59 protein-coding genes (1 of these 59 running past the window's edge) are annotated in these 54,923 nt (G+C 68.6%); 37 read left to right on the forward strand and 22 right to left on the reverse strand.

Annotated elements, in window-relative coordinates; all coding sequences use genetic code 11:
- Positions 1–118: 118 nt before the first annotated feature.
- Positions 119–1,336 (reverse strand): glycerophosphodiester phosphodiesterase family protein, encoded by a 1,218-nt coding sequence (locus JHL17_RS25820; RefSeq protein ID WP_200197559.1) that lies wholly within the window; start codon positions 1,334–1,336, stop codon positions 119–121.
- Between the two features lie 225 nt (positions 1,337–1,561).
- Here JHL17_RS25820 and JHL17_RS25825 point away from each other — a divergent pair, with 225 nt between their 5' ends.
- A complete protein-coding gene (locus tag JHL17_RS25825) occupies positions 1,562–2,098 on the forward strand; it encodes a hypothetical protein (RefSeq protein ID WP_200197560.1) in 537 nt (178 codons plus the stop codon).
- Positions 2,099–2,104: 6 nt separating this feature from the next.
- Here the strand turns inward: JHL17_RS25825 and JHL17_RS25830 are convergent, their stop codons facing one another.
- The 9 genes from JHL17_RS25830 to JHL17_RS37745 form a co-directional block, all read right to left on the reverse strand.
- Positions 2,105–2,623, reverse strand: a complete 519-nt coding sequence (locus JHL17_RS25830) for a flagellar protein FlgN (RefSeq protein WP_200197561.1) — start codon at positions 2,621–2,623, stop codon at positions 2,105–2,107.
- Positions 2,620–2,946 carry a rod-binding protein gene (locus tag JHL17_RS25835; protein ID WP_200197562.1) on the reverse strand — a complete coding sequence of 109 codons (327 nt, stop codon included), beginning with the start codon at positions 2,944–2,946 and terminating at the stop codon, positions 2,620–2,622. The genes JHL17_RS25830 and JHL17_RS25835 overlap by 4 nt, the downstream gene beginning before the upstream one ends.
- Before the next feature lie 29 nt (positions 2,947–2,975).
- A complete protein-coding gene (locus JHL17_RS25840) occupies positions 2,976–4,139 on the reverse strand; it encodes a flagellar basal body P-ring protein FlgI (protein ID WP_200197563.1) in 1,164 nt (387 codons plus the stop codon).
- Between the two features lie 11 nt (positions 4,140–4,150).
- Positions 4,151–5,254, reverse strand: coding sequence for a flagellin N-terminal helical domain-containing protein (locus JHL17_RS25845; RefSeq protein WP_200197564.1), 1,104 nt, complete (start codon positions 5,252–5,254; stop codon positions 4,151–4,153).
- Positions 5,255–5,258: 4 nt separating this feature from the next.
- On the reverse strand, positions 5,259–6,656 hold the full coding sequence (flgK, locus tag JHL17_RS25850; RefSeq protein WP_200197565.1) for a flagellar hook-associated protein FlgK: 1,398 nt from the start codon (positions 6,654–6,656) through the stop codon (positions 5,259–5,261).
- A gap of 25 nt (positions 6,657–6,681) precedes the next feature.
- Positions 6,682–7,926 (reverse strand): flagellar hook protein FlgE, encoded by a 1,245-nt coding sequence (locus JHL17_RS25855; protein WP_200197566.1) that lies wholly within the window; start codon positions 7,924–7,926, stop codon positions 6,682–6,684.
- A 329-nt stretch (positions 7,927–8,255) separates the two neighbouring features.
- Entirely contained in the window at positions 8,256–9,260 is a 1,005-nt protein-coding gene (locus JHL17_RS25860; protein WP_200197567.1) for a flagellar motor protein MotB, read from the reverse strand.
- A 6-nt stretch (positions 9,261–9,266) separates the two neighbouring features.
- Entirely contained in the window at positions 9,267–10,154 is an 888-nt protein-coding gene (motA, locus tag JHL17_RS25865) for a flagellar motor stator protein MotA (RefSeq protein ID WP_200197568.1), read from the reverse strand.
- A gap of 103 nt (positions 10,155–10,257) precedes the next feature.
- Positions 10,258–12,651: a hypothetical protein gene (locus JHL17_RS37745; protein WP_200197569.1), complete on the reverse strand. Its 2,394-nt coding sequence runs from the start codon at positions 12,649–12,651 to the stop codon at positions 10,258–10,260.
- A 144-nt stretch (positions 12,652–12,795) separates the two neighbouring features.
- On the opposite strand from JHL17_RS37745, the gene flgF reads away from it, so the two are divergent.
- From flgF to JHL17_RS25895, 5 genes are read left to right on the forward strand one after another with little or no spacing between them, the layout of a single operon-like run.
- The gene (gene flgF, locus JHL17_RS25875; protein WP_200197570.1) at positions 12,796–13,527 is read left to right on the forward strand and encodes a flagellar basal-body rod protein FlgF; all 732 of its coding nucleotides are present in this window, start codon (positions 12,796–12,798) and stop codon (positions 13,525–13,527) included.
- A 24-nt stretch (positions 13,528–13,551) separates the two neighbouring features.
- Positions 13,552–14,337, forward strand: coding sequence for a flagellar basal-body rod protein FlgG (gene flgG / locus JHL17_RS25880; protein ID WP_200197571.1), 786 nt, complete (start codon positions 13,552–13,554; stop codon positions 14,335–14,337).
- Positions 14,338–14,342: 5 nt separating this feature from the next.
- Positions 14,343–15,044: a flagellar basal body P-ring formation chaperone FlgA gene (gene flgA, locus JHL17_RS25885; RefSeq protein ID WP_345773880.1), complete on the forward strand. Its 702-nt coding sequence runs from the start codon at positions 14,343–14,345 to the stop codon at positions 15,042–15,044.
- A gap of 26 nt (positions 15,045–15,070) precedes the next feature.
- A complete protein-coding gene (flgH, locus tag JHL17_RS25890) occupies positions 15,071–15,802 on the forward strand; it encodes a flagellar basal body L-ring protein FlgH (protein ID WP_200197572.1) in 732 nt (243 codons plus the stop codon).
- Positions 15,803–15,830: 28 nt separating this feature from the next.
- The gene (locus JHL17_RS25895; protein ID WP_200197573.1) at positions 15,831–16,298 is read left to right on the forward strand and encodes a hypothetical protein; all 468 of its coding nucleotides are present in this window, start codon (positions 15,831–15,833) and stop codon (positions 16,296–16,298) included.
- Positions 16,299–16,491: 193 nt separating this feature from the next.
- Here JHL17_RS25895 and JHL17_RS25900 read toward each other — a convergent pair whose 3' ends face one another.
- From JHL17_RS25900 to JHL17_RS25925, 6 genes are read right to left on the reverse strand one after another with little or no spacing between them, the layout of a single operon-like run.
- Positions 16,492–17,160 carry a flagellar hook assembly protein FlgD gene (locus tag JHL17_RS25900; protein WP_200197574.1) on the reverse strand — a complete coding sequence of 223 codons (669 nt, stop codon included), beginning with the start codon at positions 17,158–17,160 and terminating at the stop codon, positions 16,492–16,494.
- A 20-nt stretch (positions 17,161–17,180) separates the two neighbouring features.
- Positions 17,181–18,581: a flagellar hook-length control protein FliK gene (locus JHL17_RS25905; protein WP_200197575.1), complete on the reverse strand. Its 1,401-nt coding sequence runs from the start codon at positions 18,579–18,581 to the stop codon at positions 17,181–17,183.
- A 5-nt stretch (positions 18,582–18,586) separates the two neighbouring features.
- Entirely contained in the window at positions 18,587–19,324 is a 738-nt protein-coding gene (locus tag JHL17_RS25910; protein WP_200197576.1) for a MotE family protein, read from the reverse strand.
- On the reverse strand, positions 19,321–19,983 hold the full coding sequence (locus JHL17_RS25915) for a DUF6468 domain-containing protein (protein ID WP_200197577.1): 663 nt from the start codon (positions 19,981–19,983) through the stop codon (positions 19,321–19,323). Before JHL17_RS25915 ends, JHL17_RS25910 begins: the two co-directional genes overlap by 4 nt.
- Complete coding sequence (gene fliM / locus JHL17_RS25920) at positions 19,964–21,139, reverse strand: flagellar motor switch protein FliM (protein ID WP_200197578.1); 1,176 nt, start codon at positions 21,137–21,139, stop codon at positions 19,964–19,966. Before fliM ends, JHL17_RS25915 begins: the two co-directional genes overlap by 20 nt.
- 19 nt (positions 21,140–21,158) lie before the next feature.
- Positions 21,159–21,710: a flagellar basal body-associated FliL family protein gene (locus JHL17_RS25925; protein WP_211113558.1), complete on the reverse strand. Its 552-nt coding sequence runs from the start codon at positions 21,708–21,710 to the stop codon at positions 21,159–21,161.
- A gap of 217 nt (positions 21,711–21,927) precedes the next feature.
- Between JHL17_RS25925 and fliF the strand changes: the two genes are divergently transcribed.
- The 7 genes from fliF to JHL17_RS25960 all read left to right on the forward strand — a co-directional run bounded on the left by fliF (position 21,928) and on the right by JHL17_RS25960 (position 27,726).
- Positions 21,928–23,661, forward strand: a complete 1,734-nt coding sequence (fliF, locus tag JHL17_RS25930) for a flagellar basal-body MS-ring/collar protein FliF (protein WP_345773881.1) — start codon at positions 21,928–21,930, stop codon at positions 23,659–23,661.
- Positions 23,661–24,338: a FliH/SctL family protein gene (locus JHL17_RS25935; protein ID WP_200197580.1), complete on the forward strand. Its 678-nt coding sequence runs from the start codon at positions 23,661–23,663 to the stop codon at positions 24,336–24,338. Before fliF ends, JHL17_RS25935 begins: the two co-directional genes overlap by 1 nt.
- 22 nt (positions 24,339–24,360) lie before the next feature.
- The gene (gene fliN, locus JHL17_RS25940; protein WP_200197581.1) at positions 24,361–24,687 is read left to right on the forward strand and encodes a flagellar motor switch protein FliN; all 327 of its coding nucleotides are present in this window, start codon (positions 24,361–24,363) and stop codon (positions 24,685–24,687) included.
- Positions 24,688–24,842: 155 nt separating this feature from the next.
- The gene (gene fliP, locus JHL17_RS25945) at positions 24,843–25,628 is read left to right on the forward strand and encodes a flagellar type III secretion system pore protein FliP (protein ID WP_200197582.1); all 786 of its coding nucleotides are present in this window, start codon (positions 24,843–24,845) and stop codon (positions 25,626–25,628) included.
- Between the two features lie 4 nt (positions 25,629–25,632).
- Positions 25,633–25,950, forward strand: coding sequence for a hypothetical protein (locus tag JHL17_RS25950; protein ID WP_247893827.1), 318 nt, complete (start codon positions 25,633–25,635; stop codon positions 25,948–25,950).
- 9 nt (positions 25,951–25,959) lie between these two features.
- Positions 25,960–26,988, forward strand: coding sequence for a flagellar motor switch protein FliG (locus JHL17_RS25955; protein ID WP_200197584.1), 1,029 nt, complete (start codon positions 25,960–25,962; stop codon positions 26,986–26,988).
- Between the two features lie 30 nt (positions 26,989–27,018).
- The gene (locus JHL17_RS25960) at positions 27,019–27,726 is read left to right on the forward strand and encodes a hypothetical protein (RefSeq protein WP_200197585.1); all 708 of its coding nucleotides are present in this window, start codon (positions 27,019–27,021) and stop codon (positions 27,724–27,726) included.
- A gap of 11 nt (positions 27,727–27,737) precedes the next feature.
- Here the strand turns inward: JHL17_RS25960 and JHL17_RS25965 are convergent, their stop codons facing one another.
- Complete coding sequence (locus JHL17_RS25965) at positions 27,738–28,103, reverse strand: hypothetical protein (protein WP_247893828.1); 366 nt, start codon at positions 28,101–28,103, stop codon at positions 27,738–27,740.
- Positions 28,104–28,569: 466 nt separating this feature from the next.
- Here JHL17_RS25965 and JHL17_RS25970 point away from each other — a divergent pair, with 466 nt between their 5' ends.
- From JHL17_RS25970 to hflX, 8 genes are all read left to right on the forward strand, one after another.
- Positions 28,570–29,382, forward strand: a complete 813-nt coding sequence (locus JHL17_RS25970; RefSeq protein WP_200197587.1) for a winged helix-turn-helix domain-containing protein — start codon at positions 28,570–28,572, stop codon at positions 29,380–29,382.
- Positions 29,383–29,573: 191 nt separating this feature from the next.
- Positions 29,574–31,100 carry a flagellin N-terminal helical domain-containing protein gene (locus JHL17_RS37305; RefSeq protein WP_247893829.1) on the forward strand — a complete coding sequence of 509 codons (1,527 nt, stop codon included), beginning with the start codon at positions 29,574–29,576 and terminating at the stop codon, positions 31,098–31,100.
- 204 nt (positions 31,101–31,304) lie between these two features.
- Positions 31,305–31,709, forward strand: coding sequence for a flagellar biosynthesis regulator FlaF (locus JHL17_RS25985; protein ID WP_200197588.1), 405 nt, complete (start codon positions 31,305–31,307; stop codon positions 31,707–31,709).
- A complete protein-coding gene (locus tag JHL17_RS25990; protein ID WP_247893830.1) occupies positions 31,699–32,166 on the forward strand; it encodes a flagellar biosynthesis repressor FlbT in 468 nt (155 codons plus the stop codon). The genes JHL17_RS25985 and JHL17_RS25990 overlap by 11 nt, the downstream gene beginning before the upstream one ends.
- A gap of 4 nt (positions 32,167–32,170) precedes the next feature.
- A complete protein-coding gene (locus tag JHL17_RS25995; RefSeq protein ID WP_200197589.1) occupies positions 32,171–32,548 on the forward strand; it encodes a flagellar protein FlaG in 378 nt (125 codons plus the stop codon).
- Complete coding sequence (locus JHL17_RS26000) at positions 32,545–33,336, forward strand: DUF1217 domain-containing protein (RefSeq protein ID WP_200197590.1); 792 nt, start codon at positions 32,545–32,547, stop codon at positions 33,334–33,336. The genes JHL17_RS25995 and JHL17_RS26000 overlap by 4 nt, the downstream gene beginning before the upstream one ends.
- A 40-nt stretch (positions 33,337–33,376) precedes the next feature.
- A complete protein-coding gene (locus JHL17_RS26005) occupies positions 33,377–34,513 on the forward strand; it encodes a hypothetical protein (protein WP_200197591.1) in 1,137 nt (378 codons plus the stop codon).
- 442 nt (positions 34,514–34,955) lie between these two features.
- A complete protein-coding gene (gene hflX / locus JHL17_RS26010) occupies positions 34,956–36,314 on the forward strand; it encodes a GTPase HflX (RefSeq protein ID WP_200197592.1) in 1,359 nt (452 codons plus the stop codon).
- An 84-nt stretch (positions 36,315–36,398) separates the two neighbouring features.
- On the opposite strand, the gene JHL17_RS26015 is transcribed toward hflX, so the two are convergent.
- The gene (locus JHL17_RS26015; RefSeq protein WP_200197593.1) at positions 36,399–37,694 is read right to left on the reverse strand and encodes an MFS transporter; all 1,296 of its coding nucleotides are present in this window, start codon (positions 37,692–37,694) and stop codon (positions 36,399–36,401) included.
- A 392-nt stretch (positions 37,695–38,086) separates the two neighbouring features.
- On the opposite strand from JHL17_RS26015, the gene JHL17_RS26020 reads away from it, so the two are divergent.
- The 3 genes from JHL17_RS26020 to JHL17_RS26030 all read left to right on the forward strand — a co-directional run bounded on the left by JHL17_RS26020 (position 38,087) and on the right by JHL17_RS26030 (position 40,497).
- Complete coding sequence (locus JHL17_RS26020) at positions 38,087–38,911, forward strand: sugar phosphate isomerase/epimerase family protein (protein ID WP_200197594.1); 825 nt, start codon at positions 38,087–38,089, stop codon at positions 38,909–38,911.
- 54 nt (positions 38,912–38,965) lie between these two features.
- Positions 38,966–39,451, forward strand: a complete 486-nt coding sequence (locus JHL17_RS26025; RefSeq protein WP_200197595.1) for an RpiB/LacA/LacB family sugar-phosphate isomerase — start codon at positions 38,966–38,968, stop codon at positions 39,449–39,451.
- 107 nt (positions 39,452–39,558) lie between these two features.
- Positions 39,559–40,497, forward strand: a complete 939-nt coding sequence (locus tag JHL17_RS26030; protein ID WP_200197596.1) for a GntR family transcriptional regulator — start codon at positions 39,559–39,561, stop codon at positions 40,495–40,497.
- Here the strand turns inward: JHL17_RS26030 and JHL17_RS26035 are convergent.
- The 3 genes from JHL17_RS26035 to fliI form a co-directional block, all read right to left on the reverse strand.
- On the reverse strand, positions 40,452–40,925 hold the full coding sequence (locus JHL17_RS26035; RefSeq protein ID WP_247893831.1) for a YbaN family protein: 474 nt from the start codon (positions 40,923–40,925) through the stop codon (positions 40,452–40,454). The genes JHL17_RS26030 and JHL17_RS26035 overlap by 46 nt on opposite strands.
- A gap of 98 nt (positions 40,926–41,023) precedes the next feature.
- Entirely contained in the window at positions 41,024–41,632 is a 609-nt protein-coding gene (locus tag JHL17_RS26040; protein WP_200197598.1) for a hypothetical protein, read from the reverse strand.
- Positions 41,629–42,972 (reverse strand): flagellar protein export ATPase FliI, encoded by a 1,344-nt coding sequence (gene fliI, locus JHL17_RS26045; protein WP_200197599.1) that lies wholly within the window; start codon positions 42,970–42,972, stop codon positions 41,629–41,631. The genes JHL17_RS26040 and fliI overlap by 4 nt, the downstream gene beginning before the upstream one ends.
- 127 nt (positions 42,973–43,099) lie before the next feature.
- On the opposite strand from fliI, the gene JHL17_RS26050 reads away from it, so the two are divergent.
- The 5 genes from JHL17_RS26050 to JHL17_RS26070 all read left to right on the forward strand — a co-directional run bounded on the left by JHL17_RS26050 (position 43,100) and on the right by JHL17_RS26070 (position 45,440).
- Positions 43,100–43,492 carry a flagellar biosynthesis protein FlgG gene (locus JHL17_RS26050; protein WP_200197600.1) on the forward strand — a complete coding sequence of 131 codons (393 nt, stop codon included), beginning with the start codon at positions 43,100–43,102 and terminating at the stop codon, positions 43,490–43,492.
- Between the two features lie 15 nt (positions 43,493–43,507).
- Entirely contained in the window at positions 43,508–43,927 is a 420-nt protein-coding gene (gene flgC / locus JHL17_RS26055) for a flagellar basal body rod protein FlgC (protein ID WP_200197601.1), read from the forward strand.
- An 11-nt stretch (positions 43,928–43,938) separates the two neighbouring features.
- Positions 43,939–44,298 (forward strand): flagellar hook-basal body complex protein FliE, encoded by a 360-nt coding sequence (gene fliE, locus JHL17_RS26060; RefSeq protein ID WP_200197602.1) that lies wholly within the window; start codon positions 43,939–43,941, stop codon positions 44,296–44,298.
- Between the two features lie 87 nt (positions 44,299–44,385).
- Positions 44,386–44,652 carry a flagellar biosynthesis protein FliQ gene (gene fliQ, locus JHL17_RS26065; RefSeq protein WP_109049425.1) on the forward strand — a complete coding sequence of 89 codons (267 nt, stop codon included), beginning with the start codon at positions 44,386–44,388 and terminating at the stop codon, positions 44,650–44,652.
- 26 nt (positions 44,653–44,678) lie between these two features.
- On the forward strand, positions 44,679–45,440 hold the full coding sequence (locus JHL17_RS26070; protein ID WP_247893832.1) for a lysozyme family protein: 762 nt from the start codon (positions 44,679–44,681) through the stop codon (positions 45,438–45,440).
- Positions 45,441–45,476: 36 nt separating this feature from the next.
- On the opposite strand, the gene JHL17_RS26075 is transcribed toward JHL17_RS26070, so the two are convergent.
- Positions 45,477–46,316 carry a MipA/OmpV family protein gene (locus JHL17_RS26075; protein ID WP_200197603.1) on the reverse strand — a complete coding sequence of 280 codons (840 nt, stop codon included), beginning with the start codon at positions 46,314–46,316 and terminating at the stop codon, positions 45,477–45,479.
- Between the two features lie 102 nt (positions 46,317–46,418).
- Here JHL17_RS26075 and JHL17_RS26080 point away from each other — a divergent pair, with 102 nt between their 5' ends.
- The 8 genes from JHL17_RS26080 to thiD form a co-directional block, all read left to right on the forward strand.
- On the forward strand, positions 46,419–47,006 hold the full coding sequence (locus JHL17_RS26080) for a TetR/AcrR family transcriptional regulator (RefSeq protein ID WP_200197604.1): 588 nt from the start codon (positions 46,419–46,421) through the stop codon (positions 47,004–47,006).
- Between the two features lie 178 nt (positions 47,007–47,184).
- Entirely contained in the window at positions 47,185–49,278 is a 2,094-nt protein-coding gene (flhA, locus tag JHL17_RS26085) for a flagellar biosynthesis protein FlhA (protein WP_200197605.1), read from the forward strand.
- A gap of 18 nt (positions 49,279–49,296) precedes the next feature.
- Positions 49,297–50,055 carry a flagellar biosynthetic protein FliR gene (locus tag JHL17_RS26090; RefSeq protein ID WP_200197606.1) on the forward strand — a complete coding sequence of 253 codons (759 nt, stop codon included), beginning with the start codon at positions 49,297–49,299 and terminating at the stop codon, positions 50,053–50,055.
- 17 nt (positions 50,056–50,072) lie between these two features.
- On the forward strand, positions 50,073–51,155 hold the full coding sequence (gene flhB, locus JHL17_RS26095) for a flagellar biosynthesis protein FlhB (RefSeq protein ID WP_200197607.1): 1,083 nt from the start codon (positions 50,073–50,075) through the stop codon (positions 51,153–51,155).
- Positions 51,156–51,332: 177 nt separating this feature from the next.
- Complete coding sequence (locus tag JHL17_RS26100) at positions 51,333–51,632, forward strand: hypothetical protein (RefSeq protein ID WP_200197608.1); 300 nt, start codon at positions 51,333–51,335, stop codon at positions 51,630–51,632.
- Between the two features lie 201 nt (positions 51,633–51,833).
- Positions 51,834–52,988: a dihydropteroate synthase gene (gene folP, locus JHL17_RS26105; RefSeq protein ID WP_200197609.1), complete on the forward strand. Its 1,155-nt coding sequence runs from the start codon at positions 51,834–51,836 to the stop codon at positions 52,986–52,988.
- 142 nt (positions 52,989–53,130) lie between these two features.
- Positions 53,131–54,504 (forward strand): phosphoglucosamine mutase, encoded by a 1,374-nt coding sequence (gene glmM / locus JHL17_RS26110; protein ID WP_200197610.1) that lies wholly within the window; start codon positions 53,131–53,133, stop codon positions 54,502–54,504.
- On the forward strand, positions 54,501–54,923 hold the 5' portion of the coding sequence (gene thiD, locus JHL17_RS26115) for a bifunctional hydroxymethylpyrimidine kinase/phosphomethylpyrimidine kinase (protein ID WP_200197611.1). Its footprint extends 408 nt past the window's final position; only the first 423 of its 831 coding nucleotides appear in the window; its start codon is at positions 54,501–54,503; the stop codon falls past the right edge of the window. Before glmM ends, thiD begins: the two co-directional genes overlap by 4 nt.

Below are 54,923 nucleotides of genomic sequence, written 5' to 3' on the forward strand. Positions count from 1 at the left end.
CCGCCAGGTCACTCAGGCTCAAGAGACGCTCCATACACGAAGCTCATGCTTGCATCTTCACACTGATCTGAAACACCCCGGTTCCCACGAACCGGGGTGTTTCGCGTTTCGTCCTCACTTACTTCAGGTTCATGCAGTTCGCGTAATAGGTGACGGTCGCCGGCCAATCGGAGAAGATGCCTTCGACGCCGATCTGCTGGGCCAGCACATCGACCAGCTCATAGACCATGCCGTCGTTGTTCACGATCTCGTTGATCGACTTGTAGTAATATCCACCGCCCTTCTGCAGCGGGCCTGACCGCTCCAGCGACCAGGTGATGATCTTCAGCCCGGCGGCCTTGGCTTCCCTGGCATAGGCGGACGGGGCGATCCTGCCATTCTCCACGGTCACCAGCAAAGGCAGCGACGGGGCGATGTAGTTGACGCCCATCTCCTTCAGTTCCTTCATCGAGGGCTTGAAGGTGGCCGGATCCATGTGGTTGAAACTCTTGTCGGTTTCATCCCGCTCGTCCAGCAGGATGGCCTGCCTGGCGAAAGCCGGCTCGGCCTTGATCCAGTACAGGATGTCGGACAGGTTGAAGGATTGGGGGAACACATCCTCCGGCGGGATGCCGGCGGCCTTGTATTCGTCAATCATCGCCTGGGCATAATTCTCCTGGCTCCAGCCCTGGTACGGCATATCGACCGCAGGCGCCTTCAGTTCCGGCGTGAATTTCAGACCCTGCGCCTTGACCAGTTGGATGTACTCGGCATGGGTCATCAGCGTGCCGCCGGCAGCGGCATACAGGTCGGTGCGCCAGGCCGGCGTGCCCTTCATGTAGGCGTCGACGTTGGTCGCCTTGGTGTTGGCGGCATCCATCTTGCCGGTCAGGCTCTTGAACTCGGCCAGGGTGATGTCGCTGGTGCGGCATTCGGCCGAGGCCGGCTTGTCGCCGTCGGCCGGCACGAACGGCTTGCTGCATTTCCTGGCGAGGTCGGTCGCCAGGATGTTGGTGGTGGTGTGCAGGTCGTTCTGGGCATGACGGCAGACGAGCTGCTTGTCGGCGGTGAAGGCCACGTCGCATTCCTGGATGCCGACGCCCATCCGTGCCGCCGCGCGGTAGGACTGAAGCGTGTGCTCCGGGAACTGCATCGGCGCGCCGCGGTGGGCGATGGAGAAGAGCTTCTTCTCCAGCGGCTTGTCGGCACAGGCCTCCAGCTTCGCCTTCAGCTCCGGATTGCGGATCTGGTCGATCAGGAAATAGGGGCGGGGGCCGACCTCCACCGTCGCCGCAGAAGCGGCACCGGCGGGCAGCGCCAGGGCGATGAGGAAGACCGGTGCGAACAGCCTGCGCATGGGGGTGTATCCTTACGGTGTCGGGGCCTCACATGTGCTTGATGACCCGATACGGTCTTATGCCGTTTCGATGAAGAAGCGATGACGGGGCGGGATTCGAGCGTTCGGGCTTTCCGGGTCGGCGTTCCCATGGTCGCTTCATCGGCTATTAACTTGTTTTTGCTGAATTCGACGGATGTGGTCCGCCCATGCGGTGATGGCCTTGACGGTGGCGTGGTGACGGCGATGGGCGATTCGGACGATCTCTTCGACATGTATCGCAAGGACCAAGCCGCGGCTGCGTTGACCGGTCCAGCCCTGGCGGCGGCGCTTGCCGACACGGTGAAGCGCAGTTTCGCAAAGATCGAGGAGCTTTGCGCCGACGTGACGCGGGCGCTCGCCCAGGCCCGTTACACCACGAAGCTGGCGCAGACGGTGACCGACCGGTCGAGCTATGTGCGGCTCGACCGCCAGTCGGAGACCTTCCGCGACTACCTGCGCGGCTGGAGCCAGCAGCGGGCCGAGAAGGGCACCGGCGGCATGCATTGGGAAGCGCAGATCCTCGTCACCGACCATCGGCGGACGACGAAGGAGATCGGGCTGGGCGTCGCCTTCGAATGGCCGGGCGCGGGGGAGGAGGGCAGCCTCGCCTTCGTCGAGTTCTGGCCGACCGGCACCGGGGTGTCCTTGCCGGCCGACGCCCGCGGCTTCCAGCGCGCGCTGGTCGCCTGCATCATCAAGCTGGAGCAGGCCGGCGAACTGGCCAGCGTGAAGGGTCGCTGACGGGCGTTACAGCGTGGCGTTCAGGCCCGAGGCCGACAGCTCCACCGGCCGGCGCGCCTGCCCGTCGCGGGCATAGGTGCCGTCGCTCGACGCCTTCTCCAACGCGGTCAGCAGATTGCGGTTGATGGTCAGCACCGCCTTGCGCAGGGCGACGAGGCCGGAGGCATTGACCGACACCGCCCGCTCCAGCCGATCGATGCGCTCCAGCGTCATCGCGCGCAGATCGTCGGGCAGGCGGATGCCTTCGTCGCGGGCGCGCAGGACGGCACCCTCCAGCTGTTCGGCCATCGCCGCCTTGCGGTGGGCGAAGACCTCCAGCCGGTCGAGCATGCCGGCGGCGATACAGGCGGATTCCTCCTCCAGCACGGCGGACAGCGCTTCCACCGCGTCGAGGAAATCGCGGACCAGCAGGGCGGTGGCACCGTCATAGCCGGGATCGGGAGCGGCCGGTCCCTCGGGCTGCGCCTGTTCGGGCCGGCGTTCGGGGGCGAATTCGTGGATCAGGTCCTTGAGGGTGACGCTCATGAGCGCTGCTCCGCTTGGGATGCGTAGAGGCGGGCGATCTCGTCCTGCGTCATCCTGCCGATGCCGAGCGTGCCGGATTCGGCGATGGCCTTGCCGTATTCCTGCAACATCATGCTGCGCCACGGCTTCTCCGCCGGGCCGCCGCCGCCGAACAGCGGGCTTTCGCGCATGCCCGCGAACATGCTTTCCATCAGCTGGCCGACCAGCATCGCCTCGAATTCCTTCGCGACCTTGTCGGCCGCTTCCGGGTTGGGGACGGCCGGCGTCGCGGTTGCCGGCGTGGGGGTCGCAGGGCTGCGGAGGGTCGTTGCGGCGATGTCCATCGTCGTCTCTCCATCCTGGTCTTTGGGGGTCAGATGATTTCCAGGTCGGCGTGCAGGGCGCCGGCGGCCTTGATGGCCTGGAGGATCGCCACCATGTCGCGCGGCCCCACCCCCAGCGCGTTCAGCCCGTTGACCAGCTGTTGCAGGCTGACATTGCCGCCGACCGTTACGAACTGGCGGCCGTTGCCCTCCTGGACCTGCACGTCGGTGCGTGGCACGACGACGGTCGAGCCGTTGCTGAAGGGCTGCGGCTGCGACACCTGCGGCGTCTCCACCACGCGGACGGTGAGGTTGCCCTGGGTGATGGCGACACGGCTGACCCGGACATCGTCGCCGATGACGATGGTGCCGCTGCGTTCGTCCACCACCACGCGGGCGACGGCGTCGGGGCGGACCGCCAGCTGCTCGATCTCGCCGATCAGGCGGGAGACGTTGCCGACATAGGACCCGGTGATCCGCACGTCGACGGTGGTCAGATCGACCACCCGGGCGTTGCCGGTGCCGAGCCGGCCGTTCACCGCGTCGGCGATGCGGATCGCCGTGGTGAAGTCGGGGTTGCGCAGCGCCATCCGCACCGCGCCGACGTCGTTCAGCGCGAATTTCAGCTCGCGTTCCACCGTGGCGCCGTTGGCGATGCGGGCGGTGGTCGGCACGCCCTTGGTCACCGTCGCCGCCGTTCCGCCGGCGGTGTAGCCGCTGACCGACAGCGGCCCCTGCGCCACGGCATAGGCCTCGCCGTCGGCTCCCAGCAGCGGCGTCACCACCAGCGTGCCGCCCAGCAGGCTGGTGGCGTCGCCGAGCGCCGAGACCGTCACGTCGACCGTCGTGCCCTGGCGCGGGAAGGGCGGCAGGCTGGCCGTCACCATCACCGCCGCAGCGTTGCGGGTGCGCAGCGTCTCGCCGCGGGTGTTGATGCCCAGCCGCTCCATCATCCCCTTCAGGCTCTGTTCGGTGAAGGGGGTGTTGATCAGCCGGTCGCCGGTGCCGTTCAGCCCGACCACCAGCCCGTAGCCGACCAGCTGGTTGCGGCGGACCCCATCGAAGGTGACCAGATCCTTCACCCGCGTCTGTGCCGCCGAGGGGACGGCCGACAGCATGCCGAACGCCAGCAGCAGCCCGCCGGCCAGCACCAGGGCGCGGCGCAAGGCGGGCCGGAGCCGGTACGATAGGGGGACCTGGATGCCGGGGCTCATGGGAATCGCGCCTAGAGGTAGTTGGTCAGGTGCAGCTTGGCGATGCGCGCGGTGGCGCTGGAGGTGGCGTCGATCTGCGCCTCCAGCTGGCTGATCCGCGTGCTGGCCTCGTAGGGATCGACCCCTTCCAGATTGTCGATCTGCAGGCTGAGAACCGACTTCTGGGTCTTGTGCTGTTCGGCGAGAGCCGCGACCTGGGCGCGCTGGATGCCGAGCTGCGCCGTCGCCTCCCGCAGCTTGCCCAGCCCGCCGGACAGCTTGTCGACCGCCGTCCTGATGTAGTCGGGATAGGCGTCGACCTCCATCTGCGAGGTATCGACCGCCGCCAGCATGTAGATGCCTTCCAGCATCTGCCGCATCATCGGATCGTTGGCCTGCACGCCATAGGCGATGCCGGTGGACTCCGCCGGCTGGCCGGCGACGCGCGGCGACGCGGAGCCGCCCGGCTGCATCGTGGTGGTGCCGGTGTAGAGGCCGCCTTCGAACGTATCGGTCAGCGGGGCGGGGGCGGGCGTCGCCGGGTCGCGCACCGCGAACAGCTCGTCGAGCCGGGCGACGACCGCCGCTGTCTCCGCCGCCGTGATCGGCATCGCCGTGCCGCCGGTGGCCGACTGGATGGCGTCCCGGACGATCTGCATCGGCGAGCGCAGGCCCGACTTGTCGCCGTCGACATTGCGCATCGGCGGCTGGTCCAGCGCGGTGCCGGCGAAGAGATAGCTGTTGCCCGACGAGGCGTTCAGCAGCCCGACCACCTGATCCAGCACGCCGCGAGCGCGGATTTGCAGAGACGTCCCGGTCGGCGACTGCTGCCCCAGCCCGGTGGAGGCGGCGGCCAGCAGGTCGGTGCCCGACGCGAGGATGCTGGTCATCGCGCTGTCCATCGTCTTCATCCGGCCGTCGAGCAGGTCGGTGGTCTTCACATACTCGTCGGTGCGGTCGAACAGGTTGCGCAGGGCGATGTCGCGGCCGGTACCGGCGCCGATGGTCGCGGCGACGTCGGCATGGACGCCGGTCGACACCTCCTCGTTGGCGCGGGTCAGCTCCATCTGCTGCCGGGTCATCGTGCTTTGCAGCGACCGGCTCATCCCCAGCGTGGACAGGGCATTGTACAGCATCGGCTTACCCCTTGATCTGCAACAGGATGTCGATCATGCGGCCGGCGACCTGCACCACCTGGGCGCTGGCGCCGTAGCTCTGCTCGATCAGCAACAGCTTCTGCATCTCGTCGTCGATGTTGACGCCGTCGCGGTTGATGCGGGCGGTCTCCAGCGTGTCGGCGCTGATCTTGCGCGCGCTCATCTCCGACTCCGCGCCGGTGCGGTAGCCCTGCTGGGCCGACACCATGGCGGTGGCGTAGCTGCCGAGCGTCGCGTTGGCCGGCATGTCGGTGGCGGCGAAGCTGCGCGTGCCGGTGAAGACGGCCTGGAACGTCTCGATCTGCGTCTGGTCGCCCGTCGGGAGCGGGGCCGCCGCCTGCACGCCGCTTTGCACCCGCCAGCTTTCCGTCCGCACCGCGTCGTTGACGGCGATGCGCGAGGCCAGACCGGCGGTGGCGCCATAGGCCGTGCCGGCATCGGTGAACAGGCCGGGCTGGGTCGGGTCGGCCTCCGCCCCCTGGAAGGCCTGGACGAGGCCGGCGGCCAGTTCGTCCAACTGCGCCATGGCGCGCGGCATGTCCTGCTTGACGGTCTGGACATAGCCCATGATGCGGCCGCTCTGGATCTCGCTGTCCGGGTTGGCCGACAGGGCGACGCCGTTCGCCATCACCTCGTCGCCCAGCAGGGTCAGCGGGCTTTCGCCCGGCGCCAGCGGGTGGTCGAGCAGGGTCTGGCCGTTGCGGGTCATCACCACCACCTGGCCGTCCTCGCGGCTGTAGGTGCGGATGCCGATCTCCTGCGAAACCTGATCGAGCAGGCGGTCGCGCTGGTCGCGCAGGTCGCCGGCGTCGCCGCCGCGCGTCTCCAGCGTCGCGATCTTGCCGTTGAGGTCGCTGATGCGCTGGAGCGAGGTGTTCACCACATCGACGGAGGTCTGGAGCCGGCCCCTGGCATCGTCCTGCACCGTCTGCGCCGCCTCGGCGGCACGGTTCAGCCCGCCGGCCAGCGCCGTCGCCTGCGACACCACGGCGTTCCGCGCCGCGTCGTCGTTGGGCATGTCGTGCAGGCGGGAGAAGGCCTGCTGCAGCTTCGACAGCTGGGTCGAGACCGACTTCTCGTCCTGGGGCTGGCCCAGCACCAGCGCATAGTCGGCCAGCGCCGAGGCGCGCGCCTCCTGCCCGCTGTAGCGGCTGGTCTCGAACCGGGCGTCGCGGATCAGCAGCTCGTCCACCTTGCGGGCGACGGCATCGACCCGCACCCCGGCGCCGCGGCCGGCGGTGCTGACCGCCGACAGGTCGAGGTCGCGGCGCACATAGCCGGCGGTGGTGGCGTTGGCGAGGTTGTGGGACACCATCGCCGCCTGCTGCTGCGTCGTGCGCAGGCCGGACAGGGCGGACGTGAGGGCGAGTTGGACGCTCATGGCCGGGACTCCGTCGGAACTGGACTCAGCGCTTCAGGCGCGTGGTTTCTTCGACCATCTCGTCGGCGGTGCGCACCAGGGTGGCGCTGGACGAGTAGGCGCGCTGCGTCTCGATCAGCGACACCAGCTCGGTCGCGATGTCGACGTTCGACTGTTCCAGCGCGCTGCCGACGACGCTGCCGGCGCCGCCCTGCTTGCCGGCGCCGAGCGTCAGGGTTCCGGTGTCCGCCCCCAGCGTGTAGGTGTTGCCGTCCTGGGCGACCAGCCCGTCGGGGTTGGTGACGGTGGCGATCGGGATCTGGTACAGCGCCTGACGGGCGCCGTTGTCGTACATCACCCACAGCTTGCCGCTGTCGTCGATGTCGACCGAGGTGACCTGCCCGACCTTGGCGCCGTCGCCGGTGACGGTCGGGACGTAATCGCCGTTCAGTTGGGTGACGTTGCCGAGCGACATGGTGAAGCTGTCGGCGGTCGGCGTGGCCGGCGAGGTGACGGTGAGGCCCGGCATCGGGTCGAGCGGCAGGCCGGCGCCGTCCACCGGCTTGCCGGCATAGGGGCCGGTGGCGGCGAAGGTCAGCGTCACCGGCGCGCCGGCGACGGTGTAGCCGGTCGGGCCGGCAGCGGTCAGCGTCCACTGGTTGGGGCCGGCGGCCTTGGTCCAGGTCAGCGACAGGTCCAGCGGATTGCCCAGCCCGTCATAGAAGGTCGGGCTGCTGGTGAAGCTGTCGCCGGCGGCGGCCTGGGCCGGCAAATTGCCGGAGAAATCCATCTGCGTCGTTTTGCTGCCGCCATAGACGAGGTTGCCGACATTCACCGACTGGAGGTCGTCGAAGCGGGAGGTGCTGACGTTCGGCATGGTGCCGTCGGGATTCAGTTTCCAGGCCTCCAGATACTGGCCGGCATTGTTGTGCAGGAAGCCGGCCTCGTCGGGCAGGAAGCTGCCGGCGCGGGTCAGCGAATATTGCGGCGTGCCCGACGCCTTGTTGCCGACGACGAAGAAGCCGTTGCCGCTGATCGCCATGTCGGTGGACGAGCCGGTGCCGAGGATCGTGCCGTCCTGCTGCACCTGATAGTGCGTGGCGGACTGCACGCCGCTGGCGGTGTAGGTGCTGCGGCTGCCGGGCGAGGTGACCAGGGTGGAGAAATCCACGGTGGCCCGCTTGTAGCCGACCGTCTGGGAATTGCTGATGTTGTCCGAAATGGCGGCAAGGCGCGAGCTTTGCGCGGACATGCCGCTGACACCGGAACGCATGGCGCTGTACAGGCTCATCCTTGGAATCCTCTGGTCAACCGTCGAACGGGCCGTCGTCGTGACGGCGAACGGAAGGGAAGTTGTGCGTTCCGGGATTCTCCGCGGATGACTGGCGGGGTTAACGGTAGCGAAGGGGTTTTAAAGGGGCTTTAAAAGAAAAGGAGGGTGGTTTTGTTAAAATTTTCTTTGGATTTATTTGGCCGAGTGTCGGGTGCGAGTGCCCCCACCCCAACCCTCCCCCGCTGGGCGGGGGAGGGGGTAAGTGCTTGTGCGGCAGAGAGGCGGCAGTTCCTCCCCCGCCCAGCGGGGGAGGTTAGGTGGGGGCATTCGCACCCGACACTTCACTCCTACCGCCGCAGCAGCGTGATGCTGATCCGCCGGTTGCTGGGGTCGAGCGGGTCGCTGGCGCCGAAATGGTCCAGATCGGCACGTCCTTCCACCCGGACGATGCGCCCGCCCGGAATGCCGCTGGCCAGCAGCTCGCGGCGGGCGGCGTTGGCGCGGTCGCTCGACAGTTCCCAGTTGCCGTACTTCGCATCCGGCGCATAGCCCAGCGCATCCGTGTGGCCGGTGATGCCGATGGGGTTCGGCACCGACGCCAGCGCCGCGGCCACCATCCGCATCAGCCGGCGGCCCTGGTCGTTCATCTGGGCCGAACCGACCTTGAACATCGAGAAGCGGGCCTGATCGGTCAGCTGGACGCGCAGCCCCTCCGGCACCTGCTGGATCACCAGACTGCCTTGCAGGGCGCTGAGATCCGGCGACGCGGCGATGCGCTGGCGGAGATCCCGTTCCAGCGACTCCAGCGCCACCTTCTCCGTCAGTTCGGAGGACTGGCGGTCGAGCAGCGCCTCCAGCTCCGCGCGGGTGGCCTGGGGTGCCGGCGGTACAGCCGGAGACGCCGCGGGCGCATTTTCCGTTGCCGGGCGCAGCAGGTCCACCGGCGGAACCGCACTGCCCGGCGGATGGGGCATCGGGTCCTTGCGGCCGGCCGGCTGGCGGTCGCTGTCGCCGACCGACGCGACGACGGGCGGCGAGGCCACCGGGCTCGCCTGATCGCCGGCGGCGTTCGGGGTGGTCAGCGATCCGCTCTTGTCGACCGAGCGGCCGGCCAGCATGCCGTCGGCGCCGGAATTGCTCTGCGACACCGCGACCGGATTGAAATAGTCGGCGATGCCCTTGCGCTGTTCGGTGGTGGTGATGTTCATCAGCCACATCACCAGGAAGAAGGTCATCATCGCCGTGACGAAGTCGGCGTAGGCCAGCTTCCAGGTGCCGTTGTGCTCCTCTTCCTCGTGGCCGCCGAGGTGGCGCTTGACGATGATCGGGGGGAGGGCGGTCTTGCGCGGCATGGCCGGTCACGCCGCCTGACGGCCGTCGCGGGCCTTGGCCTGCGACGACAGCGCGGTGGCGACCTCGACTTCTGCCAGACTGGGCTGGATGTCGGTGTACAGCACCTTGCGGGCATATTCGGCGCAAACCTGCGGCGGGCTGCCGCGCAGATAGGCGCACAGCGCCGCCTTGATGCAGAAATACATGTTCAGTTCCGATTCGCGGCGCTGGCGGGCGGCGCTGGCGATCGGGCCGACCATGCCGTAGGACAGCAGCACGCCGAGGAAGGTGCCGGTCAGCGCCCCGCCGATCATCCGGCCCAGCACCTCCGGCGCCTCGCTGATCGCGCCCATCGCGTTGATGACGCCCAGCACCGCGGCGACGATGCCCAGCGCCGGCAGCGCGTCGGCGAGGTTCTGCAACGCCTTCGGCACCTGGTTCAGTTCGCGGCCCAGCGTGTCCAGCTCCTCCGCCATCAGCGATTCCAGGTCGTGCGGGTTGTCCTGCCCCAGCGCGATCAGGCGCAGGTAATCGCACAGGAAGGTGATGCAGCGGTCATAGCGCAGGACATTGGGATATTGGGTGAACAGCGGGCTTTCCGCCGGCTTGTCGATGTCGGCCTCAATCTGCGACATGCCCTTGGACTTGGCGACGCGCAGCAGCCCGTAGACCAGCGCGATCATGTCGAGATAGTCGTTCTTGGGCGTGGCCCGGCCGCGGGCGATGGTGCCGACGGCGCGCAGCGTGTCGCGCAGCACCGACGGGCTGTTGGCGATGGCGAAGCCGCCGATGCCGGCACCGATGATGATGACGATCTCCACCGGCTGCCACAGCACCGCCATCCGCCCGCCCATCGCGTAGAACCCGCCGAGCACGCTGGCAAACACCGCGATCAACCCGAACATCAAGCGCATGTCTTCTTCTCCGGATGTGCAAAGGCCATCGCGATTGGGGGCAACGGTCCGCCGACGCTACAGCCCGCCGTTTAAAGCGGCTTTACGGATCGGGGCCCAAAGGTCAGGGGGACTGCCGCCACGCTCGCGCCAGCCGGTCGAGCGCGCCGGCCGCGGCGAGGTCGCGCTCGACCGACTCCGCGCGCAGCGGCCCGTCGGCGGGCGGCGGGGCGAGCGCGTCGAGCAGCCCGGCCCAGCGGGTGCCGGCCAGACGCGCGCGCTGCGCCTCGCCGAAACCGCGCAAGGCATCGGCATCGCCGGCCAGATAGGCCGACAGCCCCTGCAAGGCCAGATCGTCGGCCGTGGGATCCGTCCCGGTGGCGGCGAGTTCGGCGAAGGCGCTGCGCGCCGCCCGCCATTCCCCGGCGGCGAACAGCCCCTCGGCCCGCAGCCGCGCCGCCTCCGCCCCACCCAGGCCGCGCAGCGCGTCGAGCGCCCGCACCATGTCGCCGTCGCCGAGCAGCGCGTCGGCGCGCAGCAGGGCGCGGCGTTCGGCCAGAGCCGGCTCCAGCGCCGACCCGCCGGTGCGGGCCAGCACGTCCAGCGCCTCCCCTTCGCGCCCACCGTCGATCAGGGCGCGGGCCAGGGTGGCGCCAAGCTCCGCCCGGCGCGCGCCGCTCGCGCCTTCCGTCAGCGCATGCAGGATGCGGGTGCCCTCCAGCCCGTAGCCGTCGCGCAGCAGCAGCGTGGCGAGCCGCAGCCGCAGCCGGCCGTCCGGACTGTCGGCCAGCGTCACCAACCGGCCGTGCCGCGCCTGCAACGCCAGCGCATACAGCCCGCCCGGCGGCGACCGCTCCAGCCGATCGAGCACGGCGCCCAGCAGGGTCCGCCCGGCCGCCAGCGCGTCGCGCCCGCGCGCGGTGGCGCCGAAGCGCCGCCCCAGCAGGCCGAAGATGTCGAGCGCCGCGTCGGTCCTGCCGCTGCGGGCATAGGCGCCGCCCAGCGCCGCCAGCGCATCCGTCTCGATCTCGTCGCCGCGCCAGGCGAAACGCAGGGCCTCCAGCGCGGCGATGGCGCCGTCCTCGTCCAGCCGGCCGAGACCCCGGCGCAGCTCGATGGCGCGCACTTCCGCCCGCCGGGCGAACGGACCGCGGCGCAAGGTCGCCGCGGCGTCATAGCGTTCGAGAGCCGCGTCGGGAGTCGCCTTCAGCTCCGCCAGCCGGCCGCGGAAATAATCGAGCCGGCCGTCGGCCATGCCCGTCGAATCGACGGTGATCATCTCCAGCACGATCAGGTTCAGCGCCACGCTGTCCCCCGCCTCGTCCGCCGCGGCGGCGAGGGTGGTCAGCAGCCGGCTGCGCAGGTCGGCCGGATAGTCGAGCAGCCGGCGGAGCGCGATGGGCAACCCCTCCTTCGCCGCCGCCCAGCGGTTCGGCGCCAGCGCGACGCTGCGCCAGACATGGTGGTCGGGCATGGCGCCGGCCGGCAGCTGGACGAACAGGTTGTCGTCAGGCGCGTCCTCGCGGTCGAGCGCGCGGAAGGCATCGCCGAGGATGCGCAGGCTGTAACGCTGGTCGGACGCCGGCGACAGGCTGGCCGCCGTCTCCAAGGCCGCGCGCCCTTCCTCGTCCATCGCGCGGGCGAGCAGGAAGCGGACCAGCGCGATCTGCGCCTCGACCCGCGCCCGGCCCTGCGCCTTGTCGAACGCGCCTTGCAGAGCCGCGCGCGTGCGGTTGAAATCGTCCCCGGCCCAGCCGGCGAGATCCATCGCCCCGATGGGCGGCGGAGCGGGCGGCTTTGGCGGTTCGGCGGCCTGGGGTGCGGGTTTCGCCGGGCGTTCCGGCATGCGCTCCAACTGGCGCAGGGTCTCTTGGATACTGTCGCGTACCTCGCCTTCCAGGCTGGCGACGATGGGGAGGGGCGCACTCTCCCCCTCCTTCTCCCTCTCCCCCCCGGGGGGGAGAGGGGACTCTGCCGGGGCTGTGAGATTGACAGGCGCCGCGTTGGCCGTGCCGATGGGGTTCAGCGCTTCGACGACTCCGGTGATACTGACAGCGCCAACCTCCGGCGCCGCAGCCGCGACCACCGCATCCGGCGTCCCCTCCACCGCCCCGTCCCCCGTCCCCCCCGGCTTGACCCCCGGAACCGGCGGCCCGCCGACATCGACGATCAGGTTCCGCCGCTCCATGAAGCTTGCCACCCGCGCCCCGCAGGGCACCGTCGCGATCAGGCTGCGACCGCCGTCTGCCGTGACGAAGTCCGCCAGCCGGCGGGAGAAGCTGTCACGCAAACTCGCCAGCGGCCAGCGCAGCGGATCGGGTACGCTGACGCGCAGGACGCAGCCGTCGACGACCGCGACCGGTTCCACCCCCTTCGGCACCGACAGCACCAGCCGCGAATAGTCGCCATGGTCGCCCAGCTGCGCCCGGACGGCGGCCTGCGCCGGACCCGGCGCCGCCAGCAGGGCGAGAACCAGCGTCGAACCAAGCGTCAGTGCGGTATCCGGGCGCCGTTTCATCACAGTCGTCTCGCATTTTATCGAAATGATCGTCAAACCCGAGCCAAGACCGGCAAGGCATCGTCCGGACCGGTCCAGGTTGAAACCCGGCTTTAAACTGCCTCGTCCAGATTAAGGCGGAGTTCAAAACCGGAGTGTTCGGCGATGGAGAACCAGCTTTACATCGGACTGTCGCGCCAGATGGCGCTGCGGCGGCAGCTGGACGTCGTCGCCAACAACGTCGCCAACATGAATACGGTCGGTTTCCGCGGCGAACGCACCCTGTTCGAAGCGGCGATGGAGGCCGGCGGGCGCAAGCCGACCGACCGCATCGCCTTCACCATCGACCGCTCCACCTACACCGACCTGCGGGCCGGCGCCTTCTCCGAGACCGGTAACCCTTATGACGTGGCGCTGGACGGCGACGGCTTCCTGTCGGTGCAGACGCCGGACGGCGTGCGCTACACCCGCGACGGCCGGCTGCGCCGCGATGCCGACGGCACGCTGGTCGGCACCAACGGCTATCCGGTGCTGGACGACGGCCGCCGGCCCATCGTCATCCCGTCCGATGCGTCCAGGATCACCATCGGCTCCGACGGGCTGCTGTCGGCCGACGGCGCCGTGGTCTCGCGCATCGCCGTCTCGCGCTTCGACAACCCGCAGGCGCTGAAGCAGACCGGCGACCTGCTGTTCGAGCCGGCCGACGGCATGGAGGCGCGCCCCGCCCCCGACACCCGGCTGGTGGAGGGCAAGGTCGAGCGGTCCAATGTGCAGGGCATCGTCGAGATCGGCCGGATGATGGACCTGACCCGCGACTATCAGGCGGTGACCAAGATGGTGGACGACGGCCAGGACCTGCTGCGCTCCGCCATCAACCGCCTCGGCAAATCCTCTTAAAGCCCCCACAGGGAGAGTCCGTCCATGCGCGTGCTCAGCATCGCGTCCACCGGGATGATGGCCCAGCAGATGAACGTCGAGGTCATCTCCAACAACATCGCCAACATCAACACCACGGCCTTCAAGCGCTCGCGCGCCGAATTCCAGGACCTGATGTATCAGGCGGAAAAGCGGCAGGGCAGCCAGTCGACCGACAGCGGCACCATCGTGCCGACCGGCGTCGAGGTGGGGCTGGGCGTGCGGCCGACCTCGGTCAACCGCATCAACACCACCGGCAACCTGACCTCCACCGGCAACGAGCTGGATCTGGCGATCGAAGGGCGCGGCTATTTCAACGTGACCCAGCCCGGCGGCGACACCGTCTACACCCGCGCCGGCAGCTTCAAGCTGTCGCCGGAGGGCAGCATCGTCACCGCCGACGGCTTCACCGTCGCCCCCGGCATCACCGTGCCGCAGGGCACGCGCGAGGTGGTGATCAACCGCTCCGGCGAGGTGCTGGCCTATGTCGACGGCAAGGCCCAGCCGGTCAACCAGGGCCAGCTGGCGATGACGGTGTTCGTCAACGATTCCGGGCTGGAGGCGCTGGGCGACAATCTGTTCCGCGCCACCCCGGCATCGGGCGAACCGCAGGAGGGGCTGGCAGGCCAAGCCGGCTTCGGCACCATCCGCCAGAAATACCTGGAATCCTCCAACGTCAACGTTGTGCAGGAGATCACCGAACTGATCTCCGCCCAGCGCGCCTACGAGATGAACGCCAAGGTGATCGAGGCCGGCGACCAGATGGCCTCCACCATGACCAACATGCGGTGACGACCGTGCAGCACCCCCTCCGCCGGCCGCTCTCCGTTCTCCTGCTCGGGACCATGCTGGCGCTCCCCCTTCCGGCTGCCGCCGGCTCTGTCGAGACGCGGCTGGCGGAGGAGCTTCTGGCCTCCCTCGGCCCTTCGGTTCCGCCGGACGCCCAGGTGGCGCTGACTCTGGGCCGCCCCTTCGACGGGCCGGTGGACGCCGTGCGCGACATCGGCCTCGATCCCCGCACCGGCATCTTCCAGGCCCGCATCCTCAGCAACGGCCACGCGGTCGAGCTGAGCGGCCGGGCCGACGTGGAGGTGACGATGCCGGTGCCGGTCCGCCGCATCCGGCCGGGCGAGGTGATCGAGGCGTCGGACCTGACCACAATCCGCCTGTCGCTGGACCGCGCCGGGGCCGGCTTCATCGCCACCGCCGACGCGCTGGTCGGTCAGTCGCCGCGCCGGCAGCTCTCCGCCGGGCGGCTGGTCCAGGTCGGTTCGGTCGGCGCCCCCATCGTCGTCCAGCGCAACCGGCCGGTGACGCTGGTCTACGAGGACGGCGCGCTGCTGCTGGCCGCCCGCGGGCGGGCGTTGCAGGAGGGCGGCGTCGGCGACAGCGTCCGCGTCATGAACATCGCCAGCAGCACCGTCGTCACCGGCACCGTCACCGGTGCCGAGACCGTTTCGGTCAGCGGCCCCCGCCTGCCACAAGCCGCAAAGCCTTAAGTCCTTTCATCGAGGGAGCTTCCGTCATGCGCACCGCGCTCGTCCCCATCCTGCTGCTGTCGCTTGGCGCCGGCGGCTGCGCGCGGCTGGCCGACATCGGCAGCGCTCCTTCCCTGTCGGAGATCTCCAACCCGGCGATGCAGCCGGAAGCCCGCGTCATCTCGCTGCCGATGCCGCAGCCGTCGATGGCCGAGCAGATCCCGAGTTCGCTGTGGCGCACCGGGTCGCGCGACTTCTTCCGCGATCCCCGCGCCAAGGCGGTCGGCGACCTGCTGACCGTGGTCATCGACATCTCCGACCAGGCGCAGCTGCGCAACAGCACCCAGCGCGGGCGCACCAACAACGAGAAGGCCGGGCTGCCCAACTTCTTCGGGCTGGAGAGCCGCCTTCCCGCCATCCTGCCCGACGCGGTCGATCCGTCCAGCCTGGTCGATCTCGACAGCTCCAGCACGTCGAGCGGCAACGGCACCATCCAGCGCAACGAGCGCATCGCCATGCGCGTCGCCGCCGTGGTGACCCAGGTGCTGCCCAATGCCAATTTCGTCATCGCCGGCCGGCAGGAGGTGCGGGTGAACTACGAACTGCGCGAGATGCGCATCGCTGGCGTCATCCGCCCCGAGGACATCAGCAACGCCAACACCATCGAATACGACAAGATCGCCGAGGCGCGCATCACCTATGGCGGCCGCGGCCAGATCACCGACGTGCAGCAGCCGCGCTACGGCCAGCAGGTGCTGGACGTGATTCTGCCTTTCTGATGATCCGGTCTGTTCGGGAGCCCGCGCCATGAAAGCCGTCCTGCTGTTCGCCGTGGCCGCGGCGCTCGCCTTCGCCGGCGGCTACGGCTTCGGCCGGTTCGAGGCCCCGCAGGGCGCCGGCCCCACCCCCGCCGCTCCCGCCGAAACCGTCGCCGGCGGCCCCTATTACGTGGAGGCCGGCCAGCTGGTCGTGCCGATGTTGGAGCGCGGGCGGACCGTCGCCTTCATCCTGACCCAGGTGACGCTGGAAGCCGGCAGCGCCGACGACGCGCTGCTGGTCCGCCGCCGCCTGCCGCACGCCCGCAGCGCCATGCTGGAAGCCCTGTTCGACCTCGCCGGCCATGGCCGTTTCAACGGCCCGGCGGTCGATCCGCAGGGCGTCGCCGCCGCGCTGCTGGCCGGCGCCAACGGCTCCCTCATCGGCCGCGAGACCGCCCAGCCGATCCGCGCCGTGCTGATCGACCGCCTGCTGCGCCAGGACAACACGCGCTTGTAAGTGCGTCCTCTTCTCCCTCTGAAGAGTCCCCTCTCCCCCCGGGGAGAGGGTTAGGGTGAGGGGGGCGCGTGGCGAGGATTTTCAAGCATCGCGCACCCCCGGTCTCCTATCAGATCCACCCCATGCCTCCCCCTCACCCCGACCCTCTCCCCGGGGGGAGAGGGGGAATCCCCAAACGGGAGAGGGCGTATTTTCACGATGCCGACAGCACCGCGCCTGAATCCACCGTGGCGCCGTTCTTCAGCACGAACTTGCTGGCGCCGTCGACGCTGCGCACCTCGGCCACCGTGTCGGTGACGACGGTGGCGCTGTTCAGCGCCTTGCCGTCCTTGTCCTTCGCCGTCACCCGCAGCGTATAGACCCCGTCGGGCGCGGTGCCGCCGCTGGCGGTCCTGCCGGTCCAGTCGAAGACCTGCCGGCCGGTCTTCGGCGAGCCGGGCGTGCTGTAGACGACGCTGCCGGCACCGTTCAGCACCTCCAGCTTCACGGAAGCCGGCGAACCGTCGACGGTATAGGCGGCTTCCGCCTTGCCGCCGGTCAGCGACAGCTGGTCCGACGCCACCTCCACCTTGCGGCCGAGCAGGGCCATGTCCATGCGCATGCCGCTGCTCTTCAGCGTGTCCAGCACCTTGCCGAGCGTGTCGTTGGAGCGCATCGACTGCTCCACGGTGGACAGCTGCGCCAGCTGCGTCATGAACTGGGTGGCGTCCATCGGCGCCAGCGGGTCCTGGTTGCGCAGCTGCGCGGTCAACAGCTTCAGGAAGGATTCGTAATCGACGGTGGCCTTCTTGGGCTCTTCCGTGGCGGCGGCCGCGGTCTTTGTCGTGGTGGTCGGCAGACCGGTGCCGGACGTTGTGGTCATGGCGGTGAAGTCCTTCCTGTTCAGACGGTGACGTCGACCAGCCCGTCGATCGGGCGCAGCGGTCGGTCCGCGACGGGTTCGGGAACGGCCTCGGCCGGTACGCGCCAGCCGCCGGAGTTGCCGCCCCGGTCGGGAGCGGCGAAGCCGCGCGACTGGCCGTCGCCCTGCAACGAGAACTGAAGGCTGGAGCTGTCGAGCGACAGGCCGGCATCGCCGAGCGCGCGTTCGAGCTGCGTCAGGTCGCGCCGCAACAGGGCCAGCGTGTCGGCCTGTTCGGCCTGGACGGTCAGCGAGACCTTGCCGTCGCTGACCTCGGCGACGACGCGGATGCGGCCAAGCTCCGCCGGGGCGAGGTCGATGTGGAACTCGCCGCCGCCGGATTCGGCCACGCGGACCAGCGGGGCGGCCAGCTGCGCCATCGCCGGACTGTGCGCGGTGGCTGCCCGGCCGGACGCCGCAGCGGCGGCATAATGCGTCGCCGCCTGGGCCGGCAGGGTTGGCACCGCCTCGAACCCGGTGGCCGCTGCCTCGCCGCCCGTGGCCGGCGGAGCGACGAAGGGAAGGGCGGCATCCCGGCCGGCGGGGGCGGGAGCGGCGTCGGGCGACGACTGGCCATGGTGGGGCGTCGCGGACGCAGTGGCCGGCTGCTCGGCCTTGCCGGCAGCGGCACCCTGGCGGCCGGTGCCGCGTGTGCCGCGAATGGCGATGCGGGGATCGGTGCCTTCGTCGCGCCGGCTCTCACGCCCGTCCGGGGAGGGCGGCGTTTCCACGGTCGCGCCCGGCGTCGCGGATGTCGCGGCCGGCAGGGCGGTTTGTACGGCCTGGAGCGTCACAGGAACCTCGGCCGCCTGCTCGGCGCCGCCCTGTGCCGCCGCATCGCCAGGTGCCGCCTGTGCCTGTTCCGCCTGCATCATCGGTCCATTGGGTACCGACGTCTCCGTCTCCGTCTTCGTCTTCGTCTCCGTCTTCGACTGCGGAGCGGTGGCCGGTGCGGTTGCGGCAGCCTGCCCGGCGGGCATCTTGCCACCGGGCTGCCCGGCTTCGGGAGCGGCAGCCCCCTCCGTCGTGGCGGACCCGACCGATGCGGATACCATCGCGGGGGAAACGGTGCGCGTCGCTGCCGGCGGCGGCGTTGTGCCCGCCATCCACGGCATCAGCGGGGCGTCGGTCCCACCGGCCTGCGCCACCGCTTGCACCACGGCCTGGACGATCGCGCCCTGCGCGGCGACGGGATCGTCCGGCTTCGGGTCCCAGCGTTTGCGCAAGCGGTCGGGGCGGGCAGCCTCGTCGGGTTCCTCCTCCGCGGCATCCTCCACCAGACTGGCGAAGTCCTCGTCGTGCGCATCGTCGCCGGACGAACCGCCGCGCTGGGTCTGGGGTGGGCGCGACGGGGCCGCGACGGCATCGGGCATGCTGGTCATGGCACTCAATTGGTCAGGGTGGGGCGCGGCATGGCGGGGACTGCGGCCCCGACGACCGCCGGAGCGGCCTTGCGGTCGCCGGGCAGGGCGCGGCGTTGCAGGATCAGCCGCGTCACCTCGCGCGCCTTGGCGTCGGCCATCTCGGCGAGGATCGGCGCCGCGCGCCGCTCGGCGATGCGGTCGAGCACGTCGACGACGATGTCGGTTTCCATGTCGGTCAGGATGCGGGCGGCGTCGCGCGGCTTCATCGCCTCGTAGATCGCCACCATCCGCTTCAAATCCTCCTGCGCCAGGGTGGAGCGCTGGCTCATCAGCGCCTCGACCTCGCGTTTCACCCCGTTCAGCCGCTGGATCTGGGTGCCGACCCGCGCCTCGGTCGCGGTGAGCACCGCTTCGGCCTCGCGCAGGCGGTTCTGCCGGCCGGAGCTGTCGGCCTTCTGTTCGTCGATGGCGGCGCGCAGCAACGGATCGGTGCAGTTGGGCGGAGCCAGCGCCACCGGCGGTGGAACCTCGGCAACGGGGGTGGACACCGGCAGCGGAACCGCTGCCGGTGCGGGTGCCGTCTCTGCCGTGGCTTTGCCGTCGTTCGCCTTCAGATCGGTTGCCCAGGGCCGCTCATGGGCGCCGAACTCGCGGTCGAACTGCTGGGCGATGACCGGGAAGCCGTCGACCAGGGCGCCGAGCTTCAGCGGCAGCACCATCAGCACGGCGACCAAAGTGATGGGCAGGATGCGCGGGATCATGCCGACGCCTCCGGCCCGACGGTGCGCAGCCGCGCATAGAAGGCGCTGGCCGCAGCCTTCGCCGGGCTGGCGGAAAGCGGGGAGGCCGCCTCCACCGGCCGGCCGGCCGGCATCTGGCCGCTCACCGCGCGCAGAGCCGTTTCGAGCGCCTGGAACTCGCCTTTGTCCACCTCCGCCGCCTTCAGCGCCGAGAGCAGCGGCGAGGACGGCGCAGCCTCCACGGCTACCTCGGCCGGTTTCGCCACGCTCGCGGCGGCTTCGCTCTCGTCCGGTCGCGCCTGATTGCGGGCGGCGCGCGCCACGCTCCCCATCGCGCCCTCGTCCAGGCGGCGCAGCAGGGCGCGGGCATGCTGGACCGAGTCCTCCATGCGGGCGGTGGTGCGCTCGCAGGAGCCCAGGATCAGCGCCATGTCCTCCTTCATGCCCTTGGCGCGGTCCAGCTCGTCGGACAGGCGGCCGGCGATCTCCGTCGCCGACGCCACCATGCGCTTCATCGAGGCGTCGGTGTCGTCGATCGACTTGGAGAAGGTCGACACCAGGGCGTTGATCTCGGACTGGCCGGTGCGCAGCAGCTTCAGCCGCTTGTTGACGATGACCAGATAGGCGGTCGCCGTGACCAGCATCACCGCCAGGGCCGCGTCAATGAGAAAGGAGACCATCGATCAGCTCCTGCTTGGTGTCGAGATCGGTGTCGATCTTCACCGCGATGTTGTCGTTGCGCTGTCCCATGTGGCCGGCGAACAGCGGAATGGTCTTGCTGAAGACCAGGACGGTGGAGTCGGGACTGATGCGCAGCTTCAGCGACTGGCCCTTCTGCCAGGCCAGCACCTCGCCCAGCGGCACCTTGGTCTCCGCCAGAACGGCGACCAGCTCCAGCTTGGAGCGCATCAGCTCGTTCTTCAGGTGGCTTTCCCACACCGTGTCATGGCCGAACTTCTCGCCCATGAACATCTGCACCAGCTTGCCGCGGACCGGCTCCAGCGTGGCGTAGGGGATGACGATGTCGATGTGGCCGGTGCGGCGCTCCACCTCCACGGCGATGCGCACGCGGATGATGGCGTTGGTGGCGCGCGTGATGGTGGCGAACTGCGGGTTCACCTCCAGCCGGTCGAAGACGAAATCGACCTGGGCCAGCGGGTCGAAGGACTGCCCCAGATCCTGGAGCACCACCTTCATCATCCGCTCGGTCATCTTGCGTTCGATGGAGGTGTAGGCCCGCCCGTCGATCCGCCCCGGCCGCGACCGCCGTCCGCCCAGCAGCACGTCCATCATGCAGTAGATCAGCGCGCTGTCGATCGTCACCAGCATCTGGTTGTCCCACGGCTCGGCGCGGGCGACGCCGATCAGGGCCGGCAGCTCGATGGCATCCTGGAAATCGGTGTAGCGCAGCCACTCGATCTTCGACAGCGAGGCTTCGACGTTGGTCGAGGCGAACTGGCGCAGCGAGGTGTTCAGCATCCGCACCATGCGGTCGAACACCACGTCCAGCATCGGCAGCCGGTCCTTGTTGACCGTGGTCGAGCTGACCAGCCGCTGGATGGCGCTCAATTCCGGCCCGCCGCCTTCCGGCGCACCGAAATTCAGCAGCCGGTCGATCTCCTCCTGGCTCAGCGTCTTCGTCTCGCCGGTCAGGCCGGCCAGCGCCTGCCGCATCGCCTCGGCCTCCGCCGCCGGGGCGGCCGGAGGAGGGGGAAGCGCGGCGGTCTGCTGGGCCGCGGCCAGTTCCCACGCGGCGTCGGACCAGTCCGCATCCTCCTCTCCGGCGGGAGCGGCAACGAGCGTGGATGGGGCGGGCGGGGCGGGGGTGTCGGTCATCCGGTGCCTCTGGAGATCGCTATTGCGTGAGCAGGCTGCGCAGCAGGACGTCGGTGACGACGTCGCGCCGGCCGGCGGGGTCGGACAGGATCAGGTTGAAGCGGCGCTTGATCTCGCTGCGCAGGCGGTGCAGCCCGGCCGACCCGTCGAGGTCGTCCTGGTCCAGGTTGCGCAGGAATTCCTGCAGGCTGTCGGTCAGCTGCGGCATCGCCTGCTCCAGCCTCTGGCGGTCCCGGCCGGCGACGGTCAGGGACAGTCCGATCTTCAGGAAACGGGACGGCGTGTCGCGGCGCAGGTTGACCACCAGTTCCGGCAGGTCGACCACGGCGTCGGCCGGCGTGATCTCCGCCGACCGGGTCCACAGCTGCTCCACCGCCTGGGTGCCCGCCGCCAGCCAATAGCCACCGAGCCCGGCCGCCGCCACCGCGCCCAGCGCCGCGATGCCGGCCAAGAGCCGGGCCACCGGCAGGGCGATCACCAGGATCCGCCCCGATCCGCGCAGCCGGTTCAGGACGTCGTCCCGTGCCGCTGTCCCCGCCGCCGTTCTCGCCATGCCGAACCGTGTAATCATCGCTCCATCCCGCCAGCCATTGCCGAAAATTTTAGTAAATCGAGAAATCGGTAAAGTTTTAGAGGCTTTATCCGGGGCGCCAATTCCATTCCTTGGTCCCCGTTCTCTACCCTCCCGTTTTTTACTCCGCTTAAAAGTCGCGCCGTTAGCGTGACGGGGTGCGCAGGGCGAAGACTAGGCCCGCCGATTTTCAGAAACTTTAAAGGTGCGGGGAACCGTGGACAGTCTGATCGACACGTTGCGGTCGTTGGGGCGCGGTCGGCTGCTCGTGCTGGCGGGGACCGGGCTCGGCATCGTCCTGGCCGTCGCCGGCATGGCGGTCCTGCTGTCCCAGCCGCACATGACCGCCCTCTACAGCGGCCTGGAACCGGCGGAGGCCGGGCGCATCGCCAAGGCGGTGCAGGAGATGGGCGTGCCGGTGAATGCCGGCTTCGACGGCACGACGATCAGCGTGCCGCAGGCCGACGTCTCCCGCGTCCGCATGGCGCTGGCGGAAAAGGGACTGCCCGCCCATGGCGGCGTCGGCTACGAGCTGTTCGACACCGACAAGCCGCTCGGCATCACCAGCTTCATGCAGCGCATCAACCGCCTGCGCGCCATGGAAGGGGAACTGGGCCGCACCATCGAGACGCTGTCCGGCGTCGAGGCCGCCCGCGTCCACATCGTCCTGCCCGAGCGCGAGGAGTTCTCGCGCAGTGCGCCGAAGCCCACCGCCTCGGTGGTGGTGCGCATGCGCGGCCGCGGCTCGATGGACCGCAAGCAGGCGCTGTCGATCCGCCACCTCGTCTCCGCCGCCGTGCCGAACCTGAAGCCCAGCGCCGTGACGGTGATGGATTCCTCCGGCGAGCTGCTGCTGACCGAGGATGACGGGCCGGGGCTGGCCTCTGCCCGCACCGATGGCCTGCGCGTCGCAGCGGAAACCCGTGTCGCCCGCGCGGTGGAGCAGATGCTGACCGCTCGGCTCGGCGCCGGCAACGTCCGCGTCCAGGTCGCCGCCGAGGTGGAGACCAAGCGCGAGGTGGTGCGCAGCCAGACCTTCGACCCCAACAGCCAGGTCGTCCGCTCCACCCAGACCGTGCAGGAGCAGGACCGCAGCCAGGACAGCAACGGCGAGCCGCCAGTCACCGCCGAACAGAACCTGCCGCAGCGCGACGTGCGCGCCCAGTCGCAGGGGCCGCAATCCTCCAACGACAGCAAGCGGCAGGAGGAGACGGTCAATTACGAGATTTCCAACGTCAGCCGCGAAACGGTGATCGAGCCGGGCGACGTCCGCCGCCTCAGCGTCGCCGTGCTGGTCAACGGCACCTGGAAGACCGCCGCCGACGGCACCCGCCAGTACGAGCCGCGCGCGGCGGAGGAGCTTCAGCGCCTGGGCGAGCTGGTCCGCTCCGCCATGGGCTTCAGCGAGGCGCGCGGCGACCGGGTGACGGTGGACAATCTGGAATTCGTCGACCTGGCGCCCGACCTCGCGCCGCGCCCGCTGGGCGACGAGATCGCCGAGACGCTGACCCGCAACGTCATGACGCTGATCCAGTGGGTGATCCTGCTGGTGCTGTCGGCCCTGGTCATCCTCGTCGGCCTGCGTCCGCTGATCCGCCGCGTCTTCCCGGCGCCGGAACCGGTGGTGGCGGAAGCTCCCGCCCCGGCGCTGGCCGCCCCGGCCGGCGGCGCCATGCCGCAGCTGACCGGTCCCGCGACCGCCGCCGCTGCCGGTGCGGCGCTGGCCGATGGCGGGGAGGGGGACGCCGCCGGCCTTGCAGGTGGATTGGCCGCCGCGCCGATGGCGCCGCAGCTCGGCATCGAGGAGACGATGGACCAGCTGATCGAGCTGCGCACGGTGGAGGGCCGCGTCCGCGCCTCCTCCATCCGCCGGCTGGGCGAGCTGGTCGACCAGTATCCGGACGAGGCCATCGATATCCTGCGCTCCTGGCTCTATGAGGAGGTGGCGTGATGGCCGCCTATCCGCGCTACCGCTTCGACCAGGGGTTCGGCGCGCCCGCCGCGGTGGCGGAGCCGGAAGCGGGCGAGGCCGTCGACCCGCTCGATTTGCCAAGCCTGTCCGAGCGCGCGCATCGGGCGGCGCTGGCAGAGGCACGGGAGGCCGCGCTGGCCGAAGGCCTCGCCCAGGGCCGGCGCGAGGGTGAAGCGTCCGCCGCCCGCCGGATCGAGGCGGAGCTGTCCGCCACCCTCGACCGTCTGGCGCAGCGGATGGCGGTGCTCGACGCCGGCCATGCCGCCCTGATGGAGCGGCTGGAGGCCGAGGGCGCCTTCGTGCTGCTGGCGCTGGTGCGCCGGATGGCGCCGCGCCTGCTCGACCAGGTCGGCCGCGCCGAGGTGGAGCGCTTGGCCGCCGACGCCCTGCGCGCCGCCGGGCAGGCCCCCGCCCTGACCCTGCGCCTGCACCCCTCGCTCTGCCGCCCGCTGGAAGAGCGGCTGGCCGGGCAGGGCGTCTTCCACGGCCGCCTCGACATCCAGGGCGATCCGGCGCTGGCCGTCGGCGCCCTGGAGGCGAGCTGGGGCGCCGGCTCCGTCCGCCGCGATCCCGCCGCCTTCGAGGCCGCCGTCGCCGACCTCACCGACCGTGCCGTCGCCGTCCTGGCGCCGGCGCTGTCGCCCGACATGACTTAAACGATCCGAAGCGAGAACCCTCATGCCTCCCTTGAACCTCGACATGCTCGACGACGATCCCAAGCAAGCCGAAAAGTCGGTCGACAAGGCTTACGACGGCCCGATGAACGCCATCTACAACGTGCCGGTGGACGTCCAGGTCGTGCTCGGCCGGACCAGCATGCTGGTGGCGCAGCTGCTGAAGCTCGGCCGCGGCGCCGTGCTGGAGCTGGAGCGCAAGGTGGACGAACCGGTCGAGGTGCTGGTCAACCACCGTCTGGTCGCGCGTGGCGAGGTGGTGATCGTCGAGGACCAGCGCCTGGGCGTGACGCTGACCGAGATCGTGCGCACGGAATTGGAGATCGATTGAGGGACGTTACCCCCCCACCTAACCTCCCCCGCTGGGCGGGGGAGGGACTGCCGCTGAACGCCGACAAAGCTCCTGTCTCCCTCCCCTGCCCAGCGGGGGAGGGTCGGGGTGGGGGCATCCGAAGCCGACACCCCTGCACCCCCCGAAAGCCCCCCATGCGCTTCCTGATCCTCCTGGCCCTCCTCCTCGCCGCTGGCCCGGCCGCCGCGGCGCCGCTCGACCTCAATCTCGGTACGCTGGGATCGCTGGCGGACGGGGCCAGCCTGTCGGGACGCATCGTCCAGGGCATCGTGCTGCTGACGGTGCTCAGCGTCGCGCCCGGCCTGCTGATCATGGTCACCTGCTTCACCCGCATCATCGTCGTGCTGTCGCTGCTGCGCTCGGCCCTCGGCCTCCAGCAGTCGCCGCCGAACATGGTGCTGGTCAGCCTCGCCATGTTCCTGACCTTCCACATCATGGGACCGGTGATCGACAGCGCGTGGCAGGACGGGCTGCGCCCGCTGCTGAACGAGCAGGTGACGCAGGAGCAGGGGCTGGAACGGATGATCGAGCCGTTCCGCGGCTTCATGGCCTCGCATGTCCGCGACCGCGATCTGGCCGCCTTCGCCGCCTTCACCGCCAAGCCGAAAGCGGCCGGCGAGGACGGGGCTGCGAAGCCCCTGGAAAAGGACGAGCGGCCGGTGACGGCGGAGAGTGTCGACCTGCGGCTGCTGATGCCGGCCTTCCTGCTGTCGGAGCTGCGCCGCGCCTTCGAGATCGGCTTCCTGCTGTTCCTGCCCTTCCTGGTCATCGACATGGTGGTGGCGGCGATCCTGATGGCGATGGGCATGATGATGCTGCCGCCGGTGATGATCGCGCTGCCCTTCAAGATCATCTTCTTCGTGCTGACCGACGGCTGGTTCCTGATCGCCGGCAGCCTGATCCGCTCCTATGGGGTGTGAGGCGATGGACGACAGCCCTGACAGCCCTGCCACCGGCCCCGCCGCCGACTCCCTTGCCAGCCCCGGCGCCAGCCTGGCCGACAGTCTGCTGGCGCTGGCCCGCCGCCGCGGGGCGGCGGTGCCGGAGGACGGCTCCGTCGCCGGGCTGCTCGCCGCCCTCGACCCCAACCCGCTGATCCCGCATCCGCTGCTGCTGGTGGCCGGCGCGGTGATGGCGGTCGCCTTCCGCCACGACCGGGCGCTGGCCCTGCCGCCGGCCGACGGCATCGACGGTGCCAATCCCGCCCCGTCCTCCGCGTCCTCCGCCGATTACTCCTTCTGAGGTGCCGTCATGGGAACGCCGATCAAGATTCGTGAGAATTACAAGAGCCTGACCGGCGTGGAGAAGAGCGCGGTCATCTTCCTGGCGCTGGGCGAGGAGCGCGGCTCGCGGCTGATGGAACGGCTGGACGAAGACGAGATCCGCCTCGTCAGCCGCGCGATGGCGACGCTGGGCAACGTCACCTCCAATCTGGTGGAGACGCTGATGCGCATCTTCACCGAGCGCTTCGCCAATGCCGGATCGGTCATCGGCTCCTACGACAGCACGGAGCGGATGCTGAACCGCTTCCTGCCGTCCGACCGCGTGACCGAGATCATGGGCGAGATCCGCGGCCCGGCCGGCCGCACCATGTGGGAGAAGATGTCCAACGTGAACGAGGGGGTGCTCGCCAGCTACCTGGCCGGCGAATATCCCCAGACCGCCGCGGTCATCCTGTCCAAGATGCGGGCCGACCATGCCGCCAAGGTGCTGGTGCTGCTGCCGCCCGCCGTCCGCACCGAGGTGATCGAACGCATGATCCAGATCGAATCGGTGCAGCGCGAGGTGCTGCTCGACATCGAATCGATCCTGCACAACGAGTTCATGGCGAATTACGCCCGCACCCACGGCAACGATTCGCTGGAGCGGATGGCGGACATCTTCAACCGCATCGACCGCGAGACCCTGACCGAGATCTTCGACGATCTGGAAATGGTGATGCCGGAACCGACCCAGCGCATCAAGCAGCTGATGTTCACCTTCGAGGACCTGATGCGGCTGGACCGCGTGTCGTTGCAGTCGGTGATCCGCCGCTGCGACACCGGCCAGCTCGCCATCGCGCTGAAGGGCGCGCCGGCGCCCCAGCGCGACCATTTCCTGTCGGTCCTGTCGGAGCGCGCCCGCCTGATCCTGCTCGACGAGATCGAGAACATGGGGCCCTTGCGCATGCGCGACGTCAACGAGGCCCAGGCGGAGATCGTGCGCGTCGCCAAGGCGATGGCGGAGGACGGCACCATCATCATCCCGCAGTCCGACGACGCCGACACCGTGGTCTATTGAGCGGAGCGTCGCTGCATGGGACTCCCCTGAATGGCCGGGCACGACCTCGTCCCCCGGCATGTGCCGCCGCCGGACCTTCTGGCGGCGCATTTCGCCGCAACGGCCCCGCCGTCGACGCGGTCGATGGCCGACGACGAGGCGGGACCGCTGGTAAGGCGGCTGCTCGACCTGCTGGATTCGCTATCCCCGGTCGACGCGGCGCTGGCGCGCGGCTGCCTGCCGCGCTGCGATTCGACCTTCGGCGCCGGATTGGCCCTGTTCCTGGCGGCGACGGCCGGCGGCTGCCGCGGCTGGCTCGGCACGGACGCGGCGGCGAGGCTGGCCGATCTCGACGGCGGGTTGCTGATCGAGGAGTGCGACCGGGCGCTGACAGCGCGCTTCCAGCCGGTCGACGGGCGGCTGTGGCGGCTGTCGCGCGTGCCGCTGCTGGACAGCGACAACGGACTGCTCTGTGCCGTCGGGATCGAGGACGGCCTGTCCGACCGCGTCACCCTGGTGCTTCAGGCCCGGCCGCAACGGCTGGGGCCGGTGCAGCTGATGGCGACGCTGGCCGGCCGCCGGCTGGACGTGACGCTGCGTCTGGCGATGGGATTGCCGTCGTCCGCCCTGGCCGACCTGCATGAAAGCTTCCGCGCCGCCCTGTCCGACTGCCGGATCGAGGGTGCGCTGACCGTCGGCCCGCTGGCCGACGCCTGGCTGGGTCTGGACCAGCCGATGTCGTCCGATGTGGCGTTGTAAGCGGTATCCCTTCAAATCTCCGCAGGCGGCCTGACCGGAGTCGGCTGGCCCGGCTTGGGAAGCGGCGGCGGCAGCGACCGCAGCGAGGCCCGGGCCGTCTCGCGCAACGGCGCGAAGCCGTCCTCCGGGAAGCGGCCGATCAGCGTCCGGTAGGACGCGCGCGCAACTTCCGGGCAATTCAGCAGCCGGAACTGGTCGCCCTGGCGCAGCAGCGCCACCGCCTCGTCGGTCTTCGGATGGCCGGCGATGGAGGAGGCGACCGCATACCACCGCCCATAGGCCGACCACATGTCCTGCACCGCGCCGCCGTCGCATTGGCCGGCTGTCAGCGCTTTTTCAAGGGCTTGGCGGTAATCGCTGTCGGGCGCCTGCGACATTTGCGCACAACCTTGCAGGACGAGCAGGCAAGCAGCGGCTGCGGTCGCTGGAAAGACGGACGCCTTCGTTCCGGACATGGAACCTCCTCAAACGCGGATGCCCGGCGACCGTAGGACATCAGGGTTAAACCAGCGTTCATGTTTGTAAGCGCAGGTTTTCCATCTCTTCACTACCGTTAACCATAAATGGTGAACGAATTAATGATTGCTTGTGACGATCATTCGAAAAACGGCGAGAATTTCCAAGTAAAACCCCACATGAATAAAAATTTATCCAGTCTTTAGTCGATCGGAACCATTAAAACCACGTAAAACGGTGTATGAGTCTATGTCTATCCGGTTACCCCAATCTGTTGACACATCACCTTTCGATAGGTTCTTTTAGGGCTGTGATAAGCATGTGACATGGACGCAATTGCGTAAAAATCGATGCTTTATCTGCGCTTGCTCGACAATGGAGAATCCAATGCAGGCTTTGCTGATTGAGCCAGCCGATCTGATTGCCGAAGCCATCGGTAAACAACTCGCCCTGTGCAAGGTTAACCATGACCGCCTCGACCTGAATGGTCTGCGCGATCTGGTGGGCGGGCATGGCTCCGTCGACATCGCGCACGACGCGATCGTCATCGGCGATGTCGGCGATACTGAAGCCTGCGTCGCCATGCTCCGCGCCCGCAACGTGACCGCCGCGATCATCTGCCTGATCGAGCGCCGCTGCGCCAACACTACCGCCGGCATCCTGCGGGCCGGGGCCGACGACGTGCTGGTCAAGCCGGTCGTCAGCACCGAGATCCGCGCCCGGCTGGAGGCGATCCGCCGCCGCTCCTACGGGCTGACCAGCAACGCGGTGACGGTCGGCCGCCTGACCGTCTTCCTCGACGGCCGTGACCCGGAGGTGGACGGCGAGCGCCTGCGCCTCAGCCAGCGGGAACATGCGATCCTGTCGGTGCTGGCCCTCAACCACCGCCGCGTGGTGTCGAAGGAACACATCTACGAGGAGGTCTACGGCCTGTCCGGCTCAGACCCGCTCGACAAGGTGATCGACGTCTATATCTGCAAGCTGCGCAAGAAGATCGACACGGCGACCGGCGGCGGCCGCTACATCGAGACGGTCTATGGCCGCGGCTACAAGTTCGAGGCGCCGCCCGACCATGTCGCCCCCGACCGCGCCCAGCTGATGCTCGACCGCTGGTCGAACGCCGGCGGGCTGGGCGGCCCCCGTGTGCCCTTCATCCCGCCGGTGGTCCCCCGCGCCGCCGCCCGCGCCGTCGGGCGCTGAACCTCGTCCCGTTGCAGCAGTCCGTCCCTCCCGCCGCTCCTTCTGAACGCCTCCGATTTTTTACCCCGGCTTAAACCGGCTCGGTCATCCTCGATTTTGCCGCTCGCGCCCCCGCATTGAAGATCGGGATGGCCGGCGTGAATGGCCCCGGCGTCAGAAAGGCGCCATGCATCTCGCGAATGGAGATACCCATGGCCTCGATTATGACGAACACCTCCGCCATGACCGCGCTGCAGACCCTGCGTCGCGTGACCGGGGATCTGGAGACCACGCAGGACCGCATCTCGACCGGCCTGAAGGTCAACAACGCCAAGGACAACGCCGCCTACTGGTCGATCGCCACCACCATGAAGGCCGACGTCGCCGGCTTCAAGGCGGTGAAGGAATCGCTGGAACTGGGGTCGGGCACCACCAACACCGCGTCGGTGGCCTCCAAGAACATCGTCGAGAACCTGCAGACGCTGAAGGCCCGCGTCATCGCCGGCCAGACCAACGGCGTCGACAAGTCGCTGATCCAGAACGACGTCGACCAGCTGGTGAAGCTGATCAAGGGCGCCGCCGCCGACGCCTCCTTCAACGGCGACAACCTGCTGCGCGTCAGCTATTCCAACGACGGCACGGCCAAGGACAAGGACGTCTCGATCCTTGCCTCGCTCAGCCGCAGCGACAGCACGGTCGACCCGAGCTATATCGAGTTCCAGCGCCAGGACATGCGCGTGGAATCGATCGTCGGCAAGGCGACGATCGAACAGCAGATCAACTCGGTCAAGGACGTCAAGGCGTCGGTCGGCTTCAACGTCGGCGAGGCCGGCGAGACCTTCATCGACGGCCAGAATCTCGGCCTCGGGGAAGTGAGCTTCTCCTTCACGACCGAAAAGGTCATCACGACGACGAACGTCAACGGTCCCAACGTCGAGATCGCGCCGACCAACGTCAGCGTCAAGGTTGATCTGTCGAACATCGTGTTCGATACCGATCGCGCGAACACCGAGAAGCGCATCGCGGATCGCATCAACTACGCGATCGCGGACGCCGTCTACAAGGCGATCGACGCCAAGCTGACCGCGTCGATCACCGACGCCACGGATCTGGCGGCCGCCAAGACCGCTATTCTCGGTGTGGCCCCGGTCGAGAACGACGCCGGCCAGACCGACACCGTGTTGGCGTCGCAGACCACGCCGGCCTACGCAGCGGCCACCATCGACGCGAAGACCACGGCGCTGGGTCCGACGGTGAGCTTCGGCGACGGTACCAACGTCGGCACCGGAACCGGCGCCGACGCCACCGTCGGAAAAGTCGGCACGATGTACATGACGGTCGGCGCGGGCTACACCGACACCGCAAGCTTCACCTCTCAAGTCTCTAACCTCTGGGTGACCAGCAAGGAGAGCGATGCGTTTGGTGGCCTTGCCGATCTGACCCAGATCGACGTGGTCAACAACTCATCGAAGTCGCTGGAGGTCATCAACTCCCTTCTCGATAAGGCCATTGCCAAGTCCACGGTCATCGGATCGATCGAAAGCCGCGTGTCGGTTCAGAATGATTTCGTGTCGAAGCTGACCGATGCGATGAACAAGGGCATCGGCGCCCTGGTCGACGCCGACATGAACGAGGAATCGAGCCGCTTGCAGGCCCTCCAGGTCCAGCAGCAGCTCGCCATCCAGGCTCTGTCGATTGCCAACCAGGGTCCGCAGAACATCCTGTCGCTGTTCCGCTAAGCCCCTGATGGGCGGCATCATCGTCCGAATTTCGGGGCCGACCCCCTGGACGATGATGCCGCCCCGTCGGCTATGCCCGTTCATGCCGTCCGCATCGGTGCGGAGCGGGCATCGCCGACGGTCGCCAGCCACGCCTCCGTCGCTAAACCCACCGCAACCGGTCCGGCAGTCCGCCGCCAAGGACCCCATCGCAGGGGTGCGCCCATGAGCATCGCCGCCTATCACCAGACCATCGCCGAATGCGACGATCCGCGAAAGATCGAGTACCGGGTCTTCCTGAGGATCACCCTGGCGCTGGAGGCCAACCGTCACGCCGACTGGCGCTCCGCCGCGCTGAAGGATGCGCTGTGGCGGAACCTGGAGCTGTGGAACGCCCTGCGCGCCGACCTGCTGGAGGACGGCAACGCCCTGCCGGAGGGCTTGCGTGCCGGCCTCATCTCGCTGTCCTTCGCGGTGAACCGCAACACCCAGCGGGTCCTGCGCGGCGAGGGCGGCATCGACCTGCTGCTCCACATCAACCGCTCGGTGATGCAGGGCCTGCAAGGGGCGGCTTCCGCGGCGCAGCCCGCGCGCGAACCGGCGGCGGAGGATCTGTCCTATGGCACTTAAGCTGCGCCTGAAGCCGTGCGAGCGGGTGGTCATCAACGGCTGCGTCGTGCAGAACGAGAACCGCCGCTACACCCTGACGATCTCCAACTTCGCCCAGATCATCCGCGGCAGCGACATCCTTCAGGAGGAGGACGCGGTGACTCCGGTGCGCCGCGCCTATTTCCTGATCCAGAGCATGCTGCTCGATCCCGAGGTCGCCGCCAGCGGCAGCGGCGCGGTGGCGGCGATGATGGCGCAGCTCTACACCGCCTTCGCCCGCCCCGACATCCAGGACCGCATCGCCCGCGCCATGGGCCATGTCGGCGAGCGCGACTATTACAAGGCGCTGTCCGCCCTGCGTCCGGTCATGGAGTATGAGGGCACGCTGCTGTCGGCGCCTCCGTCCGCGCCGACGCCCACGCCCTCCATTCAGGCGGGCGGCATCGGCCATCAATCGGGCCATCAATCGGGAGGTTGACGCCATGCCCACCCCCGTCACCGGCGTGAGCGGCCCCTCCGGCGAGCGCTCGACCGCCAGCGCCGACATCATCGCCGAAGCGCGCCAGCGTCAGGCCGACCGCCTCCGCGCCGCCCAGGCCGAGACGACCAAGCCGGCCGAGGTGGTGGAGCGCGCCGCGAAGGCCGACCCCGCCGAGGCGGAGGCGAAGCACGCCACCCGGCCCTACCGCGTCAATCTCGATCCCGACACCCGGCGGCTCTACACCGAGGTGCTCGACACCGCGACGGGGGAGGTCATCATGCGCATTCCCGCCGGCTACGGCGCCGAAACCGATGCGGCAGACGAGGATCCCGCCATCCCGCGGAAGGGCGAGGGAAAGGCCGGGGAGGTCGAGGCATGACGACGCTCGTCGACCTGCGCATGGTCAGCAAGAACCACGACCGCTACGAGCAGGCGGTGCGCAGCCGCCCGGCGGTGCAACGCGCCATCGCCTATTTCCAGGACAATATCGGCAAGATCACCAGCACCGAAGACTTCATGAAGGACGACAAGCTCTACCGCTTCGTCCTGGAGGCCTTCGACCTCGGCAGTCAGGCCAAGTCGCGCGGCCTGATCCGCAAGGTGCTGGAGGAGGGGGTCAGCGACCAGTCCTCCACCGCCAACCGGATGAGCGACAGCAAGTTCCGCGAGATGGCGACCATCCTGGGCTTTGCCGAGAATGACGGTGACAACCTGAAACAGCCGGCCGTCGTCCAGGCCATCGTCGACCGCTACGTCGACGTGACGCTGGAGGTCGAGTCGGAGGACCGGAACCCGGCGGTGCGGCTCGGCCTCTATTTCCAGCGGCGGTCGGCGAACGTCACCAACTGGTATCAGGTGATGGCCGACAACGCCCTGCGCAAGGTGGTCTACACCGCGCTGGGCCTGCCCGATCAGACGGCGCTGCTCGATGTCGACAAGCAGAAGGCGCTGCTGGAAAAGCGGATGGACATCGCCGACCTGAAGAGCCCGGCGAAGGTCGCCAAGTTCCTCGACCGCTTCGCCGCGATGTACGACATGCGGAACGGCGGTTCGACCGGCACCGCCGCCATGCCGTCGATCGGACCGATTTCCCGCAGCGGCCGGGCCTCGGTCATCTCCATCGATCCGTCCATCACCATGACGCTGATGAAGTTCCCGCGCTTCTGACCGGGCTGCGGGACTCAACCCAGGCGGGAGGAGTCCAGCCGTGCAGCCGCCAGCCGATACCCCACAGGACCGCAGGTCCTGCGAGTCACAGGACCGGAGGGGCCGCGACCGTATCCGCCCGCCGGCCACCACCGGCGGCGCCGCGGTCCGTCTGCACCCCCCGCCATCGGCGGAGGAGGACGGGCGCGACGCGCTGCACATCCTGCCCCTGTCGATCCTGCCGCTGGAAACGCCCGGGCTGCGCCGGGCGCGGCTGATCAAGAACGTCCGGCTGGAGACGGTGGCGGAGCTGTTCAACGACAGCCAGACCGGCAGCGGCCAGATCGGCATCGACCAGCTGCCGAAATGCTTCGACGCCGGCGGTCCGGGATTCCGCCGCGACCTGCGCAAGATCCTGCGGATCGGCGAGTCCGCCAGCTTCGATGTCTACAGCCTGCGGCTGGAACTGCGCCGCCTGAACATCGACGTCGAGGAAAGCGACGCCCTGCGCCTCTCCGCGGGCAAGCGGGCGGAACTGACCAGCTACATGCGCGTCTTCACCCGGCCGCTGGTCGAGCATGTCTATGGCGTGCGGGGCGCGGACATCGCCAGCATGGACGATCTTGTCCGCCTGTTCGCCCAGCCCGACGTCGAGGAGGCGCGGCGCCGGCTGCAACTGACCGCCGACCGGCTCGATATTCCGCTTGGGGAGATCCCGGCCTTCCTGGAAGAGTATGCCGACATCTTCCTGTCGCTGGCCTATTTCAAGCGCTGCCTGGACGACATCGTGCCCGACGTGCAGGGCTTCCTCGGCTGGATGGCGGAGCTGTTCCAGGTCAGCGACGTGCGCCGCGACATCCGTCAGGCCCGCATGCTGGACGAGATCGGCCGCGACCTGACCGACATCTCGACCTCCATCACCGGCCGGTTCGAGAGCTTCGACAACCGCTCCCGCGACTTCTGGCGCGACATCAACCCGCAGAGCTTCCGCAGCATCCGCGACCTGATCGTCACCCATCACCTGACCATCGGCGGCGTGCTGTGCGGGCTGGCGGTGAAGATGAATTTGTGGAAGCACCGCTTCGCCCGCGGCGGCGGCCCGGTGCGCCGGCTGGAGTTCATCCGCTCGGAAATCCTGCCGGGGCTGGCCCACATCAAGACCATCGAGCAGGCGTCGCGGAACAACATGGGCCTGTGAGCGGGGCGAGGGGGAACTCACCCCGCAAAAATCGGTCCCCCGCCCTTGTTTTGAAAGTCGAAACCCACATCTATCCGAGTGTCGGCGGAGACGCCGCGCTCCCAATGCGACACCGCGTGACGAGGCCCCCTTCACGGCCGGCGCGGCAACTTCGGTGATCTTCCCTTGATCTAAGTTCCCTGGTTTGGCGACCTGCCTCGGGATCGCCAACGCTCTCCTCTCCGGCTTCGTGACGCGCAGGCCGCCGCGACCCTCCCCCGTGTCGTGGCGCCGCCGGTGGAGCCGGAGAGGACCCCCTTTCCCCAAGTTCCGAGCTTTGCATCCGCGAGCGATGCGCGCACGCCGGCAGCGTCGAATGCCGGCATTCGAGAAGCCGATCCATCGGATCGGTAGTCGACGCATGCCCCCGCGCATCCGGCGCCGGGCCGCCATAAGGAACCCCATGGGTACCCATCTGAACACCGAGTCCGAAGCCACCCGTACCCCGCCGTCCAGCCTGGGCCGCGCCCTCGTCCTCCACCCGGTCCTGCGCGGCGGCGAAACCGGCCGCAGCCCGGAAGCCTCGCTGGAGGAGGCGGTCGGCCTCGCGGCGGCGATCGACCTCGACGTGGTGCAGGCCGCCGTCGTCAAGGTCAACCAGCCGCGCCCGGCCACCCTGCTGGGCGGCGGCGCCATCGAGCAGCATGCCACGCTGATCGAGGACGCGCGCGAGGCGGGCGAGGCCATCGACCTCGTCGTCGTCGACCATGCGCTGACCCCGGTGCAGCAGCGCAATCTGGAGAAGGCCTTGCGAGCCAAGGTCATCGACCGCACCGGCCTGATCCTGGAGATCTTCGGGGCCCGCGCCCGTACCCATGAAGGCCAGCTCCAGGTCGAACTGGCGTCGCTGACCTACCAGAAGTCACGGCTGGTGCGGTCCTGGACCCACTTGGAACGCCAGCGCGGCGGCTTCGGCTTCCTCGGCGGCCCCGGTGAATCGCAGCTCGAGCTCGACCGCCGCCTGATCGGCAACCGCATCGTCAAGATCAAGCGGGAGCTGGACGACGTCCGCCGCACCCGCGGCCTGCACCGCAAGGCGCGCGCCAAGGTGCCCTACCCGGTGGTGGCGCTGGTCGGCTACACCAACGCCGGCAAGTCGACCCTGTTCAACCGGATGGCCGGCGCCGACGTCTTCGCCAGGGACCTGCTGTTCGCGACGCTCGACCCGACCATGCGTCAGGTGGTGCTGCCGTCCGGGCGCAAGGTGATCCTGTCCGACACGGTCGGTTTCATCTCCGACCTGCCCACCCATCTGGTCGCGGCCTTCCGCGCCACGCTGGAGGAGGTGCAGGCGGCCGACATCATCCTGCATGTCCGCGACATCGCCCACCCCGACACCGAGGCCCAGAAGGCCGACGTGGAGGCGATCCTGGCCGATCTCGGCATCGATCCGGAGCGCGACCCGCGCGTGGTCGAGGTTTCCAACAAGATCGACCTTCTGGACGGGGCGGAGCTCGACGCCGTGCTCGCCCGCGCCGAACGGTCCGGCAACGCCTGCGCGCTGTCCGCCGCGACCGGCGAACGTCTGGACAGGCTGTTCCGCATCCTCGACGACCGGATGACCGCCGGCCGCGAACTGGTGGAGCTGGATGTCGAGCATGGCGACGGCGCGACGCTCGCCTGGCTCTACGCCCATGGCGAGGTGGTCGGCCGCAGCGACGACGACAGCCACGCCCATTTGCGGGTGGCGATCAAGCCGGCGACGCTGGCCCGCATGGCTCCTCCCGGGGCCCGTGCCGGGCAGGAGCGAGCCGCGGCCTGATCGCGGCTTTCAAAACCTGAAAAGACGGGGCTGCCGGAAACGGCGGCCCCTTTTTTATTCGGGGCGCGGGAATCGTCGGAACGCTCACTCGCCGGGGATCGCAACACGGGGCTTGGAGGCGGTGTCCGGGCTGTCCGGCTTGCGGCTCTGGCGGAACACTGCCAGCGTGATGAAGAAGGCCAGCAGATCGAAGACGGTGAGGCAGGCGAACAGCGGTTCGTAGCCGATGGTGTTGGCAAGCTGGCCGATGACCAGCGAGAACAGCAGCCCGCCGGTCCAACCGAACATGCCGCCCAGGCCGGTGATCGTCGCGACCTCGTTCTTCTCGAAGGCGTCGGTCACGATGGCGTACAGCAGGCCGGACAGCATCTGGTGGGCGAAGGAACCCAGCGAGAAGAGCAGGATCGCGGTGAGCGGGTCGCTCGCGAAGCTGATGAGGCCCGGGCCGATCATGCAGACCGCGCCGATGCCGACGCCGGCGATCCGCGAGTTGATCAGCGACATCCTGAAGGTTCGGGTGAGGTAGGGCGACAGGTAGCCGCCCAGCACCCCGCCGACGTCCGCCGCCAGGAAAGGCAGCCAGCCGAACAGCGCGAACTGCTTGATGTCCATGCCGCGCACGGTGACCATGTACATCGGAATCCAGAAGCTGAAGGTCTGCCAAGCCGGTTCCGACAGGAAGCGGGCAAGCGCGATGCCCCAGAACTTGCGGCGGGAGAGGATGTCCCGCAGGGCCGGGCGGGCGTCTCCGGTCGACGGCTCCTGGCCCGCCTGGATATACTCGTACTCTTCCTTGCTCAGTCGCGGGTGCTTGTCCGGATTGTCGTAAAGAACAAGCCAGATCCCCGCCATGGCGACGCCGAGAAGGCCGGTGACGATGAAGGACGCCTGCCAGCTCCACGTCACCGACAGCCAGATCACCAGCGGCGTCGCGATCATGGCGCCGATCGAGGTTCCGGTGTTGAACCAGCCCGTGGCGATGGAGCGTTCCTTGGCCGGAAACCACAGGGTCGACGCCTTCACGCCCGATGGGATCGCGGCGGCTTCGCTGAAGCCCAGCATGGCGCGGAAGACCGCCATGGAAACCCAGCCGCCGGCGAAGGCGTGCAGCGCCGCGGCGGTTCCCCACAGCAGCGCGAACAGCGCATAGCCGAATTTCAGCCCGATCACGTCGGTCAAGTACCCGCAAACCGGCTGCATGATCGTGTAGGCGATCTGGAAGGCGGCGACGATATAGGAATATTCCTGGGTGGTGAAATTCAGAACTTCTTTGAGTTGCGGCGCCAAGACACCCAGGGCATTACGGTCGATATAATTAATGATGGTGCCCAGGGTCACCAGACCGATGATCCACCACCTGACGTTACCGATTTTCCGCATATCGTCCTCCCACTCCTTTGCCGAGATGTTTTTTGCTGATCGTCAACGGGCGTACGAAGCCGGTCCATGCCGGTGGTGACCATCGGCCTGGGGCGTCGACACGGGTTCCGGTCATGCGAGCGAAGGGACAAGGTTGGTCCCGGCGCGGCTTCCGTCGGTGGCCGGCCCCTCCATCGTGACTTTTATCGACAATAAACATGACGGAGGAGACGAGGCAACGGATTTCTGCGTATTTACGACGATGGACTGCAGCGGCCAAGCATTCATACGGCCATTCGAGAGCCATATATGATCTTTAACGTAAAAAGACGAAACCACTTGCGTTGCGGACGCTATGCATATTATCGGGAAAGAACAGGGCAAAAAACCATTATCGACGAGAGGGTCAGGGAATGAAACTCGCCATCACGGCCGCCGAAACCGCAGCCGCCCACGCACCCATCGTTCTGCGCGGCCCCTTTGCGGACACCATGCGTCAGGCGGCCGGCATCGGTTTCGACGCGGTGGAGTACCACCTGGCCGATCCCGATACGCTGGACATCTCCAGGATCCGTCATGTGGCGAAGGCCACCGGCATGGCCGTCGCCTCCATCGGGACTGGACCGGCCTACATCCACGACGGCCTTTCATTAACCAGTCCGGACGCCGGTGTCCGCGGTGCGGCGGTCGGACGGATGCTGCGCTTCATCCGGCTTGCCCACGCGTTCGACAGCGTCGTCATCATCGGCCTCATCAAGGGACAGATCCGCGAGTGCGGCGATGCCGCGGCCTATGATCGTCATCTGGCATCGGCATTGGAGAACTGCCTGCCGCTGGCCGGGGAGCTCGGGGTGACCCTGGTCCTGGAGGCGATGAACCGCTACGAGTGCGACACGCTCAACACCATCGACGAGTGTCTGGAGTTCGTGAAGCGCTTCAACTCGGACCGGCTCAAGATCCATATCGACACATTCCACATGAACATCGAGGAAGGCGATATACGCAAAAGCATCGAAGCTGGCGGAGCCCGCATCGGCCATGTCCATATCGCCGACAGCAATCGGATGTGGCCGGGGCGTGGGCATTACGATTTCCTGGAAACCGTTCAGACCTTGAAGGCGATCGGCTATACTGGTGCTTTGTCGGTGGAATGCCTTGCGCGGCCCACGCCCGAAGAAGCCGCCCAAGGTGCGCTGGATACCCTTCGGATGGTCACCGGCGCGGTCCGTCAACCCTGAGACGTCTTCCTCGCCCCGCGAGTCTGAAGCCGCCGCATCGTCAGAGGAATGAGCATGGGTGTCGCGGTCAAGGTTGCCCTGGCGTCGGATTCGTCCGGGTTCAGGCTGAAGGAAGCCGTAAAGGCATATCTGCAGGCGACCGGCTACGAGGTCGTCGACGTCGGCCAGACGTCCGAGGACGGTCCCGTCTCCTACGTCGACGCCGCTTCCTCGCTTGCCGGGGCGGTCCAGAGCGGGCCGTGCCGACGCGGCATCGTCATCTGCGGCACCGGTGCCGGCGTCAGCCTAGTGGCGAACAAGTTCAAGGGCATCTACTGCGTGCCGTGCGAAAGCCTCTACACGGCGCAGCGGAGTTCGCTGATCAACAACGCCAACGTCCTGGCGATGGGCGAGCGGATCGTCGGCCATGAGATGGCTTGCGAGATGGCCGGGGCCTGGCTGAGGAACGGCTGGTGCGACGGCTTCGACGGCGAGCGGCGGGAAAGGAACATGCGCGGCTTCCAGGCCTTGCAGGAGATCGAGGGGCGCAACTTGAAATAGCATCGACGACAGGCGCCGTCTTCCGTTGGGGAATGGCGCCGGCCGGTGATAGCGGTTAATGTCCTGGGTCGGGATTTACGCACGCACTTCGTTGTCGGGGCCTTCGCATGGCAAAGTCCAACACCCTTCTGAAGCGCACCACCAACGCGCTGCTGGACCTGATCGCGGAGGCCGCCCCGAACACGGCGCTTCCGTCGGAAAGCGAGCTGTCCCGGACGCTCGGTGTCAGCCGCACCACCGTTCGCGGCGCGCTCCACCAGTTGGAGGAACGGGCGATCGTCGCCCGCACCGGCAACCAAGTGACGTTGGCCCGCCGGCCCGGGGAGCAGGACCATTTCGCCGACGCCCAGACCGTCACCACCCAGGAGCGGATCGAGCAGATGCTGATGGAGCGGATGCTCCGCGGCGGCTGGGCGCCGGGCCATGAATTCTCCGAAAGCGATCTTGCTCGGGCCTGCGGGGTCAGCACCGCGTCCGTCCGCGAATTCCTGATCAGCTTTTCGCGCTACCAGCTGATCGAGAAGCGGTCGCGCAGCGGCTGGCGCCTGCTCGGGCTGGACGTCCAGTTCGCCAACGAGGTCGCCGACATGCGCGCCCTCATCGAGCTGTCCGCGATCCAGCAGATCTTCCCGGCCGGCGAACCACGATGGGTCGACCGGATCGACGGCTTTCTCGATCGCCATTACGACCTTCAGACCTCCATCGACAGCAAGTACCTCGACTTTCCGGCGCTGGACCGGGAGTTCCACTCCTTCCTGATCACCCACATGCGGAACCGCTTCGCCAGCAAGTTCGTCGACGTCATCGCCTTCACGTTCCACTACCACTACAAGTGGAACTCCGACGATCAGAAGCTTCGGGTCATGGCATCCCTGGGCGACCATATCGGCATTCTGGAAGCCTTGCGCATGAACAACATGATCCTTGCGAAGGAGCGGCTCGCGGCCCACCTCGCCGCATCGCGCAGCAGCCTGATCCAGTCCTTGAAGGAGAACGACGTTCAGCGGGCCGAGCTGCGTTTGGAGCCATCCGGCGCGGCGGGCTGATCGCCGGCATCCGCAGCTCCCGCCTCTTCGGCCGCCCGCATATCGGCGGAGCGGGCGTCGACGAATGGGGCCGGCCGGGAAATCACGTAAACCGCGGCCCCAGCCATGACCAGGCCGGTGCCGGCGAGCACCGGGTATCCGGGCGAAGCCAGGGCCAGCACGGCGAAGCTGGACGACATCCCGCCGACCGCCATCACCTTGGCCTTGACCGGGATGGCGCCGCGGTCCTGCCACTCGCGCACCGCCCGGCCGAAGCGCGGGTCGTTGCGCATCCGCTCGCGCAGTTCGGGATTGCCGCGGGCATAGGCCCAGCCGGCGACCAGCAGGAAGGGAACGGTGGGCAGGATGGGCAGGAAGGCTCCGGCGGTCGCCAGCCCCACCGCGCCGTGGCCGACCAGCAGCCAGAGCCGCCGCCGTCCCTTTCCCATGCCGTCGCTTCCGTCCATCGCCCGACCGCCCGCTCATCCTGCATCCCGGTTCCGGATCATTGAACCGCGCCCGGCGGTGCCGCGCAAGTCGGGGTTGGTCACGAGTCCTTGCGCACCACCCCCGGCGCGCCGGCCTTTGCCGTCGCTTCCAGGCTGTAGAGTTTCGCCAGCAGTTGCGGTGCCGGCCGTTCGCCCGTCGGCACCGAGGCTGTCGCCGCCGCCGCCTCCGTGGCGGCGGATTTGCGGCGCAGCGCTTCCGCCAGCGATTGGGGGGAGGGCAGGGACGGATCACTGCCGTCTCCGCCGCCGTTCATCCAGGGCAGGGCGCCCGCCGGCGCACCCTGTACCGCCGTCTCCGTTTCATCCTCCAGCAGGCTGCCGATATGGCCCAACACGCTGTCGCCGGTGACCTCCTCGAAGGCCACCATGGCGGCGCTGCCGATCAGGCCGGGCAGGCCGCCGAACAGGAAACCGCCGGCCAGCCGCGCCGGGATCGAGATATCCTCCCCTGCCACCTCGCGGTAGACCGACGACACCACCGGCAATTGCTGGAGCGGGTTGACCACGTCGAGCAAATCCTCGAAGCCGACGCTCATCCTGTCGGCCAGCGTCTCCTCCGGTTCCGCGGGCGGTTTGCGCTGGGCGGTCGGCGGGCTGACGGCCTGGGCGGCCAGTCTCGTATCAACGCTTCTCGTATTGACGCTCATGCTTGGTCTCCGAGGGCGGCGAGCAGCGAGTCCAGCCGCGCGAAGCTGTCGGCGGAGGGCGAGGGATCGTCCTTGCCCTGGCGCAGGAACTCTTCCAGCCGCGGGTGCAGGTCGATGGCGGCATCGGTTTCCGGATCTGTCCCGCGCTTGTAGGCGCCGAGCCGGATCATCTCCTTCATGCCGTCATAGCTGGCGGCCAGCGCGCGGGCGCGGCCGACGATGCGGTTCTCCCGCGCGTCGTGGCAGCCGGGCAGGCTGCGCGACACGCTGCGCAGCAGGTTGACGGCGGGATAGCGTCCCTGCTCGGCGATCCTGCGGTCGAGCACCAGATGCCCGTCGAGGATACCGCGCACCGCGTCGGCGATCGGTTCGTCATGGTCGTCGCCGTCGACCAGCACGGTGAAGATGGCGGTGATGTCGCCCTCTCCACCGCCTTCGGGACCTGGCCCGGCGCGTTCGAGCAGGCGGGGCAGCTCGGCGAAGACGCTGGGCGGGTAGCTCTTGGCGGTCGGCGGCTCGCCGGCGGCCAGCCCGATCTCGCGCTGGGCCATGGCGAAGCGGGTGACGCTGTCCATCAGGCAGAGGACGTGTTTCCCCTGATCGCGCATCTCCTCCGCCACCGTCATGGTCAGCAGCGCCGCCTGCCGGCGCATCAGCGGCGGCTCGTCCGACGTGGCGACGATGACGACGGAGCGCGCCAGCCCCTCCGCTCCCAGATCGTCCTGGATGAATTCGCGCACCTCGCGCCCGCGCTCGCCGATCAGGCCGATGACGATGGCGTCGGCTTCGGCATGGCGGGCGACCATCGCCAGCAGGGTCGATTTGCCGACGCCCGAGCCGGCGAAGACGCCCAGCCGCTGGCCACGGCAAAGCGGCACGAAGCTGTCGATCACCCGGATGCCGCTGTCGATCCGCGCCCCCACCCGCCGGCGCGCGCAGGCGGCCGGCGGCGGCTGGCGCAAGGCCCGCGGATGCTCGCCGTTCGCCAGCGGTCCCTTGCCGTCGATCGGCTCGCCCAGTGCGTTCACCACCCGGCCGAGCCAGCCGGGACCGGGCCGCAGCGTGAAGGCGGTGTCGTCGGTGATGGCAGCGCAGCCCTCCGCCACGCCATCCAGATTGTCGAAGGCCATCAGCAGCGAGCGGCCGTTGCGGAACCCGACAGTCTCGCACAGCACGCGCCCGCCGCGCAGGGTTTCGGCATGGCATTTGTCGCCGACCGACAGCACGCGCTGCAGCCCGTCGACCTCCAGCGTCATGCCGGCGGCCGAGCGGATTTCCCCGCGCCACTGGCGGGTCGGCAGCCGGTCGAGTTCCGCCGCCAGGGTGGCGAGTGCCGGCATCGGCGCTGTCTCCATCATGACCTTCGATGCGGATCAGCCTAGAGCAGAGAATTTAAATCCGGCTTTAAACCGGCGGGATCATCGTCCGCTCCAGTGTTCCGGCGAGATGTGATGGACCGAGGTCGCAATGGATTTAGGTAAAATCGGTTTCTTTCAGCTTGCCGGCACCCGCCTCGACTATCTGGCGCAGCGGCAGAAGCTGGTCGCCGAGAATGTGGTGAACGCCAACACGCCCGACTATCTGGCGCGCGACCTGAAACCTTTCGACAGCGTGATGGACGGTATCCGCCCGGTGGAGACCGCCCGCACCTCCGGCCTGCATCTGGCGAGCGCCCGCTCCACCGCCGGCTTCCGCGAGGAGGGCAAGGCCGCCCTGTGGGAATCGACGCCCAGCGGCAACGCGGTGTCGCTGGAGCAGGAGATGATCAAGGGCAGCGAGACCCGCGACGCCTTCGCGCTGACCACCAGCCTGTTCCAGCGCAATGTGCAGATGCTGCGCATGGCCTGGCGCAACGGTTAAGGACGGAGACCGGCCATGATGAACGACACCCTCGGCGCCACGCTGAAGATCGCCGGCGCCGGCCTCCAGGCGCAGTCGACCCGCCTGCGCGTGGTGGCGGAGAACCTCGCGAACGCCGACAGCACCGCCACCGCCAAGGGCGGCGACCCCTACCGCCGCAAGACGGTGTCCTTCGACAGCGTGATGGACCGCGGCGTCGGCGCCGAACTGGTGCAGGTCAAGCAGATCGGCCGCGACCGCAGCGACTTCCAGCTCGCCTACGATCCCTCGCACCCGGCGGCCGACGACAAGGGCTACGTCAAGAAGCCGAACGTCCAGCCGCTGGTCGAGATGATGGACATGCGCGAGGCCGGCCGCGCCTTCGAGGCCAGCATGAACGTCATCGAGCAATCGCGCGCGATGATGACCCGCGTCGTCGACCTGCTGCGCAGCTGAGGAGCCGTTCCATGATCGAGATGTCCGTCGGCCGCGTTGCCGCCGCCTACGCCGCCAACCGCAGCCCCGCCGTCAGCGGTCTTGCCGAGACCCAGGCCGCCACCTCGCCCCTGTCCGCCGCCGGCCAGACCGACGCGGTGGCCGCCAGCGCCGAAAGCGACTTCGGCGGTTTCCTCGACAAGTCGATCTCCCAGGCGGTCGACACGCTGAAGGAGAGCGAGCGGGTGTCGCTGGCCGCCGTGTCGGGCAAGGCCAGCGCGCAGGACGTCGTCCGCTCGGTGCTGGCCGCCGAGATGACGGTGCAGAGCGTCGTCGCCATCCGCGACAAGATGGTCCAGGCCTATCAGGAGATCATGCGCATCGCGGTCTGAGGCGTGGCGCGCTGGCTCACCTGGGAGAATCCCCTCTCCCCCCGGGGGGAGAGGGGGAATCCGGTAAAGCAACCCAAGGACCACCCCATGAACCAGGCCGACGTGCTGGAGGTGCTGCGCAGCGGCATCTGGACGACCCTGCTGGTCGCCGCGCCGCCGCTGATCGTCGCGGTGGTGGTCGGTGTGTCGATCTCGCTGGTGCAGGCGCTGACCCAGGTGCAGGAGATGACGCTGACCTTCGTGCCGAAGATCGTCGCGATCCTGGTGGTGACGGTGCTGGCGCTGCCCTTCATGTACGGCGCGCTCGCCACCTACGCCGACCGGCTGAGCGACCTGATCGTCGCCATCGATTGACGGTCCCGGCGATGCGGCGCCCCCCGTTGCGAGCGGTCCTCCCCCTTCTCGGGCTGCTCGTAAGTCCGGCCGGCGGTGCGGCGGCGCCGCCGGCCAACCTTTCGCAGATCGGCGTGTGGAGCACCGCGCTCTATGCGCCGCCCAAACAACCCGCTCAACCCTCTGCCAAGGCCCTGCCGCCGGAAGCGCAATGCATCGCCGCCATCCTCGATGCGGAGAAGGCGGCCGGCATCGGCGACCATCTGCTGCTGGCGATGGGCTTCACCGAATCCGGCCGGCGGACGGAAGACCGGCTGTTCACCGCCTGGCCCTGGACCGTCAACACCGAGGGGCGCTCCCATTATTTCCCGACGCGCGACGCGGCCATCGCCTTCGTGCGCGAGACCCAGGCGCGCGGCGTGCAGTCCATCGACGTCGGCTGCCTTCAGGTGAATTTGCGCTGGCACCCCGAAGCTTTCCCCGACCTCGTCACCGCCTTCGATCCGGTCGCCAACGCCCGCTACGCCGCCTCCTTCTTGTCGGCCTTGCGGCGCGATCACGGCTCGCTGGAAACCGCCATCGCCCGCTACCACTCCGCCCAGTCCGAGCGTGGCGAGGCCTACCGCCAGCGGGTGACCGGCAATCTGCGCTGGGTCGCCGGCGCTCTCGGCTATCTGGAGACCCTGGCCGCCGGCCCCGGCGGCGCGGCGCCGGTCTGGACCGCGGCCGAGCGCGGCCGGCTGAGCTTCCTGTCCGGCCTGTTCGCCGACGGCCCGGCCCGGCCGCTTCTGCCGGCCGGGCAGAACTGAGGCCGGCTCCGCCACGCAACCTGCGATGCAGTGGAATTAGAAGGTGTAGGTCAGTCCCACGAGCCCGAGAGGCTGTGTCCGCTTCTTTACAAGAGGACTCTTCCCGGCCTCTCCGAGCAGATGGGTGAACCCGACGGATCCGACCGCGCTTATACTGTCCGTCAGGCGGTAGCTGGCGTTGATGCGCAGGGAGACGTCCTTGATGCCGCTGGACGGCTCATAGCGGTTGAGGCCGGAGGCGGCGGATTCGGACGAATCGATGCCGAAATAGCTGTCCATGTATTTGCCGTTCGCCCAGGAGACGCCCAGCGCCGGCGTGACCCTGAACCGTTCGGTCACGGTAATCGGGTAAGCCAGGCCGGCATTGACGACCAGTCCGCGGTCCCTCTCCGTAACGGCTTGGGTCGCCGCAAGCGTGGCGACCACTCCTTGGAAACGGGCGGATGCGAAAAGGCGGGCTCCCAGCGCGCTGTCCACCCCGTGGACGCCGGTCGGGACATCGTCTTCATCGTAGCCTTTCATCCAGTTGACGCTCACCCCTGCGGTGAATGCGGGGGTTTCGATGACGGTAACGCCGATTCCCTCACCGACCTTGGCGAAGAAGCGTCCGTACTTCACGTCGATGAGGGGCACAGGCTGAAGTTCGTACTTGTCGGCCCCTTGGAATCGTGGGGCCACCGCTGCGCCGGCACCCAGCGTCCAATGGTCCGTGTCCCTGCGTTCGGGCGCGGTTGCACCGAGGGTCGCGTCATCGGGTGCGCTGTCGGCGACACCGGTGCCCGCCGTCGCCGGCGCAGTCATGCTGAAAAGCTGTGAAACCAGAACGAGCCAGACACCGGCGGCGATCGGCCGCTTCGACGCAGAAGGTCTTGTCACTTCGTCATCCCGCCAATAAGATGCAATAGCGCATCTTATCGCATCGGCAATTTTCGGTCGTCAAGATGCAAACGTGCATCTTATTAAGAGGGGACCCGATTTATGAAGGAGCGTCGTCGCGGTGCGGACCTGGAGGAGGCACTGCTGGAGGCCGCGTGGGAGGAGTTGGAGGAGCATGGCTATGCCGGGCTGACGATGGAAGGCGTTGCGGCGCGGGCGGGCACGAGCCGGCCTGTGCTCGCCCGGCGATGGGATGGAAAGGCCAAGCTCGCGATTGCGGCGATCCGGCAGCAGATGGCGCGGTATCCGCTGGATGTCGAGGATCATGGCGATCTTCGCGTCGAGCTGTTGGAGTTCATGGACCGGCTGTCCAGCCGTGCCAAGGGGATCGCCGCCGTGTTCACGCTTTTCTCGAGCGAATATTTTCAAGGCGGCCTGACCACGCCACGCGATCTGCACGCTTCCTTGATGGAGGGAAATCCCGCCGCTCTCATGCCGATCCTGGACAGAGCCGTGAGCCGGGGCGAAGTCGATCCGGAAAAGCTGTTCCCTCCCATCGTCACGCTTCTCTGCGATCTCTTTCGCCACCACGTCATAATGACGTTTTCGCCTCCGTCATCGACTTTGCGGACGGCATGGGTCGATTCCATCTTTCTGCCTCTTGTCAGGATCGACCGGGAATCCGTTTGAGAACCCAAGGGCGAGGGAGGCTCTTGCGGAACCGCCGGAACACCCTCTGCCAGGGCGGGCAATGAACGGGCAGGGGTTTCCCCGATGGGTTTGGGGCGGAGGCATTTAAATCCCGGTTTTACCGCACCCCCCTATCGTTGGCGAAACGGCCCATCCCTCGAACCCTTCCGGGACCCCCATGACCCTCACGGATCACGTCCGCAGCCGGTTCGGCCTGATCGGCGACATCGGGCTGGCGAACCGCGACGTGCTGTTCGCGGTCGGCATCCTGCTGGTGCTGGCGGTGCTGTTCCTGCCGGTGCCGTCCTGGTTCCTCGATCTCGGGCTGGCGCTGTCCTTCTCGGTCGCCGTGCTGGTGCTGATGGTGTCGCTGTGGATCCCGCGGCCGCTGGACTTCTCCTCCTTCCCCACCGTGCTGCTGGTGGTGACGATGCTGCGGCTGGCGCTGAACATCGCCTCGACCCGCCTGATCCTCAGCGAGGGGCACAACGGCCACGCCGCCGCCGGCCATGTCATCCAGGGCTTCAGCCAGTTCGTGATGGGCGGCAACTTCGTCATCGGCGTGGTGATCTTCTCCATCCTGGTGGTGATCAACTTCGTCGTCATCACCAAGGGCGCCACCCGCATCGCCGAGGTCGGCGCCCGCTTCACGCTGGACGCCATCCCCGGCAAGCAGATGGCCATCGACGCCGACCTGTCCGCCGGCATGATCGACGAGGTCGAGGCGCGGCGCCGCCGCAAGGAGCTGGAGGACGAGAGCACCTTCTACGGCGCGATGGACGGCGCCTCGAAATTCGTGCGCGGCGACGCGGTGGCCGGGCTGGTCATCACCGTCATCAACGTTCTCGGCGGCATGGCGATCGGCATCGCCCAGAAAGGGATGAGCTTCGAGCACGCCGCGTCGATCTACACCACGCTGACGGTCGGCGACGGGCTGGCGACGCAGATCCCGGCGCTGGTGGTGTCGCTGGCCGCCGGCCTCTTGGTGACCAAGGGCGGCAACGTCGGCTCGGCCGAGAAGGCGGTGATCGACCAGCTCGGCGCCTACCCGAAGGCCCTGCTCGTGGCGTCGGGTCTGCTGGTGTCGCTGGCGATCACCCCCGGCCTGCCGATGGCGCCCTTCCTCGCCATCGGCGCCGCCTTCGCCGGTCTCGGCTGGTACGCGCCGCGCCGCAAGGCCCGCGCCGCCGCGCTGGCCAAGCTGGAGGAGAGCCGCAAAGCGCCCGCCGCCGCGCCGGAGGAGGCGGTGGAGGACATGCTGAAGGTCGACGAGGTGAAGGTGGAGGTCGGCAACCACCTCGTCCCGCTGATCCTCAACAAGAACGGCCCGCTGACCACCAAGGTGAAGACCCTGCGCAAGCGCTTCGCCACCGAGTTCGGCTTCGTCCTGCCCTCGGTGCGCATCAAGGATTCCAGCTTTCTGCCGCCCAAGAGCTACGTCATCAGCATCATGGGGGTGGAGGCGGCGAAGGGCGAGGTGCGGCCCAAGCATCTGCTGGCCATCGACCCGACCGGCGGCGCCGTGCCCGACATCGCCGGCGACGCGACGAGGGAGCCGACCTTCGGCCTCCAGGCCAAATGGATCGACCCGGCCCGCCATGAGGAGGCGGTGGCGAAGGGCTATACCGTGGTCGATCCGGAAAGCGTCATCACCACCCATCTGACCGAGGTCATCAAGGACAACCTCTCCACCCTGCTGACCTTCGCCGCCTTGCAGAAGCTGATCGACGGGCTGGGCCGCGAGTACCAGAAGCTGATCAACGACATGGTGCCGAGCCAGATCTCGCTGGTCGTGCTCCAGCGCGTGCTGCAACAGCTTCTGTCGGAGCGGGTGTCGATCCGCAACCTGCCCGCCATCGTCGAGGCGGTGGCGGAAGCCGTCGGCTGGACCCGCCACATCACCCTGATCACCGAGCATGTGCGGATGCGGCTGGGCCAGCAGATCCACCAGGGTCTGGCCGGGCCGGACGGCTTCGTCTCGGTGATCGCGCTCAGCCCGCGCTGGGAACAGGCGCTGCTCGACAACATCGTGGTGGAGGGCGACGACCGCCGCTTCGTCATGCCGCCGAGCCAGGTGCAGGAGTTCCTGACCGCCGTGCGCCTCAAGATCCAGAAGCATGCCACCTCGCAAGTGTGGCCCGCCCTGCTGGTCGGGGCGGAGGTGCGGCCCTTCGTCCGTTCCCTGCTGGAGCGGGTCAGCCCGATGACCCCGGTGCTGAGCCATGCCGAGCTGCACCGCAAGGCGGCGCTCAAGACCGTTGATCAGGTGTAGCCGCCGATGGATGGCCCCATGGATGGTTTGAGCCAGTTCCTGACCCTGGAAATCTACCGCGGCCTGATCGTGCTGGCGCGGGTGGCGGCGGCCATCGGCCTGCTGCCGGGCTTCGGCGAGGCGGCGGTGCCGATGCGGATCCGGGCGGCGCTGGCGATCGTCGTCACGCTGGTTCTGCTGCCGGGGCTGGACGGCCTGCCCGACCATATGCCGGAGCAGCCGGTGGAGATGCTGCGCGCCCTGGCCGGGGAGACGCTGGTCGGCGCCTATCTCGGCCTCGGCGCCCGGCTGTTCATGGCCGCCCTGCAGACCACCGGCGCCCTGGTGGCGCAGGTGGTGGGCCTCAGCAATCCCTTCTCGATGGAGGCGGCGGGCTTCGAGGGCGGGTCGGTGCTGTCCGGCGTGCTGCTGATCGGCGGGCTGGCGCTGCTGTTCGCGTCGGATGTCCACTACCTGATGATCGGCGCGCTGGCCCGCTCCTACGGCTCCTGGCCGGCGGGAGTATTCCCCGATCTCGGCATGGTCGCCCAGCGCTTCGCCGAGCTGCTGGCGACCACCTTCCGCCTGGGCGTCGGGCTGGCGGCGCCCTTCATCCTCTATGGGCTGGTGATGAATCTGGCGCTGGGGCTGGTCAACCGGGTGATGCCGGCGATGCCGGTCTATTTCGTCGCCACGCCGGGCGTGCTGATGGTCGGCATGGGCCTGTTCCTGGCGACCGCCGGCGCCATGCTGACCGCCTTCGTCGCCGCGCTCGGCGGCTGGCTGTCGGGGTCCTGAGTTGCGGAGATTGGGGCATGGCGGAGCAGGACGACGAGCAGAAGACCGAGGAACCGACAGAGAAGCGCCTGCGCGAGGCGGCGGAGAAGGGCGACGTCCCCCGCGCCCGCGACGTCGGCCTGCTGTCCGCCATGGTCGCCGCCTGGATGATCGTGCTGATGGCGGCGCCCGGCGTCGCGTCGACCCTGTCGGCCCTGCTGCTGCCGCTGATCGAGAACCCCGACGACATCCGCATCGACGGCAGCGCCATCGACGTCATCCACAGCCTGCATTGGCTGATCGGCGGCGTCGCGGTGGCCCTGCTGCCGGTGCTGGGCATCCTGCTGGCCGGGGTGGTGGTGTCGGCGCTGGGGCAGGGGCGGTTCGTCGTGGCGTCCGACCGCATCCGGCCGAAATGGTCGCATCTGTCGCCAGCGTCCGGCTGGAAGCGGATGGCCGGCCGTCCGGCGCTGGTCGAGTTCGCCAAGAGCCTGGTCAAGCTCGCCATCATCAGCGCCGCCGTCTGGCACGCGCTGGCGCCCTACATCGCATGGACGGAGGATACTGTGGGCATGGACGTCGCCGGATTGCCCGTGCTGCTGCGGGACGTGACCTTGCGGCTGCTGCTGGCGGTCCTGCTGGCGACCGTGCTGATGGCGGTGGTGGACGTGCTGTGGAACCGCCTGGAATGGCGCCGCCGGCTGCGCATGAGCCACCAGGAGATCAAGGACGAGTTCAAGCAGATCGAGGGCGATCCCAACGCCAAGGCCCGCCTGCGCGACATCCGCCGCCAGCGCTCCAAGAAGCGGATGATGGCGAACGTCCCGCGCGCCACGGTGGTGATCACCAACCCCACCCATTTCGCCGTCGCCCTGGAATACGAGCGCGGCCGCACCGCCGCGCCGATCTGCCTCGCCAAGGGCGCCGACCTGATCGCGCTGCGCATCCGCGCCCTGGCCCAGGAGCACGGCATCCCCATCGTCGAGAACCCGCCGCTCGCCCGCGCCCTCCACGCCTCGGCGGAGGTGGATGCGGTGATTCCGCTCCAGCATTACCAGGCGGTGGCGGAGGTCATCACCTATGTGCTGAAGCTGAAGGGCGGTCTGGCGCGGCGGGGGTGAGCGAGGAGCGGGCCTTCTCCAATGCAGCGACCAGGCGATGCGCACATCAGATAGCCGCGGAAACGCAACTGAATTAATTCTCAGGCAAGGCGTGGAAACGCGATGCTATTGCCTTGCTTAAGCAAGGATATCAGGCGTTGTCTTGCAATTGGCACAAATCCAATTGAGAGAGTGGTCATGCGCATTCTGAATATCGCTGCTGTCGCCGCCGTCGCCATGATGGCCGTTCCCGCCGTTGCCTTCGCCGATGACTTCGAGGCGCTGTGCACGGCCACCGACAAGTCCGAGCCGACCGTCGCGTCGTGCAAGTGCGCGTCCGGCAAGCTGACGGGGGCCGACCGCACCACCGCCATCGAGGCGATGAAGGCGATGAACGCCGCCATGGCGTCCGGCAAGGCCGAAGAGGCCGCCGCGGCCACCCAGAAGCACAGCAAGGGCATCGAGATCGTGATGACCGCGCAGGCCACCTGCATGTAATCGGCTCACGCCGTCTGCCTGTCGCCTACCGCCTAACGGTTGTCCGGGCTGTCCATGGGACGGCCCGTTCCGTTCCAGTGTTTTGCACATCGTCGGAAAATCCCCCGCCGGCCTCGTTGTCCAGGGCGGCCCCCCTTGCCATCCCGCCGGGCGCGTGCCAGGAACGGAGCCGCCAGTTCGTGACGTGATGGGGAACCCCCGATGCCGCCGCTCTCCGCCAAGCCCGCCGCCAAAGCCGCGCCCAAATCCGCTGCCGGGTCGCTGGCCGGCTTCTGTCCCTGGGCGGGAGAGGATGGGGTGCGGGTCTACCTGCGGCCGGTCGGATTGATGCCGATCGCCGCCTGGGCCAAGGGGGCGGCGGTGCCGCTGGCCGGCGGGCGCTTCGCCTTCTCCGCCGCCGAACTGATCGTCCGCGATACCGGTTCGCGCATCGACCGCGCCTTCGCGCCGCTGTCCGAGATCCTGGCCTGGGGCTGGGAACGCGCCCGCCCGGTGGCGGAGGCGCTGGACCGCCAGCTCGGCGCCCTGACGCGGGCACGGGCGCCCTTCGCCGGGCTGTCCCTCGACCGGCCGCTGATCATGGGCATCGTCAACGTCACGCCGGACAGCTTCTCCGACGGCGGCGATTTCCTCGATCCCGCCGCCGCCATCGCCCATGGCGAGGCGATGCTGGCCGCCGGTGCCGACATCCTCGACATCGGCGGCGAGTCCACCCGCCCCGGCGCCGCTCCAGTCCCGCCGCAGGAGGAGGAGCGGCGCGTGCTGCCGGTCATCCGCCATTTCGCCGCAAAGGGGGCTGCCGTCTCGGTCGACACCCGCCACGCCCTCGTCATGGAGTCCGCCGCTGCGGCCGGCGCCCGCATCGTCAACGATATCGCCGGCCTGTCCGATCCGCAGGCGCTGCCGGTGGTCGCGCGCACCGCCACCCCGGTGGTGGTGATGCACATGCAGGGCGACCCCGGCACCATGCAAGCCAACCCGACCTACCGTGACGCCGCGCTCGACGTGTTCGACTGGCTGGAGGAGCGGGTCGCCCGCTGCGTCGCCGCCAGCGTGCCCCCGGAGCGCATCGCCGTCGATCCCGGCATCGGCTTCGGCAAGACGGTGGAGCACAACCTGGAGATCCTCCGCCATACCGCGCTCTATCACGCGCTGGGCTGCACCGTGCTGATCGGCCTGTCGCGCAAGGGCTTCATCGGCCGGCTGTCGTGCGGGGAGCCGCCGAAGGAGCGGCTGGCCGGCTCGCTCGCCGCCGGGCTGGAGACGCTGAACCAGGGCGCTCAGATCCTGCGCGTCCACGACGTCGCCGAGACGGCGCAGGCCCGCGCCCTGTGGGAGGGGCTGCATCCCCGGTAACCCACCCCTGTAACCCTTTCACGCAGCCGCCGATCGGGGCTTGACCCGGCCCGGCTGGCGGGCGAAGAAACATCCTTCGCTTGTACATCCGTCCCCGCTCCCCGACATCCGGGCTTGGTGACGGTTCCTGCACGAGGCTCTCATGACGCGACACCTGTTCGGCACCGACGGCATCCGTGGCACCGCCAACATCGACCCGATGACCGCCGAAACGGCCTTGCGCGTGGCGATGGCGACCGCGCTGCAGTTCCGCCGCGGCGACCACCGCCACCGGGTGGTGATCGGCAAGGACACCCGCCTGTCCGGCTATCTGCTGGAACCGGCGCTGACCGCCGGATTCATCTCGATGGGGATGGACGTGGTGCTGGTCGGTCCGCTGCCGACCCCGGCTGTCGCCATGCTGACCCGGTCCTTGCGCGCCGACATGGGCGTGGTGATCTCCGCCTCGCACAACCCCTACCAGGACAACGGCATCAAGCTGTTCGGCCCCGACGGCTACAAGCTGTCGGACGAGGTCGAGGCGGCGATCGAGGCGCGCATGGCGCTGCCCTTCGCGCCCGACCTCGCCCGGCCGGCCGATCTCGGCCGCGCCAGCCGGATGGAGGACGCCACCGGCCGCTACATCGAATATGTGAAGAACACCTTCCCGCGCGGCCTGCGGCTCGACGGGCTGAAGATCGTCGTCGATTGCGCCAACGGCGCCGCCTACAAGGTCGCGCCCAAGGTGCTGTACGAGCTGGGGGCCGACGTGATCCCGGTCGGCGTCAACCCCGACGGCACCAACATCAACAAGGGCTGCGGCGCCACCGCCACCCAGACCCTGCAGGAACAGGTGGTCGCCCATGGCGCCCATCTCGGCGTCGCGCTCGACGGCGACGCCGACCGCCTGATCATGGTCGACGAAGCCGGGCGCCCGATCGACGGCGACCAGCTGATGACCCTGATCGCCACCTCCTGGGCGCGGTCGCAGACGCTGCGCGGCGGCGGCGTCGTCGCCACCGTGATGTCGAATCTGGGCATGGAACGCCATCTCGGCGGCCTCGGCCTGCATCTGGCCCGCACGCCGGTCGGCGACCGCTATGTCGTCGAGATGATGCGCGAGCGCGGCTACAATGTCGGCGGCGAGCAGTCGGGCCATGTCGTGCTGTCCGATTATTCCACCACCGGCGACGGGCTGATCGCGGCGTTGCAGGTGCTGGCGGTGCTGATCCAGGCCGACGGCCGCTCGGCCAGCGAGGTCTGCCGCGTGTTCGAGCCGGTGCCGCAGAAGCTGACCAACGTCCGCTTCGCCGCCGGGACCAAGCCGCTGGAGGATGCCGTCGTCCAGCAGGCGATCAAGGACGGTGAGGCGCGCCTGGCGTCGGGCGGTCGCGTCCTGATCCGCAAGTCGGGCACAGAACCGCTCATCCGCGTGATGGCGGAGGGCGACGACGAGACGCTGGTCAACAGCGTGGTCGCCGACATCGCCGGCACCATCCAGGCCAGCGCCACCCGCAGCCTGGAGGCCGCACAATGACGGCCGGCCTGGAGACCGGCGGCACGGTCAATGGCCGCGTCCTCATCGTCGCCGGATCTGATTCCGGCGGCGGTGCCGGCATCCAGGCCGACATCAAGGCGGTCAGCGCGCTCGGTGCCTATGCGATGACCGCCATCGCCGCATTGACGGCGCAGAACACCACCGGCGTCTATGGCGTGGTGCCGGTCGATCCCGCCTTCGTCGCCTTGCAGATGAAGCTGGTGCTTGAGGATATCGGCGCGGATGCGGTGAAGATCGGCATGCTCGCCAACGCCCCCGTCATCGAGGCGGTGTCGTCGGAGTATGAGGCCCGCGCGGTCAACGTGCCGCTGGTGCTCGATCCGGTGATGATCGCTAAGAGCGGCCACCACCTGCTCGACCCCGACGCCGTGCTGACCCTGCGCCGGCGCCTGTTGCCG

This window comes from Azospirillum endophyticum, assembly GCF_016595245.1.
GTDB lineage: Bacteria > Pseudomonadota > Alphaproteobacteria > Azospirillales > Azospirillaceae > Azospirillum > Azospirillum endophyticum.

Coding starts and splice junctions, on each gene's coding strand:
- JHL17_RS25820 (WP_200197559.1), bottom strand. CDS start 1,336: ATGCGCAGGCTGTTCGCACCGGTCTTCCTCATCGCCCTGGCGCTGCCC.
- JHL17_RS25825 (WP_200197560.1), top strand. CDS start 1,562: ATGGGCGATTCGGACGATCTCTTCGACATGTATCGCAAGGACCAAGCC.
- JHL17_RS25830 (WP_200197561.1), bottom strand. CDS start 2,623: ATGAGCGTCACCCTCAAGGACCTGATCCACGAATTCGCCCCCGAACGC.
- JHL17_RS25835 (WP_200197562.1), bottom strand. CDS start 2,946: ATGGACATCGCCGCAACGACCCTCCGCAGCCCTGCGACCCCCACGCCG.
- JHL17_RS25840 (WP_200197563.1), bottom strand. CDS start 4,139: ATGAGCCCCGGCATCCAGGTCCCCCTATCGTACCGGCTCCGGCCCGCC.
- JHL17_RS25845 (WP_200197564.1), bottom strand. CDS start 5,254: ATGCTGTACAATGCCCTGTCCACGCTGGGGATGAGCCGGTCGCTGCAA.
- flgK (WP_200197565.1), bottom strand. CDS start 6,656: ATGAGCGTCCAACTCGCCCTCACGTCCGCCCTGTCCGGCCTGCGCACG.
- JHL17_RS25855 (WP_200197566.1), bottom strand. CDS start 7,926: ATGAGCCTGTACAGCGCCATGCGTTCCGGTGTCAGCGGCATGTCCGCG.
- JHL17_RS25860 (WP_200197567.1), bottom strand. CDS start 9,260: ATGCCGCGCAAGACCGCCCTCCCCCCGATCATCGTCAAGCGCCACCTC.
- motA (WP_200197568.1), bottom strand. CDS start 10,154: ATGCGCTTGATGTTCGGGTTGATCGCGGTGTTTGCCAGCGTGCTCGGC.
- JHL17_RS37745 (WP_200197569.1), bottom strand. CDS start 12,651: ATGAAACGGCGCCCGGATACCGCACTGACGCTTGGTTCGACGCTGGTT.
- flgF (WP_200197570.1), top strand. CDS start 12,796: ATGGAGAACCAGCTTTACATCGGACTGTCGCGCCAGATGGCGCTGCGG.
- flgG (WP_200197571.1), top strand. CDS start 13,552: ATGCGCGTGCTCAGCATCGCGTCCACCGGGATGATGGCCCAGCAGATG.
- flgH (WP_200197572.1), top strand. CDS start 15,071: ATGCGCACCGCGCTCGTCCCCATCCTGCTGCTGTCGCTTGGCGCCGGC.
- JHL17_RS25895 (WP_200197573.1), top strand. CDS start 15,831: ATGAAAGCCGTCCTGCTGTTCGCCGTGGCCGCGGCGCTCGCCTTCGCC.
- JHL17_RS25900 (WP_200197574.1), bottom strand. CDS start 17,160: ATGACCACAACGTCCGGCACCGGTCTGCCGACCACCACGACAAAGACC.
- JHL17_RS25905 (WP_200197575.1), bottom strand. CDS start 18,581: ATGACCAGCATGCCCGATGCCGTCGCGGCCCCGTCGCGCCCACCCCAG.
- JHL17_RS25910 (WP_200197576.1), bottom strand. CDS start 19,324: ATGATCCCGCGCATCCTGCCCATCACTTTGGTCGCCGTGCTGATGGTG.
- JHL17_RS25915 (WP_200197577.1), bottom strand. CDS start 19,983: ATGGTCTCCTTTCTCATTGACGCGGCCCTGGCGGTGATGCTGGTCACG.
- fliM (WP_200197578.1), bottom strand. CDS start 21,139: ATGACCGACACCCCCGCCCCGCCCGCCCCATCCACGCTCGTTGCCGCT.
- JHL17_RS25925 (WP_211113558.1), bottom strand. CDS start 21,710: ATGATTACACGGTTCGGCATGGCGAGAACGGCGGCGGGGACAGCGGCA.
- JHL17_RS25935 (WP_200197580.1), top strand. CDS start 23,661: ATGGCCGCCTATCCGCGCTACCGCTTCGACCAGGGGTTCGGCGCGCCC.
- fliN (WP_200197581.1), top strand. CDS start 24,361: ATGCCTCCCTTGAACCTCGACATGCTCGACGACGATCCCAAGCAAGCC.
- fliP (WP_200197582.1), top strand. CDS start 24,843: ATGCGCTTCCTGATCCTCCTGGCCCTCCTCCTCGCCGCTGGCCCGGCC.
- JHL17_RS25950 (WP_247893827.1), top strand. CDS start 25,633: ATGGACGACAGCCCTGACAGCCCTGCCACCGGCCCCGCCGCCGACTCC.
- JHL17_RS25955 (WP_200197584.1), top strand. CDS start 25,960: ATGGGAACGCCGATCAAGATTCGTGAGAATTACAAGAGCCTGACCGGC.
- JHL17_RS25960 (WP_200197585.1), top strand. CDS start 27,019: ATGGCCGGGCACGACCTCGTCCCCCGGCATGTGCCGCCGCCGGACCTT.
- JHL17_RS25965 (WP_247893828.1), bottom strand. CDS start 28,103: ATGTCGCAGGCGCCCGACAGCGATTACCGCCAAGCCCTTGAAAAAGCG.
- JHL17_RS25970 (WP_200197587.1), top strand. CDS start 28,570: ATGCAGGCTTTGCTGATTGAGCCAGCCGATCTGATTGCCGAAGCCATC.
- JHL17_RS37305 (WP_247893829.1), top strand. CDS start 29,574: ATGGCCTCGATTATGACGAACACCTCCGCCATGACCGCGCTGCAGACC.
- JHL17_RS25985 (WP_200197588.1), top strand. CDS start 31,305: ATGAGCATCGCCGCCTATCACCAGACCATCGCCGAATGCGACGATCCG.
- JHL17_RS25990 (WP_247893830.1), top strand. CDS start 31,699: ATGGCACTTAAGCTGCGCCTGAAGCCGTGCGAGCGGGTGGTCATCAAC.
- JHL17_RS25995 (WP_200197589.1), top strand. CDS start 32,171: ATGCCCACCCCCGTCACCGGCGTGAGCGGCCCCTCCGGCGAGCGCTCG.
- JHL17_RS26000 (WP_200197590.1), top strand. CDS start 32,545: ATGACGACGCTCGTCGACCTGCGCATGGTCAGCAAGAACCACGACCGC.
- hflX (WP_200197592.1), top strand. CDS start 34,956: ATGGGTACCCATCTGAACACCGAGTCCGAAGCCACCCGTACCCCGCCG.
- JHL17_RS26015 (WP_200197593.1), bottom strand. CDS start 37,694: ATGCGGAAAATCGGTAACGTCAGGTGGTGGATCATCGGTCTGGTGACC.
- JHL17_RS26020 (WP_200197594.1), top strand. CDS start 38,087: ATGAAACTCGCCATCACGGCCGCCGAAACCGCAGCCGCCCACGCACCC.
- JHL17_RS26025 (WP_200197595.1), top strand. CDS start 38,966: ATGGGTGTCGCGGTCAAGGTTGCCCTGGCGTCGGATTCGTCCGGGTTC.
- JHL17_RS26030 (WP_200197596.1), top strand. CDS start 39,559: ATGGCAAAGTCCAACACCCTTCTGAAGCGCACCACCAACGCGCTGCTG.
- JHL17_RS26035 (WP_247893831.1), bottom strand. CDS start 40,925: ATGGGAAAGGGACGGCGGCGGCTCTGGCTGCTGGTCGGCCACGGCGCG.
- JHL17_RS26040 (WP_200197598.1), bottom strand. CDS start 41,632: ATGAGCGTCAATACGAGAAGCGTTGATACGAGACTGGCCGCCCAGGCC.
- fliI (WP_200197599.1), bottom strand. CDS start 42,972: ATGCCGGCACTCGCCACCCTGGCGGCGGAACTCGACCGGCTGCCGACC.
- JHL17_RS26050 (WP_200197600.1), top strand. CDS start 43,100: ATGGATTTAGGTAAAATCGGTTTCTTTCAGCTTGCCGGCACCCGCCTC.
- flgC (WP_200197601.1), top strand. CDS start 43,508: ATGATGAACGACACCCTCGGCGCCACGCTGAAGATCGCCGGCGCCGGC.
- fliE (WP_200197602.1), top strand. CDS start 43,939: ATGATCGAGATGTCCGTCGGCCGCGTTGCCGCCGCCTACGCCGCCAAC.
- fliQ (WP_109049425.1), top strand. CDS start 44,386: ATGAACCAGGCCGACGTGCTGGAGGTGCTGCGCAGCGGCATCTGGACG.
- JHL17_RS26080 (WP_200197604.1), top strand. CDS start 46,419: ATGAAGGAGCGTCGTCGCGGTGCGGACCTGGAGGAGGCACTGCTGGAG.
- flhA (WP_200197605.1), top strand. CDS start 47,185: ATGACCCTCACGGATCACGTCCGCAGCCGGTTCGGCCTGATCGGCGAC.
- JHL17_RS26090 (WP_200197606.1), top strand. CDS start 49,297: ATGGATGGTTTGAGCCAGTTCCTGACCCTGGAAATCTACCGCGGCCTG.
- flhB (WP_200197607.1), top strand. CDS start 50,073: ATGGCGGAGCAGGACGACGAGCAGAAGACCGAGGAACCGACAGAGAAG.
- JHL17_RS26100 (WP_200197608.1), top strand. CDS start 51,333: ATGCGCATTCTGAATATCGCTGCTGTCGCCGCCGTCGCCATGATGGCC.
- folP (WP_200197609.1), top strand. CDS start 51,834: ATGCCGCCGCTCTCCGCCAAGCCCGCCGCCAAAGCCGCGCCCAAATCC.
- glmM (WP_200197610.1), top strand. CDS start 53,131: ATGACGCGACACCTGTTCGGCACCGACGGCATCCGTGGCACCGCCAAC.